Source organism: Proteiniborus sp. MB09-C3 (genome assembly GCF_030263895.1).
Classification (GTDB): domain Bacteria; phylum Bacillota; class Clostridia; order Tissierellales; family Proteiniboraceae; genus Proteiniborus.
Window position 1 is genome coordinate 1,613,258 of sequence record NZ_CP127161.1, and the last position, 57,671, is coordinate 1,670,928.

At 34.2% G+C, this 57,671-nt stretch carries 51 protein-coding genes and 2 pseudogenes (2 of these 53 running past the window's edge); 51 read left to right on the top strand and 2 right to left on the bottom strand.

Going from position 1 to position 57,671, the window contains the following annotated elements; genetic code table 11:
- From QO263_RS07740 to QO263_RS07855, 25 genes and pseudogenes are all read left to right on the top strand, one after another.
- A protein-coding gene (locus QO263_RS07740; protein ID WP_285628467.1) for a VirB4 family type IV secretion system protein crosses the window boundary here: on the top strand, window positions 1-442 show its 3' portion. It extends 1,379 nt beyond the left edge of the window; only the last 442 of its 1,821 coding nucleotides appear in the window; its start codon lies off the left edge, out of view; the stop codon is at window positions 440-442.
- On the top strand, window positions 442-954 hold the full coding sequence (locus QO263_RS07745; RefSeq protein WP_285628470.1) for a hypothetical protein: 513 nt from the start codon (window positions 442-444) through the stop codon (window positions 952-954). Before QO263_RS07740 ends, QO263_RS07745 begins: the two co-directional genes overlap by 1 nt.
- Window positions 955-966: 12 nt before the next feature.
- Window positions 967-1,635 (top strand): amidoligase family protein, encoded by a 669-nt coding sequence (locus QO263_RS07750; RefSeq protein WP_502928705.1) that lies wholly within the window; start codon window positions 967-969, stop codon window positions 1,633-1,635.
- A gap of 170 nt (window positions 1,636-1,805) precedes the next feature.
- A complete protein-coding gene (locus QO263_RS07755; protein ID WP_285628473.1) occupies window positions 1,806-3,224 on the top strand; it encodes a tyrosine-type recombinase/integrase in 1,419 nt (472 codons plus the stop codon).
- The gene (locus QO263_RS07760; RefSeq protein ID WP_285628476.1) at window positions 3,221-4,165 is read left to right on the top strand and encodes a tyrosine-type recombinase/integrase; all 945 of its coding nucleotides are present in this window, start codon (window positions 3,221-3,223) and stop codon (window positions 4,163-4,165) included. Before QO263_RS07755 ends, QO263_RS07760 begins: the two co-directional genes overlap by 4 nt.
- Complete coding sequence (locus QO263_RS07765) at window positions 4,158-5,165, top strand: tyrosine-type recombinase/integrase (RefSeq protein WP_285628479.1); 1,008 nt, start codon at window positions 4,158-4,160, stop codon at window positions 5,163-5,165. The genes QO263_RS07760 and QO263_RS07765 overlap by 8 nt, the downstream gene beginning before the upstream one ends.
- A gap of 190 nt (window positions 5,166-5,355) precedes the next feature.
- Window positions 5,356-5,751 (top strand): annotated as a pseudogene (locus QO263_RS07770) (amidoligase family protein); the annotation flags it as partial.
- A gap of 9 nt (window positions 5,752-5,760) precedes the next feature.
- The gene (locus QO263_RS07775; protein WP_285628483.1) at window positions 5,761-6,288 is read left to right on the top strand and encodes a gamma-glutamylcyclotransferase family protein; all 528 of its coding nucleotides are present in this window, start codon (window positions 5,761-5,763) and stop codon (window positions 6,286-6,288) included.
- A 6-nt stretch (window positions 6,289-6,294) separates the two neighbouring features.
- On the top strand, window positions 6,295-7,209 hold the full coding sequence (locus tag QO263_RS07780) for an NlpC/P60 family protein (protein ID WP_352169576.1): 915 nt from the start codon (window positions 6,295-6,297) through the stop codon (window positions 7,207-7,209).
- An 18-nt stretch (window positions 7,210-7,227) separates the two neighbouring features.
- Window positions 7,228-7,404, top strand: a pseudogene (locus QO263_RS19000) (hypothetical protein); the annotation flags it as partial.
- 12 nt (window positions 7,405-7,416) lie between these two features.
- Entirely contained in the window at window positions 7,417-7,995 is a 579-nt protein-coding gene (locus QO263_RS07785; protein ID WP_285628486.1) for a DUF6329 domain-containing protein, read from the top strand.
- 12 nt (window positions 7,996-8,007) lie between these two features.
- Entirely contained in the window at window positions 8,008-8,388 is a 381-nt protein-coding gene (locus QO263_RS07790) for a DUF3846 domain-containing protein (protein WP_285628489.1), read from the top strand.
- 97 nt (window positions 8,389-8,485) lie between these two features.
- Window positions 8,486-9,424, top strand: a complete 939-nt coding sequence (locus tag QO263_RS07795; RefSeq protein WP_285628491.1) for a DUF5688 family protein — start codon at window positions 8,486-8,488, stop codon at window positions 9,422-9,424.
- Between the two features lie 22 nt (window positions 9,425-9,446).
- Window positions 9,447-9,845 (top strand): DUF6103 family protein, encoded by a 399-nt coding sequence (locus QO263_RS07800; RefSeq protein ID WP_285628493.1) that lies wholly within the window; start codon window positions 9,447-9,449, stop codon window positions 9,843-9,845.
- Window positions 9,846-9,915: 70 nt separating this feature from the next.
- The gene (locus QO263_RS07805; RefSeq protein WP_285628496.1) at window positions 9,916-10,170 is read left to right on the top strand and encodes a DUF6103 family protein; all 255 of its coding nucleotides are present in this window, start codon (window positions 9,916-9,918) and stop codon (window positions 10,168-10,170) included.
- Between the two features lie 411 nt (window positions 10,171-10,581).
- Window positions 10,582-11,004 (top strand): hypothetical protein, encoded by a 423-nt coding sequence (locus tag QO263_RS07810; protein ID WP_285628499.1) that lies wholly within the window; start codon window positions 10,582-10,584, stop codon window positions 11,002-11,004.
- A 6-nt stretch (window positions 11,005-11,010) separates the two neighbouring features.
- Window positions 11,011-13,680: a MobP3 family relaxase gene (gene mobP3, locus QO263_RS07815; protein ID WP_285628502.1), complete on the top strand. Its 2,670-nt coding sequence runs from the start codon at window positions 11,011-11,013 to the stop codon at window positions 13,678-13,680.
- A gap of 223 nt (window positions 13,681-13,903) precedes the next feature.
- Window positions 13,904-15,100, top strand: a complete 1,197-nt coding sequence (locus QO263_RS07820) for a hypothetical protein (protein WP_285628505.1) — start codon at window positions 13,904-13,906, stop codon at window positions 15,098-15,100.
- A 193-nt stretch (window positions 15,101-15,293) separates the two neighbouring features.
- The gene (locus tag QO263_RS07825) at window positions 15,294-16,703 is read left to right on the top strand and encodes a toprim domain-containing protein (RefSeq protein WP_285628508.1); all 1,410 of its coding nucleotides are present in this window, start codon (window positions 15,294-15,296) and stop codon (window positions 16,701-16,703) included.
- Window positions 16,704-16,761: 58 nt separating this feature from the next.
- A complete protein-coding gene (locus tag QO263_RS07830; RefSeq protein ID WP_285628511.1) occupies window positions 16,762-18,609 on the top strand; it encodes a VirD4-like conjugal transfer protein, CD1115 family in 1,848 nt (615 codons plus the stop codon).
- Window positions 18,610-18,620: 11 nt separating this feature from the next.
- On the top strand, window positions 18,621-18,881 hold the full coding sequence (locus QO263_RS07835) for a helix-turn-helix domain-containing protein (protein ID WP_285628514.1): 261 nt from the start codon (window positions 18,621-18,623) through the stop codon (window positions 18,879-18,881).
- Window positions 18,882-19,193: 312 nt separating this feature from the next.
- Entirely contained in the window at window positions 19,194-19,409 is a 216-nt protein-coding gene (locus QO263_RS07840) for a helix-turn-helix domain-containing protein (RefSeq protein WP_285628516.1), read from the top strand.
- A gap of 43 nt (window positions 19,410-19,452) precedes the next feature.
- A complete protein-coding gene (locus tag QO263_RS07845; RefSeq protein WP_285628518.1) occupies window positions 19,453-20,406 on the top strand; it encodes a restriction endonuclease subunit M in 954 nt (317 codons plus the stop codon).
- Complete coding sequence (locus tag QO263_RS07850; protein ID WP_285628520.1) at window positions 20,406-24,404, top strand: Eco57I restriction-modification methylase domain-containing protein; 3,999 nt, start codon at window positions 20,406-20,408, stop codon at window positions 24,402-24,404. The genes QO263_RS07845 and QO263_RS07850 overlap by 1 nt, the downstream gene beginning before the upstream one ends.
- A 145-nt stretch (window positions 24,405-24,549) precedes the next feature.
- Window positions 24,550-26,313, top strand: coding sequence for a hypothetical protein (locus tag QO263_RS07855; protein ID WP_285628522.1), 1,764 nt, complete (start codon window positions 24,550-24,552; stop codon window positions 26,311-26,313).
- A gap of 260 nt (window positions 26,314-26,573) precedes the next feature.
- On the opposite strand, the gene QO263_RS07860 is transcribed toward QO263_RS07855, so the two are convergent.
- Together QO263_RS07860 and QO263_RS07865 are read right to left on the bottom strand one after the other, a co-directional pair.
- Window positions 26,574-27,092 (bottom strand): ImmA/IrrE family metallo-endopeptidase, encoded by a 519-nt coding sequence (locus tag QO263_RS07860; RefSeq protein ID WP_285628525.1) that lies wholly within the window; start codon window positions 27,090-27,092, stop codon window positions 26,574-26,576.
- Window positions 27,093-27,164: 72 nt separating this feature from the next.
- The gene (locus QO263_RS07865) at window positions 27,165-27,590 is read right to left on the bottom strand and encodes a helix-turn-helix transcriptional regulator (RefSeq protein ID WP_285628528.1); all 426 of its coding nucleotides are present in this window, start codon (window positions 27,588-27,590) and stop codon (window positions 27,165-27,167) included.
- 206 nt (window positions 27,591-27,796) lie between these two features.
- Here QO263_RS07865 and QO263_RS07870 point away from each other — a divergent pair, with 206 nt between their 5' ends.
- The 26 genes from QO263_RS07870 to QO263_RS07995 all read left to right on the top strand — a co-directional run.
- Window positions 27,797-28,378, top strand: a complete 582-nt coding sequence (locus QO263_RS07870; protein WP_285628531.1) for a hypothetical protein — start codon at window positions 27,797-27,799, stop codon at window positions 28,376-28,378.
- Between the two features lie 338 nt (window positions 28,379-28,716).
- Complete coding sequence (locus QO263_RS07875; RefSeq protein ID WP_285628534.1) at window positions 28,717-29,190, top strand: sigma factor-like helix-turn-helix DNA-binding protein; 474 nt, start codon at window positions 28,717-28,719, stop codon at window positions 29,188-29,190.
- 638 nt (window positions 29,191-29,828) lie between these two features.
- Window positions 29,829-29,990 carry an SHOCT domain-containing protein gene (locus QO263_RS07880; RefSeq protein WP_285628537.1) on the top strand — a complete coding sequence of 54 codons (162 nt, stop codon included), beginning with the start codon at window positions 29,829-29,831 and terminating at the stop codon, window positions 29,988-29,990.
- Between the two features lie 81 nt (window positions 29,991-30,071).
- Window positions 30,072-31,661 (top strand): recombinase family protein, encoded by a 1,590-nt coding sequence (locus tag QO263_RS07885; RefSeq protein WP_285628540.1) that lies wholly within the window; start codon window positions 30,072-30,074, stop codon window positions 31,659-31,661.
- A gap of 10 nt (window positions 31,662-31,671) precedes the next feature.
- Window positions 31,672-32,592 (top strand): recombinase family protein, encoded by a 921-nt coding sequence (locus QO263_RS07890; protein ID WP_285628543.1) that lies wholly within the window; start codon window positions 31,672-31,674, stop codon window positions 32,590-32,592.
- 1 nt (window position 32,593) lies between these two features.
- Window positions 32,594-34,252, top strand: coding sequence for a recombinase family protein (locus QO263_RS07895; RefSeq protein WP_285628546.1), 1,659 nt, complete (start codon window positions 32,594-32,596; stop codon window positions 34,250-34,252).
- 183 nt (window positions 34,253-34,435) lie between these two features.
- Complete coding sequence (locus QO263_RS07900; RefSeq protein WP_285628549.1) at window positions 34,436-34,825, top strand: resolvase; 390 nt, start codon at window positions 34,436-34,438, stop codon at window positions 34,823-34,825.
- Window positions 34,826-34,936: 111 nt separating this feature from the next.
- Window positions 34,937-35,170: a single-stranded DNA-binding protein gene (locus QO263_RS07905; protein WP_285628552.1), complete on the top strand. Its 234-nt coding sequence runs from the start codon at window positions 34,937-34,939 to the stop codon at window positions 35,168-35,170.
- Window positions 35,171-35,191: 21 nt separating this feature from the next.
- Window positions 35,192-36,103 (top strand): HamA C-terminal domain-containing protein, encoded by a 912-nt coding sequence (locus QO263_RS07910; RefSeq protein ID WP_285628555.1) that lies wholly within the window; start codon window positions 35,192-35,194, stop codon window positions 36,101-36,103.
- An 18-nt stretch (window positions 36,104-36,121) separates the two neighbouring features.
- Window positions 36,122-38,671 (top strand): DEAD/DEAH box helicase, encoded by a 2,550-nt coding sequence (locus QO263_RS07915; protein ID WP_285628558.1) that lies wholly within the window; start codon window positions 36,122-36,124, stop codon window positions 38,669-38,671.
- Window positions 38,672-38,781: 110 nt separating this feature from the next.
- Window positions 38,782-39,903, top strand: coding sequence for a DUF3800 domain-containing protein (locus QO263_RS07920; protein ID WP_285628561.1), 1,122 nt, complete (start codon window positions 38,782-38,784; stop codon window positions 39,901-39,903).
- 53 nt (window positions 39,904-39,956) lie between these two features.
- Window positions 39,957-41,069 (top strand): phospholipase D-like domain-containing protein, encoded by a 1,113-nt coding sequence (locus tag QO263_RS07925; protein ID WP_285628563.1) that lies wholly within the window; start codon window positions 39,957-39,959, stop codon window positions 41,067-41,069.
- 755 nt (window positions 41,070-41,824) lie between these two features.
- Window positions 41,825-42,436 (top strand): restriction endonuclease subunit S, encoded by a 612-nt coding sequence (locus tag QO263_RS07930; RefSeq protein WP_191741615.1) that lies wholly within the window; start codon window positions 41,825-41,827, stop codon window positions 42,434-42,436.
- Window positions 42,426-43,955 carry a type I restriction-modification system subunit M gene (locus tag QO263_RS07935; RefSeq protein ID WP_191741614.1) on the top strand — a complete coding sequence of 510 codons (1,530 nt, stop codon included), beginning with the start codon at window positions 42,426-42,428 and terminating at the stop codon, window positions 43,953-43,955. Before QO263_RS07930 ends, QO263_RS07935 begins: the two co-directional genes overlap by 11 nt.
- A 12-nt stretch (window positions 43,956-43,967) precedes the next feature.
- On the top strand, window positions 43,968-45,236 hold the full coding sequence (locus QO263_RS07940; protein ID WP_285628566.1) for a restriction endonuclease subunit S: 1,269 nt from the start codon (window positions 43,968-43,970) through the stop codon (window positions 45,234-45,236).
- 31 nt (window positions 45,237-45,267) lie between these two features.
- Window positions 45,268-48,396, top strand: a complete 3,129-nt coding sequence (locus tag QO263_RS07945; RefSeq protein ID WP_243190365.1) for a type I restriction endonuclease subunit R — start codon at window positions 45,268-45,270, stop codon at window positions 48,394-48,396.
- Between the two features lie 9 nt (window positions 48,397-48,405).
- Entirely contained in the window at window positions 48,406-49,131 is a 726-nt protein-coding gene (locus tag QO263_RS07950) for a M48 family metallopeptidase (protein ID WP_191741611.1), read from the top strand.
- Between the two features lie 229 nt (window positions 49,132-49,360).
- Window positions 49,361-50,290: a hypothetical protein gene (locus QO263_RS07955; RefSeq protein WP_216558318.1), complete on the top strand. Its 930-nt coding sequence runs from the start codon at window positions 49,361-49,363 to the stop codon at window positions 50,288-50,290.
- 96 nt (window positions 50,291-50,386) lie between these two features.
- Window positions 50,387-51,154: a nucleotidyltransferase family protein gene (locus tag QO263_RS07960; RefSeq protein ID WP_285628569.1), complete on the top strand. Its 768-nt coding sequence runs from the start codon at window positions 50,387-50,389 to the stop codon at window positions 51,152-51,154.
- A gap of 16 nt (window positions 51,155-51,170) precedes the next feature.
- The gene (locus tag QO263_RS07965; RefSeq protein ID WP_216558324.1) at window positions 51,171-51,899 is read left to right on the top strand and encodes a DUF6602 domain-containing protein; all 729 of its coding nucleotides are present in this window, start codon (window positions 51,171-51,173) and stop codon (window positions 51,897-51,899) included.
- Between the two features lie 200 nt (window positions 51,900-52,099).
- Window positions 52,100-53,572, top strand: coding sequence for an IS21 family transposase (gene istA, locus QO263_RS07970; RefSeq protein ID WP_285628572.1), 1,473 nt, complete (start codon window positions 52,100-52,102; stop codon window positions 53,570-53,572).
- A complete protein-coding gene (locus QO263_RS07975; RefSeq protein WP_078022728.1) occupies window positions 53,565-54,251 on the top strand; it encodes an ATP-binding protein in 687 nt (228 codons plus the stop codon). The genes istA and QO263_RS07975 overlap by 8 nt, the downstream gene beginning before the upstream one ends.
- A gap of 199 nt (window positions 54,252-54,450) precedes the next feature.
- Entirely contained in the window at window positions 54,451-55,035 is a 585-nt protein-coding gene (locus tag QO263_RS07980; protein WP_285628575.1) for a recombinase zinc beta ribbon domain-containing protein, read from the top strand.
- A 224-nt stretch (window positions 55,036-55,259) separates the two neighbouring features.
- Window positions 55,260-55,604, top strand: a complete 345-nt coding sequence (locus QO263_RS07985) for a GIY-YIG nuclease family protein (protein WP_285628578.1) — start codon at window positions 55,260-55,262, stop codon at window positions 55,602-55,604.
- The gene (locus QO263_RS07990; RefSeq protein ID WP_285628581.1) at window positions 55,601-56,065 is read left to right on the top strand and encodes a DUF6530 family protein; all 465 of its coding nucleotides are present in this window, start codon (window positions 55,601-55,603) and stop codon (window positions 56,063-56,065) included. Before QO263_RS07985 ends, QO263_RS07990 begins: the two co-directional genes overlap by 4 nt.
- 2 nt (window positions 56,066-56,067) lie before the next feature.
- Window positions 56,068-57,671, top strand: the 5' portion of a protein-coding gene (locus tag QO263_RS07995; RefSeq protein WP_285628584.1) for an AAA family ATPase. It continues 436 nt past the right edge of the window; the window shows 1,604 of its 2,040 coding nt (coding positions 1-1,604); its start codon is at window positions 56,068-56,070; its stop codon lies beyond the right edge, outside the window.

A 57,671-nucleotide genomic window follows, 5' to 3' on the forward strand; every position in this document is an offset into this window, starting at 1 on the left:
ATTGCTGTTTAATATATTATCCTTTATGTCAGATAAGCTACTTACAGAAGGCAATACTGCAGCTGGAATTGATGAGCTGTATTTGTTCCTTACTAATCTTACAGCAATAGAATATATTCGTAATTTTATGAAGCGAGTGCGAAAGAAAGAATCAGCGGTAATACTTAGCAGTCAAAACCTTGAGGACTTCAATATTGAAGGCATTAAAGAGCTAACTAAACCGCTGTTTTCTATTCCAGCACACGCTTTTTTATTTAACGCAGGTAATATTGATAAGCAGTTTTATATGGATACCTTACAGCTTGAAGAATCAGAATATAATCTTATTAAATTTCCACAGAGAGGGGTCTGCTTATATAAATGCGGTAACGAACGTTACAATTTGGCTGTACATGCTCCAGCATATAAAGAAAAGTTATTTGGAAAGGCAGGTGGAAGGTAGTGGCTATTGAAAGTGCAGAATGGGTAAAGAAACAAGAAAAAATTGAATCCTACCGAGACCAAAAGCAAGGCATTATAGATGATTTGAGGGTGTGCATCAGTTACACTCCAAACAGGGATAATGACTTGCTTTGTTTTATGGAACAGTATTTAAAAGCAGAAATAAAGAATAGGCCAAGATTATTGGAGCAGATAAAGTATTGCATTAATGGTGAACAATATGAAAATCCATTCCTAGCATATAACCATTATGATGAAAGACACATTGAAGAATTTGACCATATTTTTAATGAATATATTGATAGGCTAAAACTATCTGGTGGAGAATCTACGCAAGTATCTAGAGTTATTGAAAGCACAATATTAAAGATAAACGAACTTCACGATATATGCCGTGGTCAGCTAATAGACTCTTGGAGAAATGAAAGACTTACAGAATATATTGTAACTGTTTCCCAATATGCAGGGTTACAAAATGCTAAGGACATCATCGAAGCAAAAAAGCTATGGTAAGGTGGTGAGTATGTGGACTTAAGAGATCAAAACTTTGGAATTGAAATTGAGATGACAGGCATAACAAGAAAGAGAGCAGCTGAAGTAGTTGCAGAATATTTCAATGAGATAGCTGAACATGAAGGTGGTGGTTATGACACTTATAGTGTAAGGGATAATGAAAATAGAAAGTGGAAGTTTGTAAGTGACGGCAGTATTAGCTGTCAGAAAAAAGTGGGAAATAGAAAGCAAATAGCCGACAGAGAATACAGTGTTGAACTTGTTAGTCCCATTTGTAAGTGTGAAGATATCGAAAAGATACAGGAGATGGTGCGAAAACTTAGAGAGGCTGGAGCATTTAGTAATAAGTCCTGTGGAATCCATATTCACATTAATGCGGCACCTTTTGAAGCATACCAATTAAGAAATCTTGTTAATATTGTAGCTGCAAAAGAGAATATGATATACAAGGCATTACAGGTGGATTCAGATAGGGAAAGACGGTATTGCAAAAAGATAAATACGGATTTTTTGGAGAAGTTAAATAAGCAGAAACCAAAAACAAAGAGTGGAATCCAAAAGTTATGGTACAAAGGTAGTGATGGCAGTCATCAGCATTATCATGATAGTAGATACCATTGCTTGAATCTTCATTCTGTCTTTCAAAAGGGAACGATTGAGTTTCGAGCTTATGTGCAGTAAAATATTATGTTAGCAATAGAAATGAAATGTTGAAAATACAGTAGTTAAGGCCATTATTACTGAACATAATATTTTATCTATGTGGTATTACTTTGATAAATACTGGAAATAATAACATTAGCTAAGTAAATCTTACTCCACATAATAATGTTAACCCGGGAGGTAATACCATGTTAGAAAACTATTTTACAGATTCTCGTACAATTTATAGACTATCAAACTGTGGAATCTTTGGGCAAAAGATGGAGGAATATGCTAAATATCTCCACGAGCAAGAGTTCTCACAAAATACCACGAGGGAATATCTTCGTGCAGCAGCACATCTTAGCCGATTTGCTTTATGGCAAGGCATTAATGATTTATCACTATTAAATGAGACTTTTGCCTGTCAATTTGTAAATGAACATCTCCCTAATTGTTCTTGTGAACGTCTAAACAAAGGGAAATACCATTCCACAATACGTGGTGTATGGCAAGTACTAAATTTTTTAAGTGAATCTAAGATAATTCCATCACCAGTAGATTTAATTGAAAACAGCCTCATACCAAAGAATCCCCAACCTTTTAAACCCCTAAAACCTTATCCACCAATACAATCAGAATCAGGCAAGCCTACCCCACCCAGAACGGATATTGCAAGCCAAGCTGTAATTATGGGTAACTTACCTGAAAGTATGGGTGGCATAGTACTTCAATACGATGAGTACTTAGATAATTTATTCGGACTGTCTAAGAAAACTCGTGATGTCCATAGGCTAAAAGCAATGCTATTTCTTAAATGGATATACGAAGAACATGGCTCTGATTTCCAACTTTCATCCTTGGGTACAGAGGATATTTTAAAGTTTCAAGAGATGTGCAATGAATACGGTTACTCCAACGATTATCGTAAGACCATAACATCTTGTCTTCGTGGATTCCTACGTTTTTTACGTTGGGAACGAATAATACAAGATGATTTGACACCTGCAGTTTACAAACTAAAGGAATGGAAGTTAGCAAGTGTACCTAAGCACATCCCATACGAAACAGCTATGTTGTTACTTTCTGCACCAGATAGGGAAACTGTAAAAGGAAAGCGAGATTATCTAACGCTTTTATTAATGCTACAACTTGGTCTTAGGGCAAATGAAATAATACAAATTGAACTGAAAGATATTTCCCTAACAAAAGGTGAATTATTCATCCATAAGACAAAGACTCACAGGGGGCGTTGTTTACCAATTACAAATGAGATTGCTGAGGCCATTGTTGATTATTTGCGTGTTAGACCAGAAAGGCAACAATCTGAGTTAGTTCTTAGGACTGTAAGACCATATAATCCCCTTAAAAATTCATCTTCACTTGGAAGTGTTGTTCGCCAATATATAGAACAATTAGACCTTAAAGTACCATCATATGGAACCCATCTTCTAAGGCATTCACTAGCAACACACCTAGTAAATAATGGGGCATCTTTCAAGGAAACAGCTGATATTCTTGGGCATACAAGTATTGAAACTACTGGTATTTATGCAAAAGTTCAGATTGAACGTTTAAAAGATATCGCCCTACCATTTCCTTGTTGGGAGGAGGTGTGCGTTATATGAAAAGGGCACCTGATTTTAACAGCTTTAATGCTGATAACCTATCTGAATATACTAAGTTTATGGTGGATAATGGCCGCTCCTTTCGTGTAGAAACCACTATTTTAAAAGAATTTGATCGTTTTCTACAATCCCTAGCAAGTACAGTTATTAATTCTGATACTGTTGAATCTTTCGTTTATAGCAAGATAGACCTTAGCAATAGCCAATATGAAAAACGACATCGTATAATACGTGGATTTTTAGATTACTATGCTATAAAAGGGACAGGGGAAAGTATTCCAACTCCTCCCAAACCACGTAGTCAAGGGCGTCATATACCGTATTTATATACAACCCCTGATATTGAAAAGGTCTTATCCTTAGCTGCTGATTTAAACCCTAAAGATTCAATAAGGTCACATAGTTTTCAAGCAATTATAGGACTTCTTTATTGTACAGGTATGCGTATCAGTGAAGTTCTAAGATTAGATATAAGTGATGTGGATTTGGAAAATGGTGTGTTGTTTATCCAAAACACTAAGTTTAAAAAATCAAGATATGTCCAAATACATCCAACAGCTGTTGAGGTTTTAAAGCGATACTTAAAGTTAAGAAATCATTATTCATCCAATCCCAAGAGTCAGGCATTCTTTTTAAGCACACGCAATGATAGACTGGCATATGGTACTTTTAATGCTACATTCCTTCAACTGGTACGTGAGGCTGGAGTCCGTACAGAAAACCGTAATTCCAGAACCCATGATCTTAGACACACCTTTGCAGTTAATCGCATGCTTAAATGGTATGAAGAAGATTCTGATTTTCACGAGCAACTCCCCGTGCTTTCAACATATATGGGTCATGCTCATTTTGAGGATACTACTTACTATTTAAATGCTAGTGCTGAGCTGATGGCAAAAGGCTCAAAGTCTTTTCAATTTGGAGGTAATGGCAATGAGTGAAACTAAACCTATAAGTCTAGGAGAAATGCTGGAAAGCTTCTTTAACAAAAGATTAATTCAACAACAAAATGTATCACAAAATACAATCAATAGTTATCGGGATACATGGCGACTATTACTTCGTTATTTAGTATCTGAAAAAGAGATATCTATGACTCGATTATCCATTGATATGGTTACGGCAGAGGTAATTCTTGATTTTCTAAATCATCTTGAAACACAACGGAAATGCAGTATAAATACACGAAATCAGCGTAGGGCTGCCATCCGTGCTTTTGCTAGCCATGTAATTTTATATGAACCAAAATATATGGCACAGTTTGAACGGGTTTTATCCATACCAGCAAAGAATTATGAGAAAAAAATGCTTGGTTATCTTACAGATGAAGAGATGGACTGTATCCTATCCACCTTTAATCGCAGTACCCCAGATGGATTCAGAAACTACGCTCTTTTCATGTTAATGTACAATGTTGGAGCCCGTGTTTCAGAGATAATATCAATTAAATGTAAGGATGTAGGTACAAATCAAATACTTATTCATGGAAAATCAAGTAAAGACCGTATCGTTCCAATCTGGCCAGAAACAGCAAAATTATTAAGTCAACTAATGGTTAATGAAAGCCTTGATCCAGATCAAAACCTTTTCTTGAATATGAAAAAGGAACCTTTAACTAGGAGTGGAATTTCTTATATATTGGCTACAGCTTCAATCAACGCAACAAAAAAATGCCCAACTTTACAGGGCAGAAAAATATCACCTCATACAATTAGGCATACAACTGCAATGCATTTACTCCAATCAGGTACTGATCTAAATCTTATCCGAATGTGGCTAGGACATGTTCATTTAGATACTACACATGGATATATTGAGGCAGATATTAAAATGAAACGGAAGACATTAGAAAACAGTGGAATTTCTAAGCCTGGTAAAGGTTATACCTGGAACCCGACAGATGAAGTTAAAGATTTTCTTAATACCCTTGGAATTAAGTGAAGTATTATGTGCAGTAAATGTTATTTCTCTTGAGTACAATTAGCCATAGTTATTACAACAGAATAATTATAACTGGGAATATTATGTTTAGTGATAAGTGGAGAATCCCTTTAGTTGTAGCAAATTCTCTAATTAACTGAACATAATATTTTACTGCACATAAGCACGATTATGCTTAGCTCAACATAATCGTGCCTTTAATGGTTCCCTTCATGCTGGGAAGATGAAAGCATATCTGCAATTTTGTATGGCTATTACAGCTCAAGCCTACAACCAAAGGTCAGCAAGTCCAATAAAGACTGTATCAGAAAATGAAAAATATACATTCAGAGTATGGCTATTAAGACTTGGTTTAATAGGAGATGAATTTAAAACAGCAAGGAAACATCTCCTTGACCATTTAGAAGGAAATATTGCATGGAAGTCACCTGAACAAGCAGAAGCACAGAAAGAAAGGTTAAGAAAAAAGAGAGAAGTTGAGCTTTCAGATTCACAAGAAGAAACAATAGAAACACAAAATAATGATATGGCAGTAGATGAGCAGGAGGAAGAATCTCCTGCTTTTACTATGTCTATGAATCAGTAGGAGGTCAGGATGAAAAATAATAAATCAAATGAGTCAGTATCAGAAATATTATATATTGCATATGGAAGTAATTTAAATCTATCACAGATGAAACAACGATGCCCTACTGCAAGAGTCATTGGAGTATCAGAAATAAAGGATTATGAGCTTGTATTTCGTGGTTCAAGATATAGTTCAGTAGCAACTATTGAGCCATGTCAAGAAAGTAGCGTTCCCGTTTTGCTATGGGGAATCCAACCAGAAGATGAGAAATCACTAGATAGGTATGAAGGTTATCCTAATTTTTATGAAAAGGAAAACATGGAGATTGTGTTAAATGGTAGGACTGTTTCAGCAATGGTTTATGTTATGACACCTGGTCATGAACTCGGAATACCATCAGAACGTTACAAGATATCCATTGAAGATGGCTATATGGATGCAGGATTTGATGCAGATATTTTACAAAATGCAGTAGATAAAATTAAAGTTAAGATGGAGGATGAGATGAATGATATAGGTGAACAAGAAAGCTTATTCGGGATGAAATGGTGGTGATAATAAATGGCAGACCCTACAACCATAGGACTTATTGCAAAAGCAGCTATATCAGCATTATCAGATGAAAGACTGAGAAAAGGAATAGGATGGACTGTTGCTGCAATCCTATCTCCATTTATACTAATCATTGTTATTCTGTGTGGTTTGCTTTCAGGAACAGCAAATCATAACAATACTGCTATCCAATTATCCTTTCATGTGGGTACTATATCAGAAAATATTCCTGAAGAATATCGAGGTCAGATAGAAAATATGCGTAATAGTTTTACAATGCTTGATGAAAGAATAGAGGAAGTTAATGGTCAAATGGAAGATGGAGATAGTCTGGACTCAATAAGGGTTAAGGCTATTTTTTATTCTCTGTATTTCGCCTCTGACCAGCCATCTGGTGTAGACCAAGATAAATATATTGACTGCTTTGTCATTTATGAGGAAAGAACAAGAATCATAATTGATGCAGACGGAAATGAAGTGGAAGAAACATATCTAGTAGCTATACCAATTGATACTCTCCCTGAAATCTATACAAATATTGAAACAAATATGGGAAAGGCAACTACTTATGAAGATATGGCCAATGCCAATGAAATTTATTACCGAATACAGTATGGAGTTCCAGCACCAAGTGAAGGAGATGGTTTTGGGGAATGGGGCGATTGGACACATAGCATTACTCCAGAAGAACTAGAGCAATTGTATCATGATTTGCCAGAGGGAGAGAATGGATCAGAGATAGTAAAGCTTGCCATGACTAGACTTGGAGATTCCTATTCACAAGAAAGAAGAGGACAAGGAAATTATACGGATTGCAGTTATTTGACCATGTGGAGCTATAGGCAGATAGGAATAATAATACCCGGAACAGCCGCAGAGCAAGGAAGATTTTGTGTTAATAATAATCTTACTGTTGCAAAATAAGATTTAGTTCCTGGAGATTTAGTTTTTTGGAGTCATAAACCAAACGGTAGATTTATGAACATTACTCATGTAGGAGTCTATGCTGGAAATGGAAAAGTAATAGATGCTGCATACTCGAAAGGACAGGTGGTATATCGAGATTTATTTGATTCAAACAAACAGGTTCTATATGGCAGACCGCATATTTTAAAATAAAAGGAGGTCTTTATGTTAATTACAAAAGCAATATTTGAAAGAAAAATATCTGAATTTGATACACAAAATTGTGTCATTGAAGGCATTGCAATAATGAGTGAGGATGAGTTTGAAGAATTCAGTAACAATTTATTAGAGGATAGGGACTTCATTATAGATAGAAAAGAAGAAATGTTTATAGATTCTATAGGACAGATCCATGGATTATTGGCACTTAATATGGAAAGCGGAGATGGAATTTTAATTGACAGTCAAGGACATAAGTATGCAAGGTATACTGCATTTATGCCAAACATTAAGCCATATATTGAACAGCAGATTTCAATGGTTGCAGAACAGATAATAAAGGAGGCAGCAGAAAATACTTCAAATGGTAGTTGGGCTATTTATTTTGATGAGATTGAAGAATCCCATGGAATAGTTATAAAAGAAAACAATGGTATTGGAACTTTACTCTTAGATGAACTAACAAGCAGAGATGAAATTGCAGAAATTGAAGTACTCGATGATTGCTTTGATATGACAATCTATCTCGACTATTGTAATAATTTAGACGAAGAAATAAAACCAAGTCAAAACATGAATATGTAGGAGGATGATTGAATGGATAATATAGAAAAGACAATTCGTATCTTAAAGATTGAACCACAAAACTTACCTTATGAAAAAGAAATAGCGAATGACTTGGAGGGTATTCAAGGAGAGATTGAAGGGTTATTTGAATGTATTTATTTAGATGATAATTGTATTTTAGTATGTAATGAAGAAGGAAAATTAAATGGGATGGAATTAAATCGAAGGGTTGGTAATGACATCATTGCTGGTCCTTTTTTTATTGTAGGGGATAGTGAAGATGGAGAATTTGTTTCCTTAAGCGATGAGCAAATAGAAAAATACACACAAGAATTTGGTAAGATTCAAGAATTCACAGGTGAAGAACCAGAGGCACAACCAAGGATGGAGTTTATAGGGTTTGATTTTTAGAATAAGATTATTAGTTTTTAAGCAGCACGCAGCAATGAAGGTAACTATAAAAAGCAGTCTGTTTCAATGAGAACAGCAAAAGTAAAGGGGAATGCATATGACATTTAATGAATATGTAGAAACAGTAAAAAGAGAAATTAAAGATTATTTACCAGAAGAATATAAAGATGTAAACCCAGAAATAAATAAGGTCAGAAAAAATAATGGAATGGAATTAACAGGACTTACTTTGCGTGGAGAAAGCAATATTTGCCCTAATATTTATCTGGATTCCTTTTATGATTTATATCAGGATGGTATGAAGACCAGTGATACTATGAGCAAGATTAGTGAGATTTTTCAAAGAGAAATAAAAAGATCGCCACAGTTTAATTTAGAAGACTTCACCTATAACAATATGAAAGATAATCTGTATTATACGGTCATTCATGCAGAGAAAAATGAAAAGTTGTTGCAAGATATTCCTCATCAAAGAAGAGAGGATTTAGCAATCGTGTATCGAATGCATTTGAATGTATCGGAAGAAGGGATAGGAAGTATTTTATTAAATAATGCACATTTAAAACTTTGGGGTGTAGATCAGGGAGAGGTTCATACCCAAGCAGTAATGAATATGCCAAAGATATTGCCACCTACATTTGAAAATATGAATAATATTATTGCAGAGATGATGGGTGCAGATATAGAAGAATTTGAGGAAATGACAGGAGAAAATATAATGTGGGTACTTAGCAATGATAAAAAAATGCAAGGTGCAGCTTATATATTTGATGAAGAAGTAATGTCCTCTATCGCAGAGAAATTGGGTGGAGATTTTATTGTATTGCCATCCTCCCTCCACGAAGTAATCATATTAAAAGAAGAGGAAAATATGGATTTAGAATATATTCATGGAATGGTTTCAGAAGTAAATGAGAGCCAAGTAGAACCTGATGAAGTATTATCCGATGCAATTTATCGATATAGTTCTAAGGATAATAAGCTATCACTTATAGAGGAATTTGAACAGTCGCAAGATATGGAGATGAAAATGTAGGTAGAAAAGGAGGAGTTATAGGATGAGTATATCAACGGAAAAAGCAACATTACAGGTAACTTTTCAAAAAGAAAAACTAGAAGCATTAAGGTTTTATATGAACGAAAAGGAACTGACTGTAGAAGGGGAATTGCAAAAACATATTAGTAGTATCTACGAGAAATACGTTCCATCAGCTACTAGAAGATATCTAGAGAGAAATGATAATGAGCAGGAAAACCAGACGGAAATAACGGCACCTATTAGTAAAAGTTCATCAGAAGTTACTCCAAGAGCTACCTCTAATCGTGGCAGAAGAAGGACTGAAAGAGTGCAAAGTGAACAGGCAGAAGTTCCAACAGAAACTATAAATGCAGAAGAAATTGAAGAGTCTCAAGAGCAGACAGAGGATGGAAATCAGGGAATGGTCATGAGTATGTAGTGACTATTCCTTTTCTGTTTTTGCAATTGGATTTATTAAAAATTGAATAAAATGAAGGAGGCATGTTTGGATGAAAAAAGATACTATTAGCGTAAGTCTTGAAGCTGAAAAGCTAAGAGCAATCAAGAAATATATGGAGAAGAAAGAGATTGATGTACAAGATGAACTAGCAGAACAGCTACAAAAGCTTTATGAGAAGCATGTGCCAGTCAATGTCAGAGAATATATTGATGAAAAGAATGAGGAAGAAAGTAGAGCTAAAACACCAAGGAAACCAACTAAAAATACTGGTGCAGCTACTTCTACATCTACAACACAGGAATAAAACCATTTTTGGGGCGATATTTGCCCCTGTGTGCGATTGTATGAACGAGAGTGGCACAAGTTATCCTTAAGGAAAGATAAAACGATTTGTGGGCGAATTTGCCCAGAGTTATGAATAGAGCAGATTAAGCCTTATGATACTTGGATTTTAGGAGAATATGAGCCTAAAAGGTAAGTGAACCCCCCTATTGATTTTGGTGCAGGATAAAGGAAGGTGGTCAAAAGATTCCACCTTCCAGTCACATCCCCCGGCAGTGCCGTGGGTTGAAAGAATTAAAGTAGGTAGTCAAAAAACACGGTTTGTGTCTATCAAGGTGGTCAACATTTAGAATAAAACCCATAAAATAAGCACTTGTCAGTGTCATATAGAGGTGGTCAAGTTAAAAGAAGAGAAATTTGAGGTGAAGTTAAAGTGGCAGAATTAAAGAGTACATCAAAGAAACGGACAGCAGTATGGCTCTATCCTGATACAATAGAAAAGATGGATAGCTTGCTTGAAGGAGATAATTGTAAAAGTCGAAGTGAGTTTATAGATAAGGCGTTGAACTTTTATATGGGATACCTTGTAAGTGAGGATACTACAGGATATCTATCAAAGATACTTATATCAGCCATGCAAGGAATAATGAAAGAAACAGAAAACAGAAATGCTAGCAATTTATTTCGTCTATCTGTTGAAATGAGTATGATGATGAATATACTTGCAGCTGGTTTAGAAATTAGTGATGAAGAACTTCGTAGTCTTCGAGGAAGGTGTGTTCAGCAGGTGAAAAAAACAAGAGGTAAAGTATCCATGGAGGAGGCGATAAAGTTCCAACAAGGAATTGGAGAGTGATAATTTATGCCAAGGCTTATTTTAAAGTGCCCATATCTAAAAGGTGGAGGCAAAAGAACATCAGCTCACCTTGAAAACTTGGTAAATTATATAGCTACTCGTGATGGAGTAGAAAAGATAAAAGTCGAAGATAAAAATCTTTCATCTACAATTAAGCAAGAGGAATTAATTGCTCAGATCATAAAAGAGTTCCCAAGTACTAAAAATCTGTTTGAGTATGAGGATTATATTAGTAATTCTACAATAGAAAATGCTTCTGAATTTATTGGGATAGCAATAGAACAAAATGTTGATAAGATTGGTAAAAGAAAAAATTATGTGGATTATATTGCAAATAGACCAAGGGTAGAAAAAATGGGAAAGCATGGGCTGTTCACAGGCGGTGATGATACCCTGGTGCTTAGCAGAATAGCAGACAACGTTGCAAACCATACAGGAAACATATGGACTCCGATTATATCACTTAGACGAGAAGATGCTGCAAGACTTGGTTTTGATAATGCTGAAAGCTGGCACAATATGCTTTCTTACTACACTATAGATATAGCTGAATGTTTGAAAATAAAGCCTGAAAACTTTCAATGGTATGCAGCTTTTCATAATGAAGGGCATCATCCCCATGTTCATATGATTTGTTACTCTACAGATCCTAAAGAGGGATACCTAACTAAAAAAGGTATAGAGAAAATGAAATCAGGATTTGTAAAAAATATCTTTGGTCAGGAACTAGAGGGAATTTATATAGAGCAAAGTAAAAGAAGAGATGAGTTGAAACAAGAATCAAGGGAAGTATTAATCAAACTAATTACTGAGATGAAAAATGACACAATGCAGAATAGCAATATTGAAGAAAAGTTAATAAATCTTTCCGACCGTCTGAAATTTACTAATGGAAAAAAACAATATGGTTATTTACAGCCACAGCTTAAAGCAATGGTAGATGAGATTGTAGATGAGCTCGCAAAGGATGAAAAGATTAGTAAGGCATATGCTCTTTGGTATGAAATGCATAATGAAGTGCTTTATAATTACATGGGTAATTTGCGTGAACCTCTTCCTTTATCACAGCAAAAAGAATTCAAGTCAATTAAAAATATGATTATTAGAGAGGCGGATAATTTCGATAAAGGAACTACTACCTTTGAAGAAGTAACTGATGATAATACTGATATTACTGATGAAAGAATAGATAAAGCAATAGATGACATATTTATAAATGATACTGGATTTATTGAAATAGAAGGTTATACTCTAGATTTAGTTAGTGAAATAGAAGTTAATGATGATACCACTGAAGATGTTTACGTAAAATGGAGTGATGAATACAAAGAGGCTTGTGATTTTTTATTTGGTACAGATGATATAGTTCAAGATTTAGAAAGAGCTTTTGAGATGTTTGTATTAGAAGCAAAAAATGGGAATGCTCTTGCCATGTTTGATATTGGAAGAATGTTTGCAGACGGACTTGGTCGAGATATTGATATATCAAAAGCTTATGAGTGGTATCAAAAGGCTCTTGCAGCTTTTTATAAGGTTGAAGATAAAAAGACATGGAAATATACAGAATATCGTATAGGTAAAATGCAGTTACAAGGTCTTGGTACAGAAGAAAGCTATGAAGAGGCTTTCTATTGGTTCACTTTATCAGCAGAACAAAAATATAAATTTGCCGAGTATTCTTTGGGTGGACTTTATTATAGGGGCCAAGGCGTAGAACAAAGCTATATAAAAGCTTTTAATTTGTATTTAAGATCTGCAAAACAGGGTTTCCCATATGCTGATTTTGAAGTTGCAAAGATGTATAATGATGGAGTTGGAACCTATAAGAATGAAAAAGAATCAAATAAATATTTTCATTCTGCATTCATCGGTTTTGAAAAGTTAGAAAAGCAAAGCAATGATGATAAAATACAATATAGACTTGGCTGGATGCTTCAAAATGGGATTGGTACTGAAAAGGATATAGAGAGAGCAAAAAAGTACTATGAAAAGTCTGCAAAGCTAGGAAATTTATTTGCTTGTTACTCACTTGCAAAATTAATCCTTGCAGAAGAAAATCCAACTATAACAGAAATTAAGAAAGCAGTTGAATATTTATATCAGGCATCGACAAGTGGTAATCAATTTGCACAGTATTCTCTTGGCAAGCTTTATCTTAACGGAAAATATGTGGAGAAGGATATTTATAAAGTTGTAGGACTGTTTGAACTATCATCAGAACAGGGGAATGAGTATGCGGCATATCAGCTAGGCAAGTTATACCTTAAGGGGGAGGATATACATAAAGACATTTCGACAGCAATAAAATGGTTACTTATATCAGCAGAAAAAGGAAATCAATATGCACAGTATTTATTGGGGAAATTATATTTAACGGGTGAAGGTGTACCAAAAAATAAAGAAGAGGCAATAGAATGGTTTACATTATCGGCAGATCAAGGAAATGAATACGCAAAGATTTTCCTTGAAAATATGGATAAATTTAAAGAACCATCTGCATGTCTTATGGTAACAAGAATGTTCCATCATATGAGTAAAATATTTGAAGATAATATTCCTCTTAAATCATCAGGGGTAGGATTAAAGATAGATAGTAAGCTTATGAGGAAACTAAGAGAAAAGAAAGCAGCACAAGGGAATAAGAGAGATGAACATGAACAGGGAATTATAATTTAAAATTGAAATGTGCTTGTAAGAAAATTGTTGTTCAAAAAGATATCAAGCTATTATATAATTAATATAAATAGAATATTAGGATGTGGGAATTATTTATAAATAATCCGATGATTCGGAATTTGTATGAATAATTTTTAAGATAATATTTTTTATAAAAGGAGTAACTAGTAAAAAGTTAAGGGTAATTTTGTAACTCAAACTGTAAAGGAGATCTAGTGTATATATGGATGAATTATTAATGAAAATATTATCATTAGATATATATCGCAATATAAGTTATTATACTAGTCATTTGATGCTTCCTCTATATAGACATTTCGGAGGAATGAAATGGAATGGAACTCAAAATTACCTCATACCGTTGGTAAATAAGACTAAAGAACTTATAGAAAAAAGCGGAATATCCCAAGAAACTATTCTTCACCATTTAGCGAATGATATTTCAAACCCATCTTATCTATTTGTGGCACAGGCTATCCTTGTCTATGCTGTTCCAATTAAATTAGATGATATACAAAGATATAAAATTGTTACAAAACAAATATCCCTACCTTCTAATATATACATTGATGATGAAATACTTGCCTGTGCCTTAGTTTGTTATGTATTAGATGAGAACAGATATAAGCAATGGGATTTTAATATAATTGTTCCAGAAGAAAAATTTGTTTATCCAACCAATGACTATCATTTAACCAAAGTTAAAAATATTGATTTTCGTCAGAGTGGTTTCATTTTTGATAACAAATATTATCTTTATAATATATTTATTGATAGAAAGCCGCTCCGTGCTGGAGAGGCAGTTCCTGCAGTTTTTAAAATTATGCAAGATGGTGTTGATTTGAGCAAAGCAGATCTCTTTTTGCGATTAGATGAACGATTAGCAACCGATATTGATAAAGCAGATATTTGTCACTATGAATTTTCGGAAAAATTCTATGGACCATCATTTCTTTTTTCAAAAACAAGATTAGACAAGGCAAAGAACATTACTGTTCACTATAATCCTGAAACATATAATAAATTATTGATGGTTGTCAAGAAAGATTATGATACTATTCTTAATGAAGAGTTTTGGCACATTGAGGTAGAACAACTTCCATATATTGAAGAAACTTATAAATCCAAATATGTATTAATTACTTTTGTTCATGGTAAGTATTACCCAAATAGAAAAGCCTTCAGACACATTGATTTTATAAAAAATGAGTATAGCACAGAAAAATATAAGCAAAAACATAATGGGTGTTCTAATGCAGATATTTCTATTGACTACTACACCGAAACGAAGAACGAACATTATAAAATATGGTGTATAGAAAATATAGATATGAGTGAAGAGTTATGGTATAAACTCACGTTGGTTTCTTTAACATCACAATTTAAAAATTTATTTAATGAAATGCTGGAAAGAATATAATGTTATTTAAATACCAACCAATTCATGATGAGCTAAACAAGAATATGAAACAAGAATGGAAGGCTTGCCGCTTAAAAAAATAAATTTATACAACAATAACAGTCTTTCAAATGTAAAGGCTGTTTTTTATGCCAAAAATCATTAAATAAGGGTAGCTGATTAAAAATAAAAATCAGAAATACAAGGAGGGTTTATGAGTACTTATATTCATTTTACAGAAGAACAAAAACAAAGAGCCAATTCAGTTGACCTTGTAGAGTTTTTACAAAGGCAAGGTGAGAAACTATTGCCATCAGGTAGAGAAAAAAGAATTGCAAGTAACCATAGTATTACAGTTAGAGGTAACGAATGGTACGATCATGCATTAGAGCAGGGAGGTCTTGCAATTGATTTTGTACAAAACTTTTATGGCTTATCTTTTCCAGAGGCAGTAACAAAGCTCATTAGTGGTGAACAAGGTGAGTTATATAGTAAGGCAAAAGAAAGAAAGCAAATAAAACGAAAACCCTTTGTACTCCCACCGAAGAATTCAGATATGCGAAGGGTTTTTGCGTATCTCATTAAAAATCGTCATATTGATCGTGATGTGGTTAGTTTCTTCGCTAAACAAAAATTACTCTATGAAAGTTGTGAACAATCTGCAAACAAGACGAAAGAATATCATAACGCAGTATTTGTAGGTTATGATGAAAATGGAGTCCCTTGCCACGCTCACAAACGTGGAATCTATTCTAATGGTCAAAGTTTTAAAGGTAATGTTGAGAACAGTAATCCTTGTTATAGCTTTCATTACACAGGAACAAGTAATAGGTTTTATGTATTTGAAGCACCTATTGATATGATGTCTTTCATTACAATAAATAAAAATACCAATTGGCAGGAACACAGTTATGTCGCATTGTGTGGAGTATCGGAACAAGCAATGCTTAAAATGCTTGAAAATAATCCTAATTTAAATCATGTTATATTATGTTTAGACCATGACACAGCTGGGATTGAAGCAAGTGAAAAATTTCAGGATATACTTTCTAAGAAAGGAATTGAATGCAGTAGATTGCTTTCTAAATGCAAGGACTGGAATGAAGATATTAAAGAAAGCTTCAACCTCTCAGCAATTCCATCAGAGGAACACCCACAAGATATTATTCGTGATGAAGTTTGCACTGAAATCAAAGAACATGTCTTAGAAGTAAGAAAGAATAATAATTCACATTCAAAACTAAATACCTTATTTAAAAAATGTAATACTGATGATACAGAGCAGATGGTTGAAAATTTAAAACAACTGTCTGCTCTTTCTTTATGCCTTGCATCCAATGAATACAGACAGATGGGCTATCCTTCAGAAACGGACAAATTGCTTACAGGATTACATGATGGATTCAAGGCATATGAAAATCGTAGTAAACTTAATAATCGCTTATTAGATATACAAAAAGAACTTGAGCAAATTGGAAAACAGCAGGGTGTTACTTGTGAAAATGAAAAGAAAGATATTGCTAGAAGATATGAAACTATTGCTAAACATTGCTTAAAGGCAATTATTACTATTGTTTTGCAGCAACAAAAGCAAGAGCAAAAACAGTTAATGATGATGTCATAGAAAACCACAGGATTGATTGATCTGTGCATAAAATATTTTGGGAATGGAGGTTAATTTAATGCAATCACAGGTACTTTTATTGATAGGAGTTGGTTCCATAATGTTCTTAGTTATTGGTGGGTTGTCTTTACTTGCTCATTATTATACCTTAAATGGAATCAAATCTAAAACAGTAGGTGATGGCCAACATGGAGTTGCTCGTTTCGCTACACAAAAGGAAATTATTAAAACATATGAGCATATTCCTTTCAATGTATCACAATGGAGAAAGGGTAAGAATCTTCCACGTGATGAGAGTGGTAATTTGATACAGGGATTAGTGGTTGGATGTAAAGGAAATAAAGGAGATATTGTAGGACTTGTAGATACAGGAGATGTTCACTGTCTTATGATTGGTGCAGCAGGAGTTGGTAAAACAGCCTTTTTTCTATATCCAAACCTAGAATATGCATGTGCAAGTGGGATGAGTTTTATAACCACTGATACAAAGGGAGATTTAGCTAGAAACTATGGAACGATAGCTAAAGAGAATTATGGATATAAAGTTGCAGTTATTGATTTAAGAAATCCCACACGCAGTGATGGAAATAATCTTTTGCACTTAGTAAATAAATATATGGATGCATATCGAGAGAATAACGATAATCTATCGGCAAGAGCTAAGGCAGAAAAATATGCAAAGATAATCTCTAAGACAATCATAAATTCAGGAGGTGACAGCTCAGCTTATGGGCAAAATGCATTCTTCTATGATGCGGCCGAAGGACTTCTGACAGCAGTTATTTTATTGGTAGCAGAATACTTGCCTCCTAGTGAAGAAGATGGAATTGTAACAGATACAAGGCATATCATTAGTGTATTTAAATTGGTACAGGATTTAATGGCTCCAAGTAAGGTGAAAGGGAAAAGCCAGTTCCAATTATTAATGGATAAACTTCCACCTGATCATAAAGCTAGATGGTTTGCTGGTGCTGCACTTAATTCAGCAGAGCAAGCAATGGCTTCTGTTCTTTCTACTGTACTATCAAGGCTCAATGCATTTCTTGATTCTGAAATGGAGCAGATATTGTGTTTTGATACAACAATTGATGCGGAAACCTTCTGCTATGAAAAATCTGCAATATTTCTTATACTCCCGGAGGAAGATAATACAAAGTATTTCATGGTCAGTTTATTTTTGCAACAGTTTTATCGTGAGATGTTGACAGTAGCTGATGAAAACGGAGGCAAACTACCTAATCGTGTGATGATATATGCAGATGAAATAGGAACAATACCCAAAATAGAATCCTTTGAAATGATGCTTAGTGCAGGGAGATCAAGAAGAATTTCTATTGTACCAATCATTCAATCCTTTGCACAGCTTGATAAGAATTATGGGAAAGAAGGTAGTGAGATTATAACTGATAACTGTCAACTCACTATATTTGGAGGGTTTGCACCAAATTCAGAAACAGCTCAGGTGTTATCTAAAGCACTTGGTAGTAGAACAGTTATGAGTGGAAGCATCAGCAGAGGGAAAAATGATCCCTCTCAAAGTTTACAGATGATTGAGCGACCTCTACTTACGGCAGATGAGTTAAAATCCTTGCCTAAAGGAAACTTTGTAATTATGAAAACAGGTGTACATCCAATGCAAACAAAACTTCGATTATTTTTGGATTGGGGCATCACTTTTGACAAGCCATATGAGATGGAGGAAAAGTCCCATCGTAAGGTACGCTATGCCGACAAGCAGACCTTAGAAGAAAATGTTATTAGTCAGTATATGACTGATGTAATAGACGAAGAAGGAACTACCGAATCCACTGCAAACAAACAAGGAGGCATACTTCATACTCCTACACATGAGCAAACTGGTGAAGGTAAAGTAGATTCGAAACGCAAATCAATACTCAGGACATAGGGGGTGTTTCATTGAGCTTTTTTGGGAGGATTTATAAAGAGGAACTTCCATCTCGTGCTAAGTGTGTATATATGTATTTGAAAGATAGATGTGATGCAAAGGGTGAGTGCTGGCCAGCCATTAATACCATTGCAAAAGACACATCAATGTCAAGGAGTACAGTGAAGAGAGCCATAGCCGATTTAATTCGTTGTGGCTTGCTTAGGAAAGAATCACGTTATAGGGAGAATGGAAGTAATTCCTCTAATAGATATTTTTTAAGCATAGAGTAATTTTTAAATTAATTAATTATGGAGCATGAAAAAACACATATTTTACGCCAAGGGGAAAATATGTGTTTTTTGTGGACTGAGGTGAGGTTCATAGTGAACCAACCAGAAGGTCTCACTTTAAGAATATATTTAACATCAGAAAAAGAATAATAGATTCAAATAATAAAAGTATATGAATGCATAAAGACAGGTTTTATTTATTTAATACTTGAATAAATGTTATAAATCATTTGTTGTTATGTTGAAAAATTCACGCAAGCGTGATAAAATTATATAAAGCTATTTTCTTGGTAGATCAAGGAGGGTTATTAGATGGCTATAAGCTATAAAAAGCTATTCCACTTGTTAATAGAAAAAGAAATCACAAATGCGGATCTACAGAGACAAGCTGGTTTTTCCGCTAATATTATTACTCGACTTAAGCGAAACGGATATGTTTCACTGGAAACTATAGAAAGTATATGCAGAACGCTTAATTGCAGTGTAGATGATATACTGGAGTTTATTCCAGATGAAGATAAGGAGTAATTTGTATTTATCTGATTATAAAATTATACCAAGGAGGGATAGAGTGAAGTCAAATATTATTGTAGATATTATAGAAGAAGATGTTGTATCATATGGGCAATCACTGCTTAATATCCTCCTCAAAGATAGAACTACAAATCAGAACATAATCTGGGCATCAAATGATTATTCTAAATTTGGAGATTTGTATAAAGCAGAATGTGAAATTAAGCCTCTCTTAATTACAAATTCTAATGACAAAGTTATACAACCTAGAATAACTAAAACTTATAAAAAGCAAAATATCCGGACAAGAGAAAAGGCAGAAGTTTTTACCCCTTCATGGGTATGTAATGAACAGAATAACCTTATAGATGAACAATGGTTTGGAAGAAAAGATGTATTTAATATACAAAAAAGCAAATCTTGGAAACCAACAAATAATAAAATACCTTTTACAGATGAAAAAGGGCGAACTTGGAAAGATTATGTTGATGCAAGAAGAATCGAAATTACATGTGGTGAGGCACCGTATTTGGTAAGTCGATATGATACCGTTACTGGAGAAACAATTGAATTAGTGTCACGTATAGGGTTACTGGATCGCAAGATGCGGGTGATAAATGAAAATCTAGAGGATGAAGATGAATGGCAAAAATGGACTGAAAGAGCCTTTCAAAGTGTATATGGATATGAATATCAAGGAGACAATCTGCTTTTAGCACGTGAGAACCTTTTATATACTTACATTGAAAATATGAAATATAAATTTGAGCGTTCCCCAAGTTTAATAGAATTGAAGAGAATAGCCACAATTATATCTTGGAATATATGGCAAATGGATGGAATTACATTTTCAGTACCATTATGTGATATGCGGTGCTGGTTCGAACAATTAACTCTGTTTGATAACTATGGTGATATTAACAATGAAATTGAACATAAATATTGCAAGATTAAGGATTGGCGTTCAAGGATTATTATTGAGTATAGGTCATTAGTAGGAGGGGGAAAATAATGGAGAAGTTATTTACATCATCATTCGAATATAAGCTGATATATATCTTTGAAATAAGGGATGAAACTCATAAGGGACTGTTAAAAATAGGTGATACTACTATCCAAACAGAAGAGTCTATTGATAATCTTCCTCCAAATTGCAAGGCATTAAATCAAGCTGCAAAAGCTCGCATTAAAGAATATACCAATACTGCAGGTGTGTCCTTCGAACTTTTACATACAGAACTTGCCGTTCGCACTGTAAAAGATAAGGGCAATATGCCTGTTTTAAAGGCATTTAGGGATTATCATGTACATAGAGTGCTTGAGAACTCTGGAATCAAGAAAAAACAGTTAAGGGATTCTACAAGTCGTGAGTGGTTTAAAATAGATATTAAAACGGCTCTAAAAGCAATAGAAGCAGTAAAAAAAGGACAATATAATCTTTCTAATGCTATATCGGATCAATTCGTACCTATCGTATTTCGACCAGAGCAAGACGTAGCTATTGCTAAAACACTTAAGCAGTTTAAAAGTAGCAATAGGATGTTGTGGAATGCTAAGATGCGTTTTGGAAAGACACTCTGTGCCCTTGAAGTTGTGCGCCAATCAAAATTCAAAAAAACTATTATTATTACACATAGACCTGTTGTAGACAGCGGTTGGTACGAGGATTTCGGTAAAATATTTCAAGGTGTGGATGGTTATATTTATGGTTCAAAGAACAGTGGTTATACGGTTGATCAATTGCTAAAAACAGATAAGAACTTTGTGTACTTTGCATCTATGCAAGACTTGAGGGGTTCTGATTTAGTTGGTGGTAAATTTGATAAGAACAGTGCTGTGTTTGATACTACTTGGGACTTTGTCATAGTTGATGAAGCCCATGAAGGTACAACAACAGCACTAGGTAATGATGTTATAAAGAATATTGTCAAAGAAGAGAATGGATGTGATACAAAGTTCCTTGCACTTTCTGGCACACCTTTCAATATTCTTGGAGATTATGATGAAAATATTTATACTTGGGACTACGTTATGGAGCAGAGTCGTAAGTATGAATGGGATAGTTTGCACTTTGGTGATTCAAATCCTTATGACGAATTACCTGAACTTAAGATTTTTACATATGACCTTGGTAAACTTATATCAGATAGTATTTATGTTGAGTTAGAAGATAAAGCATTTAATTTCCGTGAATTTTTTCGTGTATGGACTGGAGATATGAAATCTGACCGCAAACCTCTCCCAACGGGAATAGAAGCAGGAAGCTTTTTCCATGAAGATGATGTCTGGAGTTTTCTTAATCTTATTACTAAAGAAGATAAGAAAAGTCAGTATCCATATGCCACAGAAGAATATCGTAACTTGTTCAAGCATTCTTTATGGATGGTTCCGGGCGTAAAAGAAGCAAAAGCCTTGAGTAAAATGATGAAAAAACATTCTATTTTTGGTAGTGGAGCATTTGACATTGTAAATGTTGCAGGGGATGGAGATGAGGAAGAAAAATCTGAAGAGGCACTTAAAAAGGTTCGTAATGCCATTAATAGTGCAGGGGAAGATGGGTATACTATTACATTATCATGTGGCAAGTTAACCACAGGGGTTACTGTGCCAGAGTGGACGGCTGTATTTATGCTTTCAGGTTCTTTTTCCACTTCTGCTGCAAATTATCTACAGACTATATTTCGTGTACAATCACCTTGTAATAAGAATGGAAAAATAAAACGCAACTGTTATGTATTTGATTTTGCACCAGATAGAACGCTTAAAATGGTTGCTGAGTCCGTTGCAATATCAACAAAGGCGGGAAAAACAGATGAATCTGACAGGCGCATTATAGGAGAATTCTTAAATTATTGCCCAGTTATTGCAGTTGACGGAACAGTTATGAAAAAATATGATACAAATAGGCTATTACAACAACTGAAACGTGCCTATGCTGAACGAGCAGTTCAAAACGGATTTGATGATAATAATCTATATAATGATGAGTTACTCAAACTTAATGAAATTGATTTAGAAAAATTTAAAAAACTAAAAGGAATTGTAGGCGCATCAAAAACAGCTCCTAAGTCTAATGATATAGATATCAATAATCAAGGATTTACTGATGAAGAATATGAAGAAGTCAAACGTATTGAGAAAAAACCGAAAAGAGAGCGTACTCCAGAAGAAGAAGAAAAGTTAAAGGAAATAGCCGAAAAAAATAAACAGGCTGCAAATGCACGGTCTATTCTTCGCAGTATTTCTATCCGTATGCCTTTACTTATTTATGGAGCAGATATAACTATAGATGAAGATATTACGATGGAAAAAATTGTTGATATAGTTGATGATTCTTCTTGGGATGAGTTTATGCCAAATGGTGTAAGCAAGGAAATATTTAAGGGGTTTATTAAATATTATGATCCTGAAATATTTGTAGCTGCAGGAAGAAAAATCCGTAATACCGTAAAAGGCGCAGATGAACTTCCGCCGACAGAGCGTGTACAAAAAATTGCACAAATCTTCTCTTGTTTTAAGAATCCAGATAAAGAAACAGTCTTAACCCCGTGGAGGGTAGTAAATATGCATATGAGCGACTGTTTGGGAGGCTATGACTTCTATGACGCAGAACACAATACGATAATTGAAGAGCCGAGATATATTGACCATGGCAAAGTAACAGAAGATACTCTTGGCAACAAAGATGCTAAGATACTTGAAATTAATTCTAAGACAGGCCTTTATCCGCTCTATGTGGCATATAGCATTTTCCGTAGAAAGTGTGTATCTTATTCAGAATATGAACTGACCGTTGAACAGGAAGGAAAGCTTTGGAATGAAACAGTTCAGCAGAATGTGTTTGTTATTTGTAAAACGCCTATGGCAAAATCTATTACAAAGCGTACCTTAGTCGGATTTAAAGATGTTCCTGTGAACTCACATTATTTTGACGATCTCATTAATATGATGAAGAATAAGCCTAAACAATTTATTAATCGTGTTAAAAAACCAAGCTATTGGAAGATAGAGGGAGTGAAAGAAATGAAATTTGATGCAGTAGTAGGTAATCCACCTTATCAAATTAGTGATGGTGGTTATGGTGATAGTGCTAAACCAATATATAATCTTTTTATAGAACAGGCAAAGGCACTTAATCCTAAGCACCTATCTATGATTATTCCTGCAAGATGGTATTCGGGCGGAAAGGGATTAGACTCTTTTAGAAAAGAGATGTTAAATGATGACCAACTAAATGTTATTCATGACTTTCCAGAAACATCTGATTGTTTTTCAAATGTTAATATCCGTGGTGGTGTATGCTATTTTTTATGGTCTAAAGATAAGCATGATGATTGTACTATTTTTAATCATCAAAACAATACAGTGGTAAGTGAATTAAAGCGACCTTTATTAGAAAAAGATGCAGAAACATTTATTAGGTACAATAAAGCAATAACTATATTAAGGAAGGTTCAAACTTTTGGGGAACCAACTATGGATAAGTTAGTAAGTTCAAGAAAACCTTTTGGTTTAGCCACAAACTTCACTGGTTTTTCTCTTTCAAAAACTGAAGAGAAAAATATATACCTACATCGATTTGGGGAGAACGGATATATTTCTTTAAGTCAAGTTCCCAAAAACACAGAGTGGATTTACGATACAAAGATATTTGTACCATATGCAAGTCCTGGGGCGGATGATTACCCACATCTTGTATTATCTAAACCAATTGTTGCAGGGGTCAATACAGCTTGTACGGAAACGTATTTAGTTATAGGTCCATTCGAGAATGAATTAACTGCTAAAAATGTTGCTGAATATATGAGAACAAAATTTTTCCGTTTTATGCTTATACTATTAAAGAGCGCACAACATATTACCCAAAAAGTATATGGTTTAGTTCCACAGCAAGATTTTACAAAAAAATGGAATGATGATATTTTATATGCTAAGTATGATATCACTGACGATGAAATCACATTTATAAACACTCTTGTGAAAGATGTTGATTGGAATTTGAACGAGTAATTAATTTCTAAATAGATATACAAAGCTAGCTATTTGAATTATATTGAAAGATAATAAAGGTCATGTATTAAAAGTAAATTACAAAATACTATCCCTGTTCCAAAATGAATTATTGGGACAGGGATTTTTAGAAAGGAATTACAAGATGTCAATCATTGAGCATAATCTTTTACCAAAGCAAAAGTCTAGAAAAAGCAACTTAAAAGTTAAGGTTGATTTATATGCTTATGCTACTGAACTATATAATGAACTGTATTCTTTGGGAATCATTGATCGTATTAGTAGTATTCCCCAACTTGGTGTAATTAAGGTCCAAAAAAGTTTGAAGAAATCAAGATATGATTACACTATTCTGCAATTGTATTTTCATCAATTAATAAAAAAAGAATTACAACCAACGTTGAAGTATACATATAATAATCCTGTAAAGGCAAAGGAATTTGGTGAAAATATAAACTGTTTAGCTAAAAATGAAAGATTGACCGTAGGTGATATTTTACAGATACTATCGCTCGTTTATAGTATTGGACATTTTTATAATACATTTACTGCATCGAGAGCTATTGTTATGCTTGCAAATGAAGACAATGCATTTTATAAAAAACTGGTCAACAATTCGCAAACTGAGCGTTTCCAGAATACTGTGAAAAAAATTATCACAGAGCGTAATTATCAAAGGTTCCATCTTTTAAATTCTTTACTTGTACTGGAAAGATGTAATCAAAACAAGATATCTGTGCTATTGGCACAAGAAATTTTATATGCGTACATAAATAAAGATACAATTCCAATTGATAGCAAACTACATTATGTATTTGAGATTTTTCGCAACGTGAGGAGTGTTTCGTATATAGCATATGATTTACAAATAGCTAATACTCCTTTTACAATTGACTTATGGAATGATGATGCGATATTATTGCTGTTTCGAGAGCTTTTATCAAATTATAATGATCAACAACCTGCTCATTATCTGATTAACTCAATCAGCAAATTACTTGATGATTCTGTCTATAACGAAAATTCCAGTGCAATATGTTATTATATAATTTCTAGAAAGATGGTTTCTTCTTTAAAAAGCAATAGAGATTTATATAAGATGGATTACTATATGGATTTATGGTGTAATACAGAAAGTATTTTAAATATACAATATCGTCAATCCCGAGATTATTCAAATGAAGCCATTTTAAAATTAACATTTGATGCTATCGATAAGCAATTGTCGCAAGAATTATTAGATGAATTGGAGCATACTAATCATGTTAGGATTGGGTATTATGATCGACATTCAGGTGAAAGGACTGTTCTTGTATCGATAAAGAAAACCTGTACTAATAAGCCTATCGTTGCGTTACGTATATTAAAATCAGTGATTAACATAATAAAAAATGTATCTGTTCACCAATCAAGCGATGTGAGATATCTTTTGGCTAGTAAGTTTTTTATCTTTTATTTATTTTTAGAGAATAGCATCGTAATAGAACCAACTATTGATAAAGATATTTGTGTTCTATGTACACGGGGAAGAAATAGTCGAATAACAGAAATAAAAAAATTGCTTGAGGCAGGTGGGGGAACAGAGGATGAACAACATGAAGTGAATTTTCTTGTAAATTGTTTGGAAATGGACAAAAAAAACGATACAACCATAACAATACCAGCTAGTATTTTAGTATATCGACAGGATTCTCCTGGAAAGAAGTTATGTGAGTTTGACGGAATGATTATCCATCCAAACCGTAAATCAAGTCAGGTTATTCTAATGGAGGCAAAAAACACATCTACAACACCATCCTATGGTAAGAAATGTTTATGTGAAAAGTTAGATAAAATAGGGTATGTGTACAATAAGGATAGTATTGAAATAAAAGATTATGATGCACATTTGAGTTTGTCTGTTTATTGATGTTACAATGCCGAATATAAATTAAAGTATAACAGGATCTATGCTTCATCTTCTAAAAAAATCATTTTTAGGATGATAAGGTTCATTGAAGTTAAGACCACTTTAATTAGTTTTATACTTTAAATCTGGTTAGATTAATTTTTCTTTAACATATTGATATCATTTAAATAGTTTAATTCCCTCGAATTCGGGGGAATTAAAAATATGAAAATAGGATAATAAAAAGCTCCCACTGTTTAGAAAAATGAACGATAGGAGCTTTATACTTTTATCTTCTTCAAAAAATCACCTTCAGGACGATAAGGTACATTAAAATCATACCCCATTTTATTCATTTCCTGCATCTTTATCAGAAGCAGATTAATATGTGAATTTAACATGCTTGAAATCTGCACTATATCATAACCATCTCGAGCTAGAGCTAACACCTCATCATTGTCAATTAATAGATGAGAACCAAAGATATTGGCTTCGTATTCGGTAGTATTTTTCATATCGAAAAGCTCAAATTCCTTAAGACCATTACTGGCTAAATTTCTATGAAAAATATCATGACCGATTTCATGTGCTAATACCATCTGGCGCATGTGGTCATCTAAATTATTATTAATAAAGATTATACGTTGCTTCCAACGATAGGTATACATGCCAAGTAGGTCATCGTAATTCTCGTAATAAATTTTGATACCTAGTTCATTAGCAATCTGTCTGGTATCCCTTGTCCCTATACGTTTGACAAGAGCATTTGCTTTCTTATATATTTTGAAAGAGTCAATCAAAGCAGCACCCCCCTATAAACAATCTACTATTCCCCTGTGATTATAGTAAAAAAGTTGTACATTTAGTTGGACTTAATTATTATTATTATCGTCATCTGTTCTATATTTTTTAGGAGTATACTTCTTGTTTTCCTCTTTGGCATCCCAATAAGCTTGTTGTAAGGAGCGCATAACAGCATCCTTATCTGCTTCTGATAATTCACCACCTGCAAATAATCCACCAATTTCAGCAACTAAGTCTTCAGCTTGTCTTGCACCACGATTGCCATATTTAGTTTTTGCCTTTGTGATAAATTCTTCATCTTCGGTCAAAAGATAATTAATATCGACATTAAAAAGTGTAGCTAATTTGGAATAAACTTCTCGTTTCTTTGGATAGCTGTTACTATTTTCGTAGCTAATAATTGTACGTAGTGAAACACCGATTTCTTTTGCCAAGTCAGTCTGGGTCATATCTTTCCCTTTCCGTAAGTCTCTAAGTTTTTCTCCAAATCTCATAATATCCTCCTTGAATATGAAGTTATATTTCATAAAACATATTTTACTATTGACATATGATGGTTATCTTCATATAATATAAATGTGAAGAATAACTACACATACTATAGTACATAAATCTTCACATTTTGTCAATAGTCAATAAAAATATGGGGTGGGGAATATAACATGTAAATAGAATACCCCTAAAACAACGGAGGTATGGGATGAGACTTACAAGAAACATGAAGAATATTTCAAAGATGTATGAGGGTATGAACCTTGATGAGGAACAGGTTTTTCATAAATCAAAACTTGTTCTTGCTATATACAGGGATGTAGTATGGAGAACCATTCAAGAAGCTAATTATGTAAGGGAAGCATGTGAGTCATATTATAGCAATGAGCTTGCTACAGCTTTAACATATTTAAATGATTTTGCACCTACTGAAAAGAAGGACAAGTTTAGTGATAAAGTTTCCTGTATTTTTGAGACTAAATGGATGATAGATCTTGTAGATACAGCAATGATTAAAATTTATAATTATCATACAAATGGAAAGCTGTATCATGAAATATTGTCAAAATGCTATATTACAGCATATCCAATGACAGAAACAGAAATACTGGAATATCTTTCTATAGAGCGGACAAGTTTCTATACAAAAAAGAAAGAGGCAATAAAACTATTTGGAATTGCACTTTGGGGATATTCTCTTCCCAAATATCAAGCTATATTTAATGGGACAAGTACTATAGAAGAAAATGAGTTACTATATTTCTTTGAAGAAAAGCAAAATGCGTACTAAGTGTGAACTAAAGTTGAACTAGATACGAACCATCTACGTACTGACTTTGAATTGTCAATAGCCTATACTCTGTATTATGGGGAAGTAATGGCCTAAAATAAAATAACAATCAAGAACCTCGGCATTTATGTCGGGGTTATTTTTATGCCCATTTCTCCAAATATATGGTGCTGAAGAAGCCTGGAATAACAAATTAATGTTGTTCCGGGCTTTTTCTTTACCCAAAAACAGGGGGAAACATGGAACAGCCAAAGTCTAGCTTACATACTAAATGCCGTTCTCCTCCTTTTTCTGATGATTACATTCATTTTTAAAAATCAGAAAACGGAGGAATTAAAATGGGTTTTAATTATAGCAAAGAAAAATTTATCTTTGATAGAGAATGGGAGAAATTACGTGAGCAATACCAAAAAGTTGGAATGAGTGAGAAAGCAATACAGGAACTATATGAATTCGATTGGAGCTGGTTTCGCATGAGAAGAAACTACGAAAATCGTGTACAAGCTATACCAGAAGAAAATATAGATGATCAAAATGCAGAAACACGCTCTAATCTGTTTCAAAGGTTTACATCACTATCCACAAGTTTTGATGAAATGGAGCTTTCAGGAAGGTACGCTTGGATAGATACTATTTCTGATGATGCACTTTCTAAAAAACTAAGAGATTTAAGTGATGATGAATTAGAGCTTTTAACTTTATTGGCTTTAGAAGGTTATACGCAGCGTGAAATTGCAAGGAAATTGCACTGTTCACAAAATGCCATATCCAAAAGATTAATCAAAATAAAAAGAATATTAAAAGAAAAATAAAATATTTTCAAAAATGGTTGTCAAAAAGGTCTTCTCGTTGCCTACACATTGAGGGGATCTTTTTTATTCCCTGTCTTGTACTTTGAAAACTAAATATCCGATTGCATAAATACGTTAGCTGATGAGCCAGAAATGGAAAAGCGACAATGGAGGATGCGCCAAGACCACCTGTAAGAACAGATATTTTAATCTCTGTTTTTATTAAAGTCGGCAAAATAAGGTGAAAAGCGATACCCATCCGTCCCAAGAAACAATCTATGGTAGATTGTTCGCAATAACCTCATCAGCCTATAATGATACTTCTGCCCAGCCACAGACATCGCAATGGGGGCAGCCAGCGGAGATCCCGGTGGAGGTGAGAGTCCTATGATGCAATAACTGCTAAAGCAGTTATAACCAATTGCAGTTTATGTAATCGCCCTATAAGTCTTGCTTGCAAGGCTTTGTGTGTTGGGGAAGGTAGTGTCTAAGTACAACACAAATTCTTAATATTAGAAGCAATGGGGATCGCTTGAAATAGACAAGAGTCTATTTATAAGTTTTTTATTTAAAATGGCGGTCCCTATTTTTGTGATATTAAGCAGATGAAAAATACTTACATAAACAATAATAAAATTTACATGAATGGAGGAATGGTGATGACAAAAGAGCAAACAGCGAAAGAAGTAGAATATAAAATGGCTTTAAAACTACTGAAAATCTTACTTTCTAGAGGAATTATAACGGATGAAGAATATGCAAAAATTGATGAATTAAACCGTCAGACCTTTTCTCCACAACTTGCAAAAGTATATGTGTAATAACACTAGCTATATTTGAATTCTTGTGATAATGTGTGTTGCTAACAGGAACTAAAGTTCTAAAGGAAAGGAGGAAAAACCATGGCAAAGAAAGTAAGAAAAATAGAACCTGTAAAGCAAAAGGTTATTTTAGAATTACAACCTAAAAAACGAGTTTGTGCCTACTGCAGAGTAAGTACTGATTCAAGAGAACAACAGAATTCCTTTTCTGCACAAGTAGAATATTACAAGACTTTTATCGGAAAAAGAGATGACTGGGAATACACAGGAATCTACGCTGATGAAGCCAAAAGTGGTACGCAAGTAAAAAAACGTGATGAATTTCTACGGATGATAAAAGACTGTGAAGACGGCAAAATTGATATGATCATTACAAAATCCGTCACAAGGTTTGCTAGAAATACAGTAGACAGTATTGAGGCTATCAGAAAGCTAAAAGCACTTGGTATCGGGGTATATTTTGAGAAAGAACATATTAATACCCTATCAGAAAAAAGTGAGCAGATGATTACCATACTAAGCTCCCTTGCACAAGGAGAGGCAGAAAGCATCTCCACTAATAACAAATGGGCAGTTAAAAAGAGATTTCAAGATGGAACATTTAAGCTTAGTGATCCTGCTTATGGATATACCAAGGATGAAGATGGAAATCTCATAATAAAAGAAGATGAAGCAAAGATTGTCCGTAGAATTTTTCATGAATATCTAAATGGCAAAGGCTCGTATATAATAGCAAGGTATTTAAATGACGATAATGTCCCAACCATACGCTCAGCAGAAGAATGGCAGGACAGTGTAGTAAAAGAAATCTTACAAAATTCCATCTACGAGGGAGACTTATTATTACAAAAGACATATACAACTGAGGTACTTCCCTTTGAAAGAAAATCAAATAAAGGGGAACTGCCTCAGTATTTTATTGAAAACAATCACGAACCCATTATTACAAGAAAAGAAGGGCAGATGGTCCGAGAAATTTATGAATATCGAAGAAATCAAATGGGAGTAGATGATAGTGGAAAATACCAAAACAGATATGAATTTAGCAGCAAAATCATCTGCAAGGAATGTGGTAGCACCTTTAGGAGACAAAAGATTTATATCGGTAAACCGTATGAAAAAATTCAGTGGTGCTGTGTCCAGCATATAAGGAATATAAGTAAATGCAGCATGAAAGCTGTAAGGGAGGATATTATAAAAGAAACCTTCCTAACCATGTGGAATAAACTTATAAGTAATTATACAGATATCCTTTATCCACTACTTGAATCCTTGAAGAATTTAAGAACGGATCATGAGCAGGAAGAAGAAATTAAAAAACTAAATAATAGAATTATGGAATTAACAGAGCAGAGTCATATCCTTAGTAGAGTCGTATCGAAAGGGTATATTGACTCTGCTATTTTTATAGAAAGACAAAATGCTCTGACTGTAGAACTTGAAGCTATTAAGAAAATGAGGAATCAATGCCTTGATAATAACGGTTATGAAAAAGAAATCATAGGAACAGCAAGGCTACTAGAAATCATAAGGTATAACCCAGAGATTATAGAAGAGTATGACGAAAACCTATTTCTCCATACAGTGGAAAATATTATTATCGGTGAAAATTATGAGATTACCTTCAAGCTAATTAATAATCTGGAGCTGACAGAGTATTATGGAAAGTGAGGTGAGGTGGATGATGCAAAGGCATATGCCACTTGGCTATAAGATAGTAGATGGAAAAGTAATAATTGATGAAGAAAAGGTAGATGTGATTAAAAAGATATTTGAGGAGTACCATAAAGGATCATCCTTACATGCCATAGCAAAAGAACTTACAAACGCAGGATTTTTAAATGCTAATAACAAACCTAATTGGAATCATGGCTCCGTAGGAAAGATACTTCAAAATATTAAGTACGTAGGGGATGACTTTTATCCTCAGATGATAGATAAGGAAACCTTTGAATCTGTACAGAAAAGAAGAAAGAAAAAAGAGCAAGAACTAGGAAGAACCCTGCAACCTAATAGCATGAAAAATCAAAGTTTATATAGCAATAAATTAGTGTGTGGAGAATGTGGTGATGTTTACCGCAAATACATTGAACATGCTGGCAGACCATCTGAGAAGAGCAACTGGAAGTGTAAGAGGTACATCTACCAAAATAGAGTACACTGTAGAAATTTATTTTTAACTGAAAAAGATATAGAAGATACATTTTTGTCAGCAATCAATAAAATCTTATCAAGAAAGTGGATGCTAGATAAAGGTAGGAAAAAAGAACCTCCAAGGATCACCTTAGAAATTAGAAGGCTGGAAGAACGAATCAAAGAGCTAGAGTACGAAGAGCATTTCTCATCAAAGGAATTATCAGAGCTAATCTTTAAAAGGGCAAAGGCATATTATAGCATCGCTAAAATAGATGATTATGATTATAACACTGAAAAAATAAAAAAATTACTGGCTGAGAAAGAACAGCTAACAGAGTTTGATGAAGATATATCTATAAACATAATAAATCAGATAGTTATTTATAAAGATGGAAGAATCCTAGTAGAATTTATCAATGGCATAACTATGGAGGAGGATCATGAGAAAATAAGAGAGGATGAATGAAATGGCAGTAGCAGTAGCAAAAAAGAATGTAGCATTTATACCAGCACAGACAATATATGACAAGAATGTAAGGGTGGAGCTAAAAACCCTAAGAGTAGCAGCTTACTGTAGAGTTAGTACCACCTTAGAACAACAGGAGGGCAGTTATGAGGCTCAGATATCCTACTACACAGAGAAAATTAAAAGCAACCCAAATTGGAAGAGTGCAGGGATTTATGCAGATGATGGAAAGTCAGCCACTAATACAAAAAAGCGTGATGATTTTAATGCTATGATTGATGACTGTATGGCTGGGAAAATAGACATGGTCATAACAAAATCAGTCAGCAGATTTGCAAGAAATACAGTAGACTCGCTCCAGACCATCAGAAAACTTAAAGAAAAGAATATAGCCATATTTTTTGAAAAAGAAGGTGTGAATACCCTAGAAAGTACAGGAGAATTACTGATTACCATCTTAAGCAGTCAAGCACAAGAAGAAAGCAGAAACCTAAGTGAAAATACAAAATGGGGTTTAACAAGAAGATATGAAAATGGAATTGTCAGCATCAATCATAAGAAGTTTATGGGATATACCAAAGATGAAAATGGTGAACTAGTCATAGTACCTGAACAAGCAGAAATAGTGAGACGAATTTTCAGAATGTATTTAGAAGGAAGTAGTATAGGGGAGATTATAAAAGCTCTGGAGGCAGATAAAATCAAAACTGTCACAGGAAAGGAAACATGGCATCCTGGTGTAATAGAAAAAATGTTAGTCAATGAAAAGTATATGGGAGATGCCCTAATGCAGAAAACCTACACCGTAGACTTCCTAACAAAGAAACGAGTGAAGAATAACGGAATCGTACCTCAGTATTATATAGAAGATAATCACGAGGCTATCATACCAAAGGAATTATTTTATAAGGTACAGGAAGAAAAGGCTAGAAGAGCCAGCTTGAATAAAGCGGCAGTTACAAGAAAGGCAAATAAGCTAAAAAAAGAAAAGAGCAAATTCAGCTCCAAATATGCATTAACAGAAATTTTAGTATGTGCCGAATGTGGACATCCATACCGTAGGCAGACATGGTCAAAATATGGACAAAAAAGCGCAGTATGGCGATGTGAGAACAGGCTAAAGAATGGGGCAAAGGCATCTTGCAAGCACTCGCCTACCTTAAAAGAAGAACCACTACATAATGCCATTATGACAGCTATTAATAATGTAGTAGAAAACAATGGAGATTTTATAGGAGCTTTCAGAGAAAATGTCATCAGAGTCATCGGCGGATACTCAACCAAAGATATCCCTACAGAATATGACGAACAGATTGAATCCCTGCAAAAGGAGATGCTAGCCTTAATCGAAGAAAACGCAAAACAAGGAGCTGTAGCAGAAGATTTTGATAATGAGTACAAAAGAATATCAGAGAAGATAAACGAGCTTAAACAGGCGAAATTAAAGCTTGTAAGGGAGAAGAAACAGGCTGAGAACTATAAACAGAAACTAACGGAAATGGACACTACCCTAAAGACTGTAAGACCACAGGTAAGAGAGTTTGATGAAGACTTAGTCAGAAGATTAATAAACACCATCAAAGTGAATAAGGGAGAGAGACTGGAGATACAGTTTGAATCAGGCATAGTGATGGAGCAGATGGTAGATTATTATGATTAAAAATAACAGGGGCAGTAGCTAGGATACATAAAGGAGTTACTGCTCTAATAATAACAAGAATCTGGTAAGACTAAAATCCTCAGAAAATGCTGAGGGTTTTATTGTTGGCAGATTAACATTTAAATAAACATGTAAACGTGATAGCTACCGTAGTAGCAGCTTATATGAAAGGGGTACATAAAAATGAATAGAGAAGAATTGTATGAAATGATGGATGAGAAACTCGGATATGCCTATGTTTATGAAAAAGGAAATGGTGGGAAGCATACGGACTATATGTTTAATATGACTCCAGAAAACATCGCAAACTTTATTGGTAAGCATGCTTATACTGCAGATAAAGTTGTTTTGACTGATATGTGTGATAGATTGATTGTGGAATCCATCTATGGTGGATTTATTATGAATTGTCCAAACCAAGAGTTTTGCCGAAATATTATTTTTTATCTAGACCCTATACAAATGGGTGAAGTGGATCCGAAAGAATTCACAGTGGTGACCAGAGAAAAGATGCAAGCACTTTGGGATGCTGAAGAAGCATCTGTTATGCAAGCTGAGTTTAGAATGTTGTAGGATTAAATAATTCCTAGTATTTGGTCATTTCTACTTGCGAAAATCTTCTCACAGGGGTACAATTGATATAACAACGTTGTTGATATTGTTATTCTTGTGGGAGGTAAGATAATGCCAACTGTGAATGAATTATTAGATAAAGCAAAAGGTGAGTTATCAAATCTATTACATGGAGAAGTATTCCTTTTACGTGATCTGTTCAAGGGTTACGAATGGAATCGGATTTCTCGGAGTGATCGATTGCTACTTGGCACCTTATTTCTCAATTATATTAAATCAGATAATCTATGTGTTGTTCCGATTGAAAAAACATCGTCAGGGCAACAGAGATATGCAAAAAAATGATTATATAAGGAGAATTGTGCCATGTTAAAAGAAGAAATAGTAAGAAGACTCACTAATAATGACTCTTTGTTTAATAAAATGCATATCATCAGGCAAAAATTTGACATAATACCTGAGCAAAATGAACACATTGGGACGTGTATTAAATATCTCGATATATCAGAGATGCGAAAAGAGTTTATTAATGATCTGGTGGATACAATAGTCGACTGGGTATATTCTTCGGAAAAATATGAACAACTAGTAAAGGTATTTGTGGATAAAGGGAAATCAACTGCATCTGCTAACTCAGAGATAATAAGAAAAGCGCATCAAAAGTTCCGTAAAGGAACTGAAAAGGACTTGTTAATACAAGGCCAATTTGGAGAACTGTTGTTATTTAACTTCATCCAGAAGCATTTTGAAGCTGTTCCTCTCTTAAGAAAAATGAAGATTACTACATCGTCAAAACACGAAAGATTTGGTGCTGATGCAATTCATTATAAAATTGATAACGACAAAAACATTATTATCTTAGGTGAAGCAAAAACATATACAAGTGATTATAAATTTAATGAGGCATTCCAGGTGGCATTAGATAGCATATTGGATACTTATCAAAAACATAGAGAAGAATTGAATTTATATATTCATGAGGACTTTCTAGATAGTGAAATGAATGAGGTTGCAGAGTCATATTTAGAAGGAACAATGGAAAATGTAGAAATTCATTTGGTTAGCATCATAACATATAATGAGACTAAGAAAATTAATATAACCTCGCAAGATATGATACACGAGCAAATAGAAACAATTATTAAAGAGAGATTCAAGAAATTTGATAACGATAAAATTGATGTGAAGTCAAATCCAATCTTGAGTCGAATAACGTATATAGTATTTCCTGTTTGGGAGCTGGAGCAGTTAGCAAGAATACTCCAAGATTACTTGTAAACTTTGGGAGAGATAAAGATGGATGAGTTGATACAATCGGTTTTAGATAAATGGCTTGAAATAGAATACTATCATGTGGCTAATAAAGCTGGATTTATTAATGAAAAAAGAGTCATAAAAGGAAGTTATAAGCTAATTCTGGATACTATAAGGTGTTTAGATTATTTAACGACTGTTAAAAATGATTACCCTTCCAATTATGTTATAACGGTAATTGCCTTAATGTGGGAACATGTTGATCGAAATGAGTATGATATACGAAATTTTGTTCTTAAGATACTAACTCGTATAGGGTATCCAACATCTGCAATTATTATTGATGATGAATTTGATATTAGTGAAGGCAAATTTTTCAGACCAAATAGTATAATTGATATGTTGACATTAACACTGCAACATCAAAAAAATGAAATTACTATAATGGAACATGTTTTTTTACTTACTGACTTTCAAATAGAGATTTGGAAGGGATTAAATGAGGAAAAGTTGATTGGAATCTCAGCGCCAACCTCTGCAGGTAAATCATTTGTAATTCTGTTAAACACTATTTCAAAAATTATCTCAGAAAATATTGATGTAGTCTATATTATTCCGACCCTTAGTTTACTTAACCAAGTAACAGAAGATTATAACAAGATGTTAAAAAAATTGGGCGTAAAAAACTACAAAATTGTGAATAGTTTCAATCCAAATGTAAGTAATGATTACAAGACCATATATGTACTTACTCAAGAGAAAGCATTGGCGGCTTTTTCTAATGAAAAAACCGCATTTTCAAAAAAAATGATATTGGTGGCTGATGAAATACAAAATATAGAAAGAATACAAGTGGATTCCGATTTGCGTTCTAAAATACTGTATGATACATTGATCGAATTTCGAAACAAGAAAAATGTTGAACAAATAATAATTTCTGGACCGAGAATAGAGGAAATTGATACATTAGGGCATAGATTATTTGGGAAAAAGGCTCATGATATAACAACGACAATAAGCCCTGTTTTAAATTTAACATATAGTATAAAGAAGGTCGATGAACGCTTCTATTTTAAACAGTATTGCGCTATTAAAGATACTTCCTACTCGCGACTTATAAATAATCCAAGTCAAATCGCTGGATATGGTAATAAACAATATTCAAGTGAGTACATGGACTACCTATTTGCTTTTATCCAAAAAATTGGTTTACAAGATCAAAACATTATTTTTGCACCGACATCAAAGAAAGCAAAAGAAATTGCATGTTTTCTTTCAGATAAGTCGAGTGATAAATCAAAGGATTTAAATGATCTCATAGAATATTATAGAGATAGTATAAATGAGAATTACGCAATGTGCATAACTCTTGAAAAGGGAATTGCATATCATCATGGGAAACTTCCTATGCATGTAAGGAGAACGATAGAAAAGGCTATTTCGGACAAGCTAATACAAAATGTTGTATGTACAACTACGCTGATGCAAGGCGTTAATATGCCTGCACAAAATGTAATAATTAGAAATCCGCATTTATATACAAGAAAGAAAGCTGGATCTACGGAATTATCTTCATATGAAATGGCTAATTTACGAGGACGAGCTGGAAGATTATTAAAAGACTTCATTGGACGTACTTATGTATTAGATGAAAGTGGCTTTGAAGGTTTAGATGAATACAATCAGTTTGATTTGTTTGAGGATACAAGTGTTGAATTGCCTGTTGGATATGGGGATAAATATGAAGAATATAAAAATGAAGTGAATGAAGTTCTGAGTAAGAACGAAAGTGTAAATGCCGGCATGAATAAATATGGTTATTTAGTTTCTTATATTAGACAAACTGTACTTCGTTATGGTAAAAATGCAATAACTAGAATGAATGAAGTAGGGATAAGTCTTACAAAGGAACAAGTTGCTGCAATCATTAATAAAATGAGCAGTATAAGTGTCCCTAAAGAAATATGTTTAAAGAACAGGTATTGGGATCCAATTGTGCTTGATAATATCTACACAGAGTTTAAATCAAAAAAGTTGCCAATTACACCTGTTGAAAGAGGAGCTAAAACTCGACTAAACGAAATGCTAAAATTTCTTCGTGATAACCATTCGACAACTCACATGTATAACAGATATGTACCAGAGGTGTATAGAGAAGGGATAGGTAGATCGATATTATGTAGCACATGTATGGATTGGTCATGTGAGAAACCTTTATCAGAAATTTTATCAGGTGAGAGATATTCTGGAGAGAATGCAACTGAAAATATAGATAATATGATTGATACATTGCAAAAAGTTGTTTCGTTCAACATCCCCCTCTTGTTAAAACCTATATTTGATATATTCGGGAATGAAAGTATTTTCCTTTTGTGCATGCAAGCTGGTGCTTATAAGGCGTTTACGAGAAGGATGATAGAAATGGGAGTACCTAGAGAAACTTCAATATATCTGGCGGAAAAGCTACTGAATAAATATACTCCAAATGTGAAAGCAGAAGATGACATTGAATCAATAATTAAGAACGTGATAAAGAAAAATTTTTCGTCTTTGCCATATTGGATTCAAGTACAATTAGAATTTATGATTTAAACTAGACTGTAAAGTATTATGTTGGAAAGATTCAATGCCATAATCGACAAATGTTGGTTTTCAAAACACGGTATTTGATTATAAGGGAACAATAAGTAGGGGGAATTCTTATGGATGTAGACGAATATAGGAACATGATTAACTTGTTATCAGGCATACCACTTCTAAATGGAAAGTATTGCTTCTATTATGATGAAACTGGTAACGTTCGAAAATTTAGATTAACTGAGAATGGAGTTAATGCTGAAGAAGGCATTGATAATGACTTCGTACTTGGAGGAGTTTTATACAAGGGTGATGATCCTCCGTGTGATTTAGACTTATTATATGACGAGTTAAAAATTAATGTGGCGGAAATCAAGTTTAAGACTTTAGCTGGTAGGGGATCTGATTTCTGGGCAGCAATAGGAAAGAAGCCAATTCATCAATTTCTTACATGGCTAGAAAACAGTGGACTCTATGTCCATTACGCGACTATAAATAATATTTATTATTCCATAGTAGACATGGTAGACTCACTATTTGTTACCCAGCCACAGTTCGACTTTGGACCAGAGTGGGTACATAGTTTGAAGGCAAGCTGGCATAGATTTGTCGTAGCTCATCTAGATGAAATTCTAACTATATTTCACAGGTACGATTATCCAAGCTTAGCGAAAGATGAAATTAAAGATTTTTGCTTTGAACTTAGTGATTTCATTCAGAACTACGATGTAGACGATTTCTATTTGGAAAATTTCAGGCAGTTGCTGAAAACTAATGGCAGAAGAGGGGAACTGTTTTTCATTGAAGATAATAAGCCAGGTTTACTTGTTGAGGAATACTCAAGTTTAAGAACTGGTCGATGCGCATTATATAAAGATGCTATGCATTATTTTGATGAAGAAGCAGAGGCTGAATCGGCATTAGAGTTTATGCCGTTCACTATGAATGGTGGGAAACTAAATAATTATCAATTCATTGATTCCAAGACAGAACGATTAATCCAGATTTCTGATGTTTGGGTAGGTCTGCTAGGAAAGCTGTTTTTTACGCTAGATGAATCAACACCTAGCATGATTATGAGTAAAATGAAATTGCTTAATACAGAACAGAAAGATTGTATCCGGATAATTAATTCATTAATTGACAGAGCTGAAAGCCTTCACATAGCATTAATTCAGAATGTTAATAGCATTGAGATGGTACAACATAGAGGATCACTATTAGCGTTGATGGGTGAGTTGGTGTGACCAGTCCATGTTGAAGCAATAGCGGGAAATGGTAGTAAATTGGAGGGGTGTAATTGAAAAAGGAATATATGTTATCCGATGCGAAGTTCATCTATTCTAAGAATGAGTTAGGGTATCAGGAAGTTTTGGATGATTTTAAAAACGCTGAAGAAATTCTTATTGTTACTTACAATATTTCTGAAAAACAGTTACTTCTCATTAAAAAACTGGCTGATGCACCTTCAGAAACAAAGATAAGTATATTTACAAATATTCCTTCGCGTTGGGATATATATTATAAAGATACTTATAGAAATGCTGCAAGAAAGAAAATAGATATTTATTTAACTAAGCTGAAACCAGATAGCATTGGAGAGAAAGTTAGTGTTTTCTTTAACTTTGACAATCATGGTAAAATAGTAATGACAAATAATGTGGTATATGTAGGTTCTGCAAATTATTCTGAGGAAAGCAAGAATAACAGTGAATTTGGAATTATTAGTCGAGACCCAGATTATATTACATTCTTGAAAGAAGAGATAACGAAAGAACTAGAGAAGGCATCAACACCATATTTTGAATATGATTACCTTCCGTTGCTACTGGAAGTTAAAATGCATTTATCAAATTTATTCGCTCTTAAAGTAGAATTATTTGATCAGGTTTACTCTTATTACGACGATTTAGACGGAAAAGGGTATTTCTTTAATGACACAGAAGAAAGATTAAGCCAAATAACAATTGATAATATTATTGTAGAGTTAGATAAATGCTCAAGACTCTTTAACACCATTTATGATGTAGCTGACCAATTAACTGATGATAGTATCCTAGATGAATTAAATGAATACTATGAAAATCTGGAATCTTTTGAGAATCAATTTGAGGATGTATCTGGTAATGAAGGAGTATATGAATTAGCTTGTTTTGATTCGTCAGAAAGGGCTAATCAGATAATTCAAGATGAGTATAGCGCAGAAGCATATGATGAATATTTAGAGGGTTATGTTCAAAAGGCAATGGATAGTGTTTATGAAGAATTTCAAGATTTATGTCAAGAAGCAAAAGCCGAATTAGATAACATGCTTAAGATAATTGATGACTATTTAGATTTATCTAAAAAAGCATTAGACGAATTCGAAGAGTTAGAGTTTAGAAAAACAAATGACAATATCGACAACACTTAATATAAAAAAGGTTGCCTGATCTCATGGTTCAGGCAACCTTCAAAATCATGGAAAAACTTTTTATCATTTCAATTGAATAATTGTTCTGAGTAAAGCTCTCAAACCACAGCAAGTTTGAAAGTTTTATTGTGCACAATTTTTACTAACTGGTAAAGTTGTAGCAGCACTATGGTATGCCGAATAAATTTGATGTTCTTTTAATCCTAAAAGAGTGGCGTCGGGTTTTCAAAAAAATCGGATTGTAGTTATACGTATTCGAGAAATATACCTTTCCGCCAAGGGGGTGCCAGATGCTTACGACATCATTATTGTACTCTCAAGGCATGTGGAGACCATTTGCTTGATGTCTAAGAAATAAAGCTCTGGAAGCATTGAAAATACTGGGGTTCATAAAATGATATTAAATCTGTCTACTCGACCTAAGCCCTCGATATGTGTACGTGGAAACATATCGAGGGTATATTTTTGTGGTAAAAATGAGTCTAAAATTAGGAAGGGTTGAGTGGACAGAATAGATAAATTAGTAGGGTTGAGGAGACAGGATGGATGTAATAGTAAGCGAATGAAATAAAATAAGTTTTATTATGAAATATTAGAAGACTAAGAATATGTATTTTGAAAATAAAAGTCATCACACGTAAAAACATTTTAGAAAACACAGTGTTATTTTTAAGATAGTACAAAAAAGGTGTTGACAAGAGATGGATGTTTATATAAAATATAATTGTACTAATTAAAAAATAACAGCATAGGAGGTGTGGTTTATTAAAATTGTAAAACTAGGAGATATATCGAGTATTACAACAGGTCAAGTAATTAAAAGAAAAGAAGCTCGACCAGGTGATGTGGATGCAATTCAATATCGTATTCTTACTTTAAAGAGCTTTGATGAAGACGGTTTTCTAGTGAAAGAAGAAATTGATTCCTTTAAAGCAAGTGAAGAAATTGAAAGTAAATATATTACTTCAAAAGGTGATATTGTTGTTCGACTCAGTATGCCTTTTACATCAATTACAATAGATGAAGAAAGTGAAGGGATATTGATACCATCTCTTTTCGTAGCAATAAGAGTTAATTGTAATGATATTTTACCATCTTATTTAAGCTTGTATCTCAATAGCAATAAAATGAAGAAGCAATATATTAAAGAAGCAAGAGGTTCAGCAATTCAAATACTTAAAACATCTGCTTTCAAGGAATTTGAGATTATGATACCGGATATGAGTATACAGGAACAAGCTGTGACTCTTAATGAATTGCTGATGAGAGAAAAAAGATTACTTCAATTATTAATTAAAGAAAACAATAAAAGAAATCAAATCATATTTGATAATATGATTACTGGAGGTTTAAATCATGGAGATTAAAGTGCTAACTCAGGAAGAAATAAATGGAACACTATGGAGAGCGTGTGATACATTTAGAGGTAAAATAGATTCAGCTATCTATAAGGACTACATTTTAGTTATGCTCTTTATAAAGTACGTTAGTGATATATATAAAGAACGTAGGCAAGAAATGATGGAAAAGTATAATAATGATGTAGAAATGGTTGAAAGACAAATGCGTTATGAGAGATTTGTTTTGAATGAAAGATCTACATTTGATTATATTTATGATAAAAGAAACCAGCCAAACATTGGTGAAATCATTAATATAGCCTTAGAGCAAGTGGAAGAAGAGAACAAGACAAAGTTAAGAGGTGTGTTTAAAAATATAGACTTTAATTCAGAAGCTGTTCTTGGTAGTACAAAAGAGCGAAATACAATGCTGAAAAATTTACTTGAGGACTTTAAAGACCTTGACCTTAGACCATCAAGGCTCAAAGGTGATGATATTATAGGAAACGCCTATGAATATTTGATAGGACATTTTGCTTCAGATGCTGGAAAAAAGGGTGGAGAGTTCTTTACCCCGGCTGAGGTTTCAGAGCTTTTAGCAAGATTAGTAAAGCCTCAAGAAAATGATAGAATCTATGACCCTACTTGTGGCTCTGGATCATTATTGATTAAAGCATTTAATAAAGTTCCTAATGGGAAAGCTCAAATCTATGGACAAGAAAGAAACGGTCAAACGCATTCACTTTGTCGTATGAATATGTTCTTGCATAATATTGATGATGCGAAAATCGAATGGGGTGATACATTAGCTAATCCGAAGCATTTAGAAAACGATAAGTTGATGAAATTTCAAGTTGTTGTAGCAAATCCTCCCTTCTCCCTTGATAAATGGGCGTCAGGCTTTGCAGGGGAGGGTAATGATAAGAATTTCAATATGGAAGCATCACTAGATCCATATAATCGCTTTTCTTGGGGAGTACCACCAAAATCAAAAGGAGATTATGCGTTCGTTCTTCATATGCTTCATTCATTAGCGGAAGGTGGAAGGATGGGTGTCGTATTGCCACATGGTGTATTATTTAGAGGAGCTAGTGAAGGAAAGATTAGGAAGAAAATTATCGATATGAATCTTTTAGATGCTGTGATTGGACTTCCTGCAAATCTATTCTACGGTACTGGTATTCCTGCATGTATCTTAGTGTTTAAGCAGAACAGGGATAGAAAAGATATTTTATTTATAGATGCATCTGGTGATGAGTACTATGATAAAGGTAAAAATCAGAACAAACTACGCGAAGAAGATATTCAGCGTATTATTGACGCTTACGAAAAATATGAAAATATTGAAAAGTTTGCATATGTAGCATCAATAGATGAAGTAAAAGAGAACGATTATAACCTTAACATACCAAGGTATGTTGATACTTTTGAAGAAGAAGAATTAGTGGATATAGAAAAGGTTGCCAAGAGCATAGCAGACATCAAGGAAGAATTAGCTGAAGTGGAAGCACAGTTAGCTAAGTATCTTCACGAACTTGGTTTTTAAGGGGGAAATAGCGTGAGAGATTATTTAACAAACTATCAAATGATATTACGTGGAGATACTCCTAAAGGTTTTATAAAAGATGATTTCTGGATTATACCATCTGATTGGGAAAAAACTAAGATGAAAGATATTTTGGAAGAAAGAAAAGAGTATACAACGGATCAAGATACTTACCCATTATTTAGTTTAACAATTGAAAAAGGGGTTGTAGAAAAAACTGACAGATACGAAAGACAGTATTTGGTAACTAAAGATGGTGATAATTATAAAGTAGTATATGAAAATGATTTTGTTTATAATCCAATGAATATTAGATTTGGTGCTGTAGCATTGCATAAGTTAAGATATCCAGTATCTGTTTCAGCATATTATAATACGTTCTATATAAAAAACGGTTATAATCCCAGATTTATCGAATATTTTTTACAGTCATTTAGAATGTTACACTTTTATAACAATTATGCAGAAGGATCATTAATTGAAAAAAGGAGACTTCATTATAGTGTGCTTTTGGAGTATAGTTTTAGCTTCCCTCCAATATTTGAGCAAAATAGAATTATTGAAATTCTTTCAACGTGGGACAAAGCTATCGAATTGAAAGAAAAGCTAATCGATGAAAAGAAAAAACAAAAGGCGGGGCTGATGCAAAAATTACTTACTGGAAATGTGAGATTTACTGGATTTAATGATGCATGGGAAGAAGTGAAGTTTGGCAAGGTATTCAAGTTTTTAAATAAAGAACGTGTTAGTGAGCCGCAGAATTATAAGTTGCTAACTGTAAAACTCCATTTAAAAGGTATTGAAGCAACTGAAAAATATCCAAATGACACAAAGAATGGTAGGCCATATTATTTGAGAGAACCAAATGAAATATTAATTGGACGCCAGAATTATCATAACGGTGGAATAGGAATTGTACCAAGTAATATGAAAAATTACATTGCATCAAATGCAATAAGTAGTTTAACAACAATTAAAGGTGATTTAATGTTTTTATTTTACTATATTTCAAATGTTGACTTTTATAAAAGGGTCGGACATATGATAGGTGGTACAGGACAAAAGGAAATATCTGAAACAACTATGAAAAATCTGGTTTTACGTATTCCTAAATCATTAGAGGAGCAGAAAAAAATTGGAGAAGTTCTTAAAACAGCCGATAATGAAATAGATTTATTAGAAAAAGAACTAGAAAGTCTAAAGCAACAAAAGAAAGGCTTAATGCAACTTCTATTAACAGGCATAATAAGAGTGAATACCCAAGAAAATGAAAAGAGGTGATACTGTGCGTAGAGCGGAAGCATACGATGAAATGAACATATCTCAAATCCCTGCTTTGGAGGTATTAAATAAAATAGGGTATACCATCATTTCGCCCGAAAAAGCAGAGCAGATGCGAGGGAATCTGTATAATGTTGTTCTTAAAGATATTTTGTACGAACGATTAACAGCCATTAATAGCTTTGATTTTAAGGGTTGCACATATAAGTTTTCAGAAAAGAATATTCAGCAGGCAATACTTGATATTGAAGAAGCGTTAACAGATGGTTTAATTAAAACCAATGAGAAGATTTATGACTCATTAATTTTAGGCCGGAGCTATCCAGAAAGTCTTTCTGAAATGGATGGTACGAAGTCCTTTAATCTGAACTATATTGATTGGGAAAATCCTGAGAACAATGTTTTCCATGTGGTGGAAGAATTTTCGGTGGAACGAGAGGATGGACAAGGTACTGTACGTCCTGACATTGTTACTTTTATTAACGGCATTCCATTTGGGGTGATTGAATGTAAGAAAGCAAGTATCTCTATCTCTCAGGGAATTAGCCAAATGCTTAGAAATCAGGGAAAAGAATATATTCCACAGCTATTCAAATTTGTTCAGATTGTCATGGTTACAAACAAGAATGAAACCCAGTATGCCACTACTGGAACACCTAAAAAGTTTTGGTCATTATGGAAAGAAGATAAGGAGTCTATTGAGTATAAGTGGTTTGAAGAAACACTAGCAGAGACTGTTACTTGTAGAATACCAACGGTGCAGGATAAAAATATTATTTCCCTGTTTCATCCAAAAAGAGTTATAGAAATTATACGTTTTTTCACATTGTATGATAAAAATATAAAAAAGATAGCAAGATACCAACAGTATTTCGCTATCAAAGAAATCATTAGAACCATTGTAGAAACCGATAGGAATGGTAACCGCCAATCAGGTGTTATTTGGCATACTCAAGGTTCAGGTAAGTCCCTAACTATGGTGATGCTTTCAAGGTACATTTTATCTCAGTTTGCTGATATTCATCCCCAGGTGTTGGTCATTACAGACCGAATCGAACTAGATAGCCAGATACATCAAACCTTTAATCATTCGAGACTGAGAGCCGAAAGAGCCATAAGCGGGAGGCATCTTGTAGAGCTGATTAACAATAACGGAGCAGATATTATTACATCTTTGGTACATAAGTTTGATACTGCTTCAAAGCATCAGAAACCTGTAAAGTCAAAAAATATATTTGTATTAATTGATGAATCTCATAGGACCCAATATGGAGAACTAAATATCAAAATGAAGAAAGTATTCCCGAATGCCTGTTATTTAGGGTTTACAGGTACACCTTTGATGAAAAAAGATAAGAGTACCATGAAGAAGTTCGGTGGACGTATGATTCACAAGTACACTATTAAAGATGGTGTTGAAGATGGTGCCATTGTGCCACTGCTCTACGAAGGAAGACTTGTTGAACAGACAGTAAATCGGAATGCTATTGATAAGCGTATTGAAATGATTACGAGGAATTTGGCTGAGAAGCAAGCAGAAGAACTTAAAAAGAAGTGGAGTAAATTTGAAGCAATTGCTTCATCAGAACAGCGTATTCGTTTGATTGCAGATGATATCTACGTACATTATACAAAATTTTATAAAGATACCTTTGCAAAAGCAATGCTAGCCACAGCATCAAAATTTGATGCCATTCGTTACAAAGAGTCCTTTGATGAATATGGAGATTTAAAAACAGCTATTGTTATTTCACCGCCAGATCAACGGGAAGGGTATGACGAGGTTGATGAAGAACCAAAAGATCGTGTTCTCAAATTTTGGAATAAGATGATGGAAGCCTACAGTGATCCACAAAAATATGAAGACCACATCAAGAGTGAATTTATTGATGGTGATGAATTAGAAATTTTGATTGTAGTCGATAAGCTTTTAACTGGTTTTGACGCTCCTAGGGCATCTATTCTCTATGTTGATAAACCGATGAAAGAGCATACTTTGTTGCAGGCTATAGCACGTGTGAACAGGCTCTATGAAGGAAAGGATTTTGGGTTAATAGTAGATTATAGAGGACTTATTCAAGAACTGGATTCAGCTATGAGAACCTATTCAGGTGCGGGTCTTGAAAACTTTGATGGAAAAGATCTTGAAGGTGCACTAGTTGATGTCATTAGTATAGTAGGAAAACTAAGAGAATCCTATTCAAATGTTGTGGCCATATTCAAAGGAATCAAAAACAAACAGGATAAGGAAGAGTACGAACTGTTGCTAGGTGATGAAGCCCTTCGAAATGACTTCTATAATCAGTTAAGTAACTTCGGAAAATACTTAGGTATAGCTCTTGAGTCAGAGCATGTCTATAATGCCATAGGTGAAGATGATATCAAGCTTTATAAACGTGAGTTTAAGTTTTATCAAGAACTTAGAGCTTCTGTAAAGCTTAGATATTCTGACACCATTGATCATAAAGAGTATGAGGCTAAGATGAGAAATCTGATGGATACCTATATTGCTGCGGAAGATATCATTCAGATAACGGCACCAGTGGATATCCTGAATGAAAAAGAGTTCGAAGATGAGTTGATGCGTTTGGGTTCGCCAAGAGCTAAAGCAGATGCAATTCGTACAAGAATGACAAAACGCATCAGTGAAAAGTGGGATGAGAATCCAGCTTATTATAAGAAATTCTCCGAACGTATTGAAGAAATCATAGAGCAGTATAAGGAGAAAAGAATCTCTGAATTAGAATACCTAGAAAAAATGCGAAATGTTATGAATGATTTTAGAAAGGGGTATTCAGGTACAACTTACCCAGAGAAAATCAAACATAATATCCATGCTCAAGCCTTTTATGGTGTGGTTAAAGAAGTGCTTGAAGATGAAAGGTATTATGAAGCAGGAGTTACAGAGTTAGTGGCAGAAGATGGCCCTATCTACAACTATGAAGGTATTTTAGCCGATATTGCAATGGAAGTTGACGTGATTATTGAAAGGCATTGTAAGGTGGATTGGCACGATAATCCAGATGTTCATAAGAAAATTTCTCAGGAGATAGATGAACTTTTGTATCTAGTCAAGAAAAAGCATTTTCCTAAAATGACCTTTGATCAGATAGATACAATGATTGAAAATATTAAAACTGTGGCCCTAAGAAGGTACTAGGCGGTGACTATGGAAAAACACAAAATCACCTATAGAGGAAAAATTATAGAATTTGATTTGCAACGGAAAAATGTAAAAAATATAAATTTGAGTGTCAGGCCAGATATGAGTATTATTGTTTCAGCCAGCGATAAAGTTCCTATTGAATATATCCTTAGTTTTGTAAAATCTAAGGCTCATTGGATTATAACAAATGTAGGTTACTTCAAAGATGTTCAGTCAGAACATATTGCAGATAAAGAATATTTGAGCGGTGAAACATTTAAGTATCTGGGTAAGCAATATCGCCTAAAAGTCGAAGAAAGCGATAAAATTGAAGGTGTTAAATACTATAGAGGCTATCTCTATCTATCTGTGAATGATAAGCATAACTACACCAGAAAAGAAAAATTGATTAATAATTGGTATAGAGAAAAAGCACATGAAAAATTCAATGAAAGCCTCCAAAGAATGTATCAATATTTAGAAAAGTACGGTATTGACAAACCAGTAATCCAAATAAGGAAAATGAAAGCTAGATGGGGTTCATGTATCCCTGAAAAACAACTTATACTACTTAATAGTGAATTGATAAAAGCACCTAAGCTATGTATTGATTATGTTGTTCTTCATGAATTAATTCATTTCAAGTATAGGAACCATGATTCAAATTTCTATGATTTTATGACATCTTTGATGCCAGATTGGAAGCAACGAAAAAAAATATTGGATGATGAAGTTGTAAGAGAGTTATAGTAACGAATGTTATAGCATTACCAAAATTTATAATACGAAAAAAGCCCCATAGATGTTGGTAGCAACTATGGGGACTGATAAGCATAGCCTATCTTAATTCATAATCATCTTATCATATTGTAGGTGAAGAAATCAATAATTACTTGGCTTGCGAATTCGTATTATCAAATGGTGAGTTTGAGGAAATGTTGAATTAAACAATTCACAATAAAATGAAAGGGTGTATAAGATGATTATTAAACAAAAAAGGATAAGAAACTTATCTAAGTTAAAAGTATTAGAAACAGGTTCACGTTTTAGAGTCGGAGTAGTGGATGTAGAAAAAAGAATTAAAGAAATGAAGGAGATTGGTTTCACAAACGAATTGAAAATAGGAGAAACAATTCTACCCGACATAATTGGACCAGCTACGAGGAGAAATGCCGAGGGGGATTATATATTATTAAGAGATAAACCCAAGGAGCAGCATTCAAGAATGATTGAATGGACATATAAACAGTGGGCAGGTAGAGGAGAAACAAGAGAAGTAACTGAATCTACATCGATTTCATATGAAAGATTTCAGAGACAGGTCATACCTCCAACTGGTATTGAATTTACAATTGTTAGCAATGGAAAGTCTAAAAATCTTGTATCTCCTGTATTTGTTATGGATGAAACAAAAAGAAATGAAATTATTTCGGCTGTCAATGTTATTCTAGAAATATTCGGGGAATGTGAAATTTTTGACTCTACTAATAATCCAATACTACCACCAAAAGTTATAAGACTCAATTGGGAGCTATTACCCAAGGGGAAATTCCCATGGGAGAAACAAAAGGAAAGATTGGAACCTTATTTTAAGAGAGCAATAGGTACAAATAGAGCTGTTATTGAAAAGAGAATAGAAACCATTAATGAGTATTCACCTGATTTTACTGCTATTGGCACAGGAGGCTTTGGTGGTTATATTGTTCACGGTTTTGAAGATTTGAACATGTACATTTTGGAGAGTGTAAAAGTGAATAATGCTACTTATGTTTTAAGAAATGATTGGGAAAGCATTTCACAGCTAACAAAAGCTGAAATACTAAATAATGATTTACATGAGACTCGTATAGTCCATAATAAGAATTGGTATAAAAATCTGAATCATCTATTTGATAAAAATTTATCCTAAGCTGACAAGAGATTACTTAGATGGATTGATAAATTTAATCGTTACATATTGAATGTACGAATAAAGTTGAACTTTAAGATTAATAGGGGTGAAATGATGACTTCTGATGAATATGTTAGAAGGATTATTGCTAAATATAAAGTACCTAATGAGGTTGATGCTCTGACACAGTGTTTTGTAGTCAATCCTTTAATAAATATGATAAAAGAATGGGCAGGTGATTGCCTTAATGATATTCAAATATCTGGATCAAGAGCAAAAGGAACTGCTATAAATATTAGTTCGGATTTAGATTTATTTGTTTCGCTAAAATCAACTACTAATAATACTTTAAAGGAGATCTATGATTCTCTATTTAGCTATATTAGCAGCAGTAAGGGTATTAATTGTAGAAAACAAAATGTTTCTATAGGAATAAATTACGGTGGGCATAGTATTGACCTGGTTCCTGGGAAGAAGCATGTTGGTAATACAAATGACCATAGTTTATATAGAAACAAGAAAAATACTTGGACACAAACCAACATACACAAGCATATATCGATAGTAAAAAACTCTGGAAGGCTTGAGGAAATCATCCTATTAAAAATATGGAGAAAGTTGCACAATTTAGATTTTCCCTCTATTTACTTGGAGTTAGTGACAATAGAAGCTTTGAGATATAAAAATAAGAATCAGCCAGCTGCAAACTTCTTATCAACCTTGGATTACCTTAAAGATAATTTTGTTGATAAAATTATCAAAGATCCTGCTAATACAAACAATGTAATATCAGATGATTTGTATAAATATGAAAAAGAGGATATAGCTAAGAAAGCTAAAGAGAGTAGAAATGAAGAGTACTGGGAGAAGATTATTTGGTAAACAGGGGGGTAGTGATATGGGACAAATTGATATTAAAAGTCTTTTCTATTCTTTACAGACCCAGATGTGTGCTAAGTTGTCGACCAATAGGCAACACATACAGCATCCTGGCATAAAAGGTGATTCATCCGAATTAAATTGGATTGAATGGCTAAAAACTTATTTACCGAAAAGATATAGCGTAGATAAAGCTTTTATAATTGATTGCGACGGAAATATGAGTGATCAAATTGATGTAGTTATTTACGACCAACAATATTCACCTTTTGTATTCAATCAGGATAATGCTTATTATATTCCTGCCGAGAGCGTTTATGCTATATTTGAAGTTAAGCAAGAAATTAATAAAGAAAATATCATCTATGCTGGTGATAAAACAAAAAGTGTACGCTCTTTAAAAAGGACATCAACAGCAATCCCGCATGCCGGTGGATATTATGCTCCAAAGCCACACAATAAGATTCTTTCGGGAATATTAACGTTATCAAGTGTTTGGAATCCGCCTCTAGGGAAAAGCTTTGAAGAAGCTATATATAGCTTAGAGGATGAAAGTAAACTAGATATTGGATGTATCTTAGCAGAAGGTTCATTCTTGGCAGATTATAAAAATGATGTTTTGATGAAAAGCACAGAGGAAGAATCATTGATTTTTTTCTTTCTAAAATTATTAATAGAGCTACAAAGTTTGGGTACTACACCTGCGATTGATATTAATTGTTATGGAAGTGCATTGGATTCTATATAATTTTTGTATATCATCGTATAGTAGAAGAAAAGATGCCTTACTAATATAAAAGCTATAATTTATAACACCCTTATTGGGTGTTTTTGAATTTATGAAATAATCAACAATGCATTCTCATAAAGGAGGTGGCGCTTATGCTTGTGCTAGATTAAATTGTAGATGTTATAAAATACTCAATACAACCAGAGGAGGAAATCAAAATGATCGGTATCGAGCAATATCAAAAAATCCAGGAATACAAAGCACTTGGACTTGCCCAGACCAAAACTGCTAAAGCGCTGGGGATCACCTATACTTCTGTCAGTAAATACTGGAATATGAGTAAAGAGGATTATGCTAGGGAAGCTGAAAAGGAAAGGTACCACATGGATAACTACCGTCAGTACATACTGGAACAGTTGAAAATATGCCCACAAATCCGAGATACCAATATTTATCTTAAATTAATTGAAGCCTTTCCTGATTTACAAGTTAAACGAGCTACTTTCTATCGCTACATGAAAGCTTTAAGGGAACAGCATGGGTATCAGCATACCAGTAAGCGGAAAATCTCGCCACGTGAAGTCTCGCCACCAGGATATGAAGCTCAGGCTGATTTTGGTCAATATAAACTTAAAGATATGTATGGAAGAATTGTAAGGGTATATTTCTTTTGTATGGTTTTGAGTTATAGCAGAATGAAATTTGTTTGCTTTTCACCGGATCCCTTCACGACCGAAACAGCCATTAAAGCTCATAACTATACATTTCAATATTTTGGAGGAAGACCACAGACAATTCTATATGATCTTGATAGGGTCTATGTGGTTAGCGAAAATCTAGGTAATATTATACTTGTACCGGCCTTTGAAGAATATGTAAAGCGTATCGGCTACAGTGTTTCATTATGCAGGCCAAGAGATCCTCAGAGTAAAGGTAAGGTAGAAGAGGTCATTGGATATGTTAAGCAAAGTTTTCTGGAGGGGAGGGTATATACCGGAATTGACAGTCTTAACAGTGCAGCTCTTGCATGGTTGGATAGAGAAGGCAACGGGAGAGTTCATACTGTGACTAGAAAAGTGCCACGAGAAATGTTTATTGAAGAACAAAAACAGCTTTTTCATGTTAAACCATATTCAGAGGTATCAAGTACTGTAGCATCCTTTGATTCCAATGGAGTGGTCAGCTATAAAGGGAATCGTTATCAGATTGATGTCGGTGTGATGGATGCACATCAACGCATACGTATAGAGGATGATGGTGAAATACTTCTATTTTATGATACTGATACTAATGAATTATTAGCTAAGTATCCAGTAACAGAAGGTACTGGACAGATATTCAAACCTGAAGGAAATAATAACAGAAACAGGGTCTCTCATGCTCTTATAAAACAATATTTTGCAGAGCATGAAATCGCTCAGGAATTTATACAGCGGATGGAACAGGAACAACCAAAATATTTTAATAGCCATTGCATTCGCTTAAATCGCATGACGAAGTTTTATTCGATGGAGCAAATGCTTGATGGGGTAAGATATTGCATTGAAACTGAACGCTGCAATGCCTATGAACTTTTGGCCTACATGATGTATAAGCATGGTGAGCAGATAGCGAAGAAGTTCTTACCAAATCAGCAGTATTTCAACCATCTGACACGTAGCAAGGAGATAAGGAGGGAAATCGATGGCTGATATAACTGAAATCCGCGAGTTGGCTAAGAAGCTAAATCTATGGAATATTTCCAGGGGATATATTGATTTGAATGATGAGAAACTGTCCAATCTAGATTATCTTCAGATGATATTACAAAAAGAACTAGAGATACGAGCCAGACAAAAACAGATCAAGCTAAGAAGGGCAAGCAAACTTCCCAACAAGGTATTTGAATTATCGAATTTAAACAAAGGTTTGGAATGGCAAATTAAACAATTATCCCATCTGACATGGCTTAATGAAGAACAAAACGTTATTCTGCTTGGTAAATGCGGGACAGGCAAAACTAGTCTTGCAGTTCATCTTGGAGAAACAGCGATCGGTAATGGACATAAAACTTACTATGCATCCATTGATACTTTTGTATCTATTGTAGAGAACAAAGATATAAACCCAAAAGCAGGAGCAACCTTCTCATATATGCGGGAGTGCGACTTGATTATTATTGATGATGTTTTTTATCTAGAACCAACCAGGTCAGAGTTGCAGGCTTTTTATCGAGCAGTTACTTTTCTTAATGAAACAAGAAGTATCATTTTTATTACCAATCGAGAAATATCTACATGGTTAGATGTAGTGGAAGACAAACATCTTTGTCAGACTCTGTTAGATAGAATAACAGCCAATTGTCAGATCATTCGCTTGACCGACAGATAAATTAAAATACTCACCTCTTTTCTAGAAAAGGGTTAATACTCAAATTTGAAAACTATGCCGATTAACGGTTTTATATAGATGCAAAAAATCTCACGAAATCCTAAGATTAGCTTAACTTTTGAGATTTTCTGCAGTTTCTGGGGTAGGGGGGTCTAAATCTCCACCACTTTTTGCCCCGGAAACGGGCGTGGGGCAACGCGTGAAAATTCGCGGTTTCAAACGGTGCGGCGATATTTACCGACGGGTACATTGGAATAACCGAGGTTACAAGTCAATCGTTTGGAGATGCGTTAGTCGATTGGAGGAGAAGGACTCTGAATGCACTGCCCCTACCATAAATGAGGAAACATTGCAGAATGCAGTTGTTAAGGCTATAAACGAACTTTTGGTCAACAAAGAACCCTTCCTCCAGACGCTACAGAAAAATATAGCTACTATATTTAATGAAGAAAATGATAATGCCACCGATGATATTGATGGTAAATTGGAAGAATTACAGCAACAGCTTCTTATACAAGCAAAGTCCAAGAATGACTATGATGATGTGGCTGATGAAATTTACCGCCTTCGAGAATTAAAGCAAAATGCACTAGTTGAAAATGCAGAGCGAGAAGGAAAAAGGCAACGAATCGCTGAAATGACTGATTTCTTGAATGAGCAATCCTGCGAGTTAGAGGAGTATGATGAGCAATTAGTAAGGTGGCTTATTGAAAGGGTTACGGTGCATGATGACAGAATTGAGGTGGAATTTAAGTCAAGTATTGAAATAGATATAGAAAATTAGATATAAGACTTGCCGCTGATTAAGGGTAACAGCTCTTGATTGGCGGCTTTTCGTTTTTATAATGCTTATGTCATACAGGAAATTGAAAAAACTTAACGGCAAGTTGCACAAGTTACTATTTTTATAAAATACTGTCTATTGGATAATTCTGCATTCATATGGTCTACGGAGCGTGGATTATATTTTGAGATACATTGTTTTATACTAGAGTCGAGGTGAAAATGATGGATACAAAAAGAAAAAAAGAGCTTTTAGAAGCCTATAAAAACAGACATCCTGAAATGGGAGTAATATCTTACCGTTGTAAAGAAACTGGCGAGGTATTTTTGGGTATCTCCAAAGATACAAAATCAGGCTTTAACAGCAATAATATGAAATTGGCAGCCAACTGGCATCCTAATAAACGATTACAAGAACTCTGGAATAAATATGGCTCGGAAGGCTTTGAACTATCAGTTATTAAAGTGTTAAAGTATGATGACCCACATGAAGATCATACAGCAAAATTAGAAAGTTTGAGAGAACAGTGTCTCGCTGCTGATCCAAATGCAAGGAGGATATGGCGATGAATGAAAAAGTTGTTATGGTGTCAAATGATTATGACCGTATAGATGGCAGAAATGCTTATCAATCTGACATCAAACGTTTAACGCTAGGTGCGCCTATGCTGGAAGAAAATAAAAAAATGCAGATTGCCGCACAGATTTGGAAAAATGATAAAGATGGTGAATTGATTTTGGCCCAGGAGCTACCTATCCATCAAATATTTGATTTGATGATTTTTTTGTCCAGGACATTGCTTTACTTCAAGGAGGCTTACCGACTCCCCCTTTTATATGACCCGGAAAAACCCACAGCGGAACGAGTTGGAGTACAAGGTGGGATATTACCAGTAGAAGTGTGTGTAGACAATCAAAATATCAATGAGGACATCAAAGCATTTGCCCAAAGTTTAAATGATTTAGGAGAAATAATTGGAGAACGTCAACGAGTGCTTAGCCGCATACTAGAAGAGTTGGAGTGTTACTAACAATGAAAAAGACTTGTATTTTGTCACCGGACAGGCAGCTGACTGAAGAGGAACAGTCGCTTGTCTGGAAAAAGCCGCCTTCACATATTGAAAGTGAAGCAGAAAAACGAATATATGAAGAGATCGTACGAAATTGGAATCGCGGTGAAATGAAAATTAGCACCATTTTGCTGGAAGGGGATGCTGGTTCGGGAAAAACCCAGATTGCCAAAGCTTTATCTGCTGATTTTAACCTGCCTTATACGAAAGTAACCTGTTTTGCAGATATGGATAAATCCGATGTCCTGGGTTCGATTCTTCCGGTGCTGTCAGAAGAAGATGGTCATTCTGATAAGGTTGAATATCGCTATTATCCTTCTGAGATTGTTCGTGCATATGAAAATGGATGGCTCTTGGAGATTCAGGAACCGACAGTGATTCGGGATGCTGCTGTTTTAATGGCGCTAAATTCCGCATTAGAACCAGATGGCAGTCTAAACTTGCCAACTCGTATCGCGCATCGTCACCCTGATTTTATTGCGGTTATCACAACAAACCGCGGTTACAATGGCTTCCGGCCCTTAAATGAAGCTTTGCGAGATCGAGTGCAGCATGCAGAAAAACTAGATTTACCGCCTAAAGAAGTGATGATGGAGCGGGTTAAAGCTAAGACCGGTTATGAATCTGAACCTGTACTATCTCTTTTAGCTGAAACGATTATGGTGCTGGATGAGACAGCCCGCGCCAATGCCATTAAAGGTGTAGCCGGTATGCGTTCCTATATCTTTTGGGTGGATGCCGTTCAAAGTGGTGCCTCAATCCAAAAAAGTTTATATTATAAGGTGTTATACAAAATCACGACCGATCCGCAGGAACTTGTTATTTTAGAGCAGGCACTGGCTAGTCATGGCTTGACAGAAAAGCTTGAGGAAATGGATCACATATGTCAATCGCAAAAAGACGGAGAAAATCCTGAAGTAATGGAACTTAATATTTCCGAAAACGGAGAATTCTCTGCCAAGACAGATCAAGCTGATAAAAATGCAGTGCGTCTGAGAAAATCAGAAGACAGTGAGGGGCATTCTGATACGAGCAGTGATGAAAATACTGATATTTCAAGCAATGATAATGGGGAAAATGGCACTCCATTCTATCATGAGCTCGATAAATCAGATACAACCGAATTACAAAAAAAAGAATTTCGTAAACAGTTGAACAGGGAAGCACGGCAAAGTGTTCAAGGAAGTGTCCATGAAGATATTAAGCTGATTGTCCATCGTCCGGAAGTTACCTACCAGAACAGGGAAGAGTATAACCGTATGATGACAACTTTGATGCCAGTTATTCGGGAATTAATCAGAAAAACAAATCCTCTGTTGGAGCATGAATTATCTGCTGAATTCGCGAAATCGAGGTTGTATGGCACAAAATTTTGCGCGGATCAGGTTGCCACTATGGATTTTCGCACATTTGCCCGCAAGCGTCCGCCTGAGGAAGAACCCTCTATTGCGGTTGCTCTCAGGATTGATGAATCGGCTTCGATGTCAGCCTTTGGCCGATTAGAATCTGCAAAGCAAGCTGCTGTTGCCTTGTATGAATTTTGCACAAGATGCGGTATTCCAATCAT

Bases quoted from the DNA above. Each gene is read 5' to 3' on its own strand.
- QO263_RS07755 (WP_285628473.1), top strand. From the start codon at position 1,806: ATGTTAGAAAACTATTTTACAGATTCTCGTACAATTTATAGACTATCA.
- QO263_RS07760 (WP_285628476.1), top strand. From the start codon at position 3,221: ATGAAAAGGGCACCTGATTTTAACAGCTTTAATGCTGATAACCTATCT.
- QO263_RS07765 (WP_285628479.1), top strand. From the start codon at position 4,158: ATGAGTGAAACTAAACCTATAAGTCTAGGAGAAATGCTGGAAAGCTTC.
- QO263_RS07775 (WP_285628483.1), top strand. From the start codon at position 5,761: ATGAAAAATAATAAATCAAATGAGTCAGTATCAGAAATATTATATATT.
- QO263_RS07780 (WP_352169576.1), top strand. From the start codon at position 6,295: ATGGCAGACCCTACAACCATAGGACTTATTGCAAAAGCAGCTATATCA.
- QO263_RS07785 (WP_285628486.1), top strand. From the start codon at position 7,417: ATGTTAATTACAAAAGCAATATTTGAAAGAAAAATATCTGAATTTGAT.
- QO263_RS07790 (WP_285628489.1), top strand. From the start codon at position 8,008: ATGGATAATATAGAAAAGACAATTCGTATCTTAAAGATTGAACCACAA.
- QO263_RS07795 (WP_285628491.1), top strand. From the start codon at position 8,486: ATGACATTTAATGAATATGTAGAAACAGTAAAAAGAGAAATTAAAGAT.
- QO263_RS07800 (WP_285628493.1), top strand. From the start codon at position 9,447: ATGAGTATATCAACGGAAAAAGCAACATTACAGGTAACTTTTCAAAAA.
- QO263_RS07805 (WP_285628496.1), top strand. From the start codon at position 9,916: ATGAAAAAAGATACTATTAGCGTAAGTCTTGAAGCTGAAAAGCTAAGA.
- mobP3 (WP_285628502.1), top strand. From the start codon at position 11,011: ATGCCAAGGCTTATTTTAAAGTGCCCATATCTAAAAGGTGGAGGCAAA.
- QO263_RS07820 (WP_285628505.1), top strand. From the start codon at position 13,904: ATGGATGAATTATTAATGAAAATATTATCATTAGATATATATCGCAAT.
- QO263_RS07825 (WP_285628508.1), top strand. From the start codon at position 15,294: ATGAGTACTTATATTCATTTTACAGAAGAACAAAAACAAAGAGCCAAT.
- QO263_RS07830 (WP_285628511.1), top strand. From the start codon at position 16,762: ATGCAATCACAGGTACTTTTATTGATAGGAGTTGGTTCCATAATGTTC.
- QO263_RS07840 (WP_285628516.1), top strand. From the start codon at position 19,194: ATGGCTATAAGCTATAAAAAGCTATTCCACTTGTTAATAGAAAAAGAA.
- QO263_RS07850 (WP_285628520.1), top strand. From the start codon at position 20,406: ATGGAGAAGTTATTTACATCATCATTCGAATATAAGCTGATATATATC.
- QO263_RS07855 (WP_285628522.1), top strand. From the start codon at position 24,550: ATGTCAATCATTGAGCATAATCTTTTACCAAAGCAAAAGTCTAGAAAA.
- QO263_RS07865 (WP_285628528.1), bottom strand. From the start codon at position 27,590: ATGAGATTTGGAGAAAAACTTAGAGACTTACGGAAAGGGAAAGATATG.
- QO263_RS07870 (WP_285628531.1), top strand. From the start codon at position 27,797: ATGAGACTTACAAGAAACATGAAGAATATTTCAAAGATGTATGAGGGT.
- QO263_RS07875 (WP_285628534.1), top strand. From the start codon at position 28,717: ATGGGTTTTAATTATAGCAAAGAAAAATTTATCTTTGATAGAGAATGG.
- QO263_RS07880 (WP_285628537.1), top strand. From the start codon at position 29,829: ATGACAAAAGAGCAAACAGCGAAAGAAGTAGAATATAAAATGGCTTTA.
- QO263_RS07885 (WP_285628540.1), top strand. From the start codon at position 30,072: ATGGCAAAGAAAGTAAGAAAAATAGAACCTGTAAAGCAAAAGGTTATT.
- QO263_RS07890 (WP_285628543.1), top strand. From the start codon at position 31,672: ATGATGCAAAGGCATATGCCACTTGGCTATAAGATAGTAGATGGAAAA.
- QO263_RS07895 (WP_285628546.1), top strand. From the start codon at position 32,594: ATGGCAGTAGCAGTAGCAAAAAAGAATGTAGCATTTATACCAGCACAG.
- QO263_RS07900 (WP_285628549.1), top strand. From the start codon at position 34,436: ATGAATAGAGAAGAATTGTATGAAATGATGGATGAGAAACTCGGATAT.
- QO263_RS07905 (WP_285628552.1), top strand. From the start codon at position 34,937: ATGCCAACTGTGAATGAATTATTAGATAAAGCAAAAGGTGAGTTATCA.
- QO263_RS07910 (WP_285628555.1), top strand. From the start codon at position 35,192: ATGTTAAAAGAAGAAATAGTAAGAAGACTCACTAATAATGACTCTTTG.
- QO263_RS07915 (WP_285628558.1), top strand. From the start codon at position 36,122: ATGGATGAGTTGATACAATCGGTTTTAGATAAATGGCTTGAAATAGAA.
- QO263_RS07920 (WP_285628561.1), top strand. From the start codon at position 38,782: ATGGATGTAGACGAATATAGGAACATGATTAACTTGTTATCAGGCATA.
- QO263_RS07935 (WP_191741614.1), top strand. From the start codon at position 42,426: ATGGAGATTAAAGTGCTAACTCAGGAAGAAATAAATGGAACACTATGG.
- QO263_RS07945 (WP_243190365.1), top strand. From the start codon at position 45,268: ATGAACATATCTCAAATCCCTGCTTTGGAGGTATTAAATAAAATAGGG.
- QO263_RS07950 (WP_191741611.1), top strand. From the start codon at position 48,406: ATGGAAAAACACAAAATCACCTATAGAGGAAAAATTATAGAATTTGAT.
- QO263_RS07955 (WP_216558318.1), top strand. From the start codon at position 49,361: ATGATTATTAAACAAAAAAGGATAAGAAACTTATCTAAGTTAAAAGTA.
- QO263_RS07960 (WP_285628569.1), top strand. From the start codon at position 50,387: ATGACTTCTGATGAATATGTTAGAAGGATTATTGCTAAATATAAAGTA.
- QO263_RS07965 (WP_216558324.1), top strand. From the start codon at position 51,171: ATGGGACAAATTGATATTAAAAGTCTTTTCTATTCTTTACAGACCCAG.
- istA (WP_285628572.1), top strand. From the start codon at position 52,100: ATGATCGGTATCGAGCAATATCAAAAAATCCAGGAATACAAAGCACTT.
- QO263_RS07975 (WP_078022728.1), top strand. From the start codon at position 53,565: ATGGCTGATATAACTGAAATCCGCGAGTTGGCTAAGAAGCTAAATCTA.
- QO263_RS07985 (WP_285628578.1), top strand. From the start codon at position 55,260: ATGGATACAAAAAGAAAAAAAGAGCTTTTAGAAGCCTATAAAAACAGA.
- QO263_RS07990 (WP_285628581.1), top strand. From the start codon at position 55,601: ATGAATGAAAAAGTTGTTATGGTGTCAAATGATTATGACCGTATAGAT.